This window comes from Rhodococcus jostii NBRC 16295 (assembly GCF_001894825.1).
Lineage (GTDB): Bacteria > Actinomycetota > Actinomycetes > Mycobacteriales > Mycobacteriaceae > Rhodococcus_F > Rhodococcus_F jostii.
In genome coordinates, this window is record NZ_BCWY01000033.1 from 1 (window position 1) to 57671 (window position 57671).

Annotated in this window: 39 protein-coding genes (1 of these 39 running past the window's edge); 30 read left to right on the forward strand and 9 right to left on the reverse strand. The window is 63.7% G+C overall.

The annotated features are described in order from the left end of the window. Window positions 1–21: 21 nt before the first annotated feature. A complete protein-coding gene (locus RJ1_RS21550; protein ID WP_073363773.1) occupies window positions 22–1188 on the reverse strand; it encodes an LLM class flavin-dependent oxidoreductase in 1167 nt (388 codons plus the stop codon). A 411-nt stretch (window positions 1189–1599) separates the two neighbouring features. On the opposite strand from RJ1_RS21550, the gene RJ1_RS21555 reads away from it, so the two are divergent. Both RJ1_RS21555 and RJ1_RS21560 read left to right on the forward strand, forming a co-directional pair. Next, the gene (locus RJ1_RS21555) at window positions 1600–3258 is read left to right on the forward strand and encodes a class I adenylate-forming enzyme family protein (protein WP_073363874.1); all 1659 of its coding nucleotides are present in this window, start codon (window positions 1600–1602) and stop codon (window positions 3256–3258) included. A gap of 5 nt (window positions 3259–3263) precedes the next feature. Further along, complete coding sequence (locus RJ1_RS21560) at window positions 3264–3923, forward strand: carboxymuconolactone decarboxylase family protein (protein WP_083400658.1); 660 nt, start codon at window positions 3264–3266, stop codon at window positions 3921–3923. Between the two features lie 63 nt (window positions 3924–3986). On the opposite strand, the gene RJ1_RS21565 is transcribed toward RJ1_RS21560, so the two are convergent. Then, entirely contained in the window at window positions 3987–5432 is a 1446-nt protein-coding gene (locus RJ1_RS21565; RefSeq protein ID WP_083400659.1) for a 3,4-dihydroxy-2-butanone-4-phosphate synthase, read from the reverse strand. Between the two features lie 113 nt (window positions 5433–5545). Continuing rightward, a complete protein-coding gene (locus RJ1_RS21570) occupies window positions 5546–8215 on the reverse strand; it encodes a LuxR C-terminal-related transcriptional regulator (RefSeq protein ID WP_073363779.1) in 2670 nt (889 codons plus the stop codon). Between the two features lie 231 nt (window positions 8216–8446). On the opposite strand from RJ1_RS21570, the gene RJ1_RS21575 reads away from it, so the two are divergent. The 3 genes from RJ1_RS21575 to RJ1_RS21585 are packed head-to-tail and all read left to right on the forward strand — an operon-like array spanning window position 8447 to window position 10799. Further along, complete coding sequence (locus RJ1_RS21575; protein ID WP_073363781.1) at window positions 8447–8848, forward strand: nuclear transport factor 2 family protein; 402 nt, start codon at window positions 8447–8449, stop codon at window positions 8846–8848. 59 nt (window positions 8849–8907) lie between these two features. Further along, window positions 8908–10023: an LLM class flavin-dependent oxidoreductase gene (locus tag RJ1_RS21580; RefSeq protein ID WP_073363783.1), complete on the forward strand. Its 1116-nt coding sequence runs from the start codon at window positions 8908–8910 to the stop codon at window positions 10021–10023. Between the two features lie 26 nt (window positions 10024–10049). Continuing rightward, window positions 10050–10799, forward strand: a complete 750-nt coding sequence (locus tag RJ1_RS21585; protein WP_037243440.1) for a glucose 1-dehydrogenase — start codon at window positions 10050–10052, stop codon at window positions 10797–10799. Between the two features lie 127 nt (window positions 10800–10926). On the opposite strand, the gene RJ1_RS21590 is transcribed toward RJ1_RS21585, so the two are convergent. Continuing rightward, window positions 10927–12735, reverse strand: coding sequence for an MFS transporter (locus tag RJ1_RS21590; protein WP_073363785.1), 1809 nt, complete (start codon window positions 12733–12735; stop codon window positions 10927–10929). A 351-nt stretch (window positions 12736–13086) separates the two neighbouring features. Here RJ1_RS21590 and RJ1_RS21595 point away from each other — a divergent pair, with 351 nt between their 5' ends. Continuing rightward, window positions 13087–13485, forward strand: coding sequence for a hypothetical protein (locus RJ1_RS21595; RefSeq protein WP_073363786.1), 399 nt, complete (start codon window positions 13087–13089; stop codon window positions 13483–13485). Here RJ1_RS21595 and RJ1_RS21600 read toward each other — a convergent pair. Then, window positions 13469–13972: a hypothetical protein gene (locus RJ1_RS21600; RefSeq protein WP_073363788.1), complete on the reverse strand. Its 504-nt coding sequence runs from the start codon at window positions 13970–13972 to the stop codon at window positions 13469–13471. The genes RJ1_RS21595 and RJ1_RS21600 overlap by 17 nt on opposite strands. 761 nt (window positions 13973–14733) lie before the next feature. On the opposite strand from RJ1_RS21600, the gene RJ1_RS21605 reads away from it, so the two are divergent. The 14 genes from RJ1_RS21605 to RJ1_RS21655 all read left to right on the forward strand — a co-directional run bounded on the left by RJ1_RS21605 (window position 14734) and on the right by RJ1_RS21655 (window position 29738). Continuing rightward, complete coding sequence (locus RJ1_RS21605; protein WP_073363790.1) at window positions 14734–16254, forward strand: sugar transferase; 1521 nt, start codon at window positions 14734–14736, stop codon at window positions 16252–16254. A 480-nt stretch (window positions 16255–16734) separates the two neighbouring features. Continuing rightward, window positions 16735–17292, forward strand: a complete 558-nt coding sequence (locus RJ1_RS45995; RefSeq protein ID WP_143048945.1) for an SGNH/GDSL hydrolase family protein — start codon at window positions 16735–16737, stop codon at window positions 17290–17292. 57 nt (window positions 17293–17349) lie between these two features. Then, window positions 17350–18222, forward strand: coding sequence for a glycosyltransferase family A protein (locus RJ1_RS21610; protein WP_143048946.1), 873 nt, complete (start codon window positions 17350–17352; stop codon window positions 18220–18222). After that, window positions 18219–19499 carry a hypothetical protein gene (locus RJ1_RS46000; protein WP_143048947.1) on the forward strand — a complete coding sequence of 427 codons (1281 nt, stop codon included), beginning with the start codon at window positions 18219–18221 and terminating at the stop codon, window positions 19497–19499. The genes RJ1_RS21610 and RJ1_RS46000 overlap by 4 nt, the downstream gene beginning before the upstream one ends. Window positions 19500–19791: 292 nt before the next feature. After that, a complete protein-coding gene (locus RJ1_RS46005) occupies window positions 19792–21066 on the forward strand; it encodes a lipopolysaccharide biosynthesis protein (RefSeq protein WP_143048948.1) in 1275 nt (424 codons plus the stop codon). Beyond that, complete coding sequence (locus tag RJ1_RS48870; protein ID WP_369691055.1) at window positions 21056–21661, forward strand: serine O-acetyltransferase; 606 nt, start codon at window positions 21056–21058, stop codon at window positions 21659–21661. The genes RJ1_RS46005 and RJ1_RS48870 overlap by 11 nt, the downstream gene beginning before the upstream one ends. Next, window positions 21658–22782, forward strand: coding sequence for a glycosyltransferase (locus RJ1_RS21620; protein WP_073363794.1), 1125 nt, complete (start codon window positions 21658–21660; stop codon window positions 22780–22782). The genes RJ1_RS48870 and RJ1_RS21620 overlap by 4 nt, the downstream gene beginning before the upstream one ends. Before the next feature lie 46 nt (window positions 22783–22828). Continuing rightward, entirely contained in the window at window positions 22829–23596 is a 768-nt protein-coding gene (locus RJ1_RS21625; RefSeq protein ID WP_162850371.1) for a glycosyltransferase family 2 protein, read from the forward strand. Window positions 23597–23650: 54 nt separating this feature from the next. After that, on the forward strand, window positions 23651–24517 hold the full coding sequence (locus tag RJ1_RS21630; protein ID WP_073363798.1) for a WecB/TagA/CpsF family glycosyltransferase: 867 nt from the start codon (window positions 23651–23653) through the stop codon (window positions 24515–24517). Continuing rightward, on the forward strand, window positions 24514–25644 hold the full coding sequence (locus RJ1_RS21635) for a glycosyltransferase family 4 protein (RefSeq protein ID WP_073363799.1): 1131 nt from the start codon (window positions 24514–24516) through the stop codon (window positions 25642–25644). Before RJ1_RS21630 ends, RJ1_RS21635 begins: the two co-directional genes overlap by 4 nt. A gap of 103 nt (window positions 25645–25747) precedes the next feature. Continuing rightward, window positions 25748–26776, forward strand: coding sequence for a GDP-mannose 4,6-dehydratase (gene gmd, locus RJ1_RS21640; protein ID WP_073363801.1), 1029 nt, complete (start codon window positions 25748–25750; stop codon window positions 26774–26776). Continuing rightward, a complete protein-coding gene (locus RJ1_RS21645) occupies window positions 26773–27738 on the forward strand; it encodes a GDP-L-fucose synthase family protein (protein ID WP_240319937.1) in 966 nt (321 codons plus the stop codon). The genes gmd and RJ1_RS21645 overlap by 4 nt, the downstream gene beginning before the upstream one ends. A 48-nt stretch (window positions 27739–27786) precedes the next feature. Continuing rightward, the gene (locus RJ1_RS21650; protein WP_073363805.1) at window positions 27787–29112 is read left to right on the forward strand and encodes a UDP-glucose dehydrogenase family protein; all 1326 of its coding nucleotides are present in this window, start codon (window positions 27787–27789) and stop codon (window positions 29110–29112) included. 68 nt (window positions 29113–29180) lie between these two features. Beyond that, window positions 29181–29738 (forward strand): YdcF family protein, encoded by a 558-nt coding sequence (locus RJ1_RS21655; protein ID WP_073363878.1) that lies wholly within the window; start codon window positions 29181–29183, stop codon window positions 29736–29738. A gap of 39 nt (window positions 29739–29777) precedes the next feature. Here the strand turns inward: RJ1_RS21655 and RJ1_RS21660 are convergent, their stop codons facing one another. After that, window positions 29778–30356: a cold-shock protein gene (locus RJ1_RS21660; protein ID WP_073363807.1), complete on the reverse strand. Its 579-nt coding sequence runs from the start codon at window positions 30354–30356 to the stop codon at window positions 29778–29780. Window positions 30357–30442: 86 nt separating this feature from the next. On the opposite strand from RJ1_RS21660, the gene RJ1_RS21665 reads away from it, so the two are divergent. Continuing rightward, window positions 30443–31759 (forward strand): HNH endonuclease signature motif containing protein, encoded by a 1317-nt coding sequence (locus tag RJ1_RS21665; RefSeq protein WP_073363809.1) that lies wholly within the window; start codon window positions 30443–30445, stop codon window positions 31757–31759. A 96-nt stretch (window positions 31760–31855) separates the two neighbouring features. On the opposite strand, the gene RJ1_RS21670 is transcribed toward RJ1_RS21665, so the two are convergent. Continuing rightward, on the reverse strand, window positions 31856–34474 hold the full coding sequence (locus tag RJ1_RS21670) for a helix-turn-helix transcriptional regulator (RefSeq protein WP_073363811.1): 2619 nt from the start codon (window positions 34472–34474) through the stop codon (window positions 31856–31858). Between the two features lie 288 nt (window positions 34475–34762). On the opposite strand from RJ1_RS21670, the gene RJ1_RS21675 reads away from it, so the two are divergent. From RJ1_RS21675 to RJ1_RS21690, 4 genes are all read left to right on the forward strand, one after another. After that, a complete protein-coding gene (locus tag RJ1_RS21675) occupies window positions 34763–35197 on the forward strand; it encodes a hypothetical protein (protein ID WP_073363813.1) in 435 nt (144 codons plus the stop codon). A 163-nt stretch (window positions 35198–35360) separates the two neighbouring features. After that, window positions 35361–36041, forward strand: a complete 681-nt coding sequence (locus RJ1_RS21680; protein WP_073363814.1) for a hypothetical protein — start codon at window positions 35361–35363, stop codon at window positions 36039–36041. A gap of 111 nt (window positions 36042–36152) precedes the next feature. Beyond that, on the forward strand, window positions 36153–37406 hold the full coding sequence (locus RJ1_RS21685) for a S8 family serine peptidase (protein ID WP_073363816.1): 1254 nt from the start codon (window positions 36153–36155) through the stop codon (window positions 37404–37406). Then, window positions 37403–37636 carry a hypothetical protein gene (locus RJ1_RS21690; protein ID WP_073363818.1) on the forward strand — a complete coding sequence of 78 codons (234 nt, stop codon included), beginning with the start codon at window positions 37403–37405 and terminating at the stop codon, window positions 37634–37636. The genes RJ1_RS21685 and RJ1_RS21690 overlap by 4 nt, the downstream gene beginning before the upstream one ends. Before the next feature lie 19 nt (window positions 37637–37655). On the opposite strand, the gene RJ1_RS21695 is transcribed toward RJ1_RS21690, so the two are convergent. Further along, on the reverse strand, window positions 37656–39548 hold the full coding sequence (locus tag RJ1_RS21695; RefSeq protein WP_073363820.1) for a DUF4012 domain-containing protein: 1893 nt from the start codon (window positions 39546–39548) through the stop codon (window positions 37656–37658). A gap of 228 nt (window positions 39549–39776) precedes the next feature. On the opposite strand from RJ1_RS21695, the gene RJ1_RS21700 reads away from it, so the two are divergent. Beyond that, window positions 39777–52457: a non-ribosomal peptide synthetase gene (locus RJ1_RS21700; protein WP_073363822.1), complete on the forward strand. Its 12681-nt coding sequence runs from the start codon at window positions 39777–39779 to the stop codon at window positions 52455–52457. A 121-nt stretch (window positions 52458–52578) separates the two neighbouring features. After that, on the forward strand, window positions 52579–54246 hold the full coding sequence (locus RJ1_RS21705; RefSeq protein WP_073363824.1) for a polysaccharide biosynthesis tyrosine autokinase: 1668 nt from the start codon (window positions 52579–52581) through the stop codon (window positions 54244–54246). Here the strand turns inward: RJ1_RS21705 and RJ1_RS21710 are convergent. Next, window positions 54211–54729, reverse strand: a complete 519-nt coding sequence (locus RJ1_RS21710) for an arsenate reductase/protein-tyrosine-phosphatase family protein (protein ID WP_073363826.1) — start codon at window positions 54727–54729, stop codon at window positions 54211–54213. The two genes, RJ1_RS21705 and RJ1_RS21710, sit on opposite strands and share 36 nt — an antisense overlap. Before the next feature lie 105 nt (window positions 54730–54834). Between RJ1_RS21710 and RJ1_RS21715 the strand changes: the two genes are divergently transcribed. The 3 genes from RJ1_RS21715 to RJ1_RS21725 form a co-directional block, all read left to right on the forward strand. Further along, complete coding sequence (locus tag RJ1_RS21715; protein WP_073363828.1) at window positions 54835–56157, forward strand: UDP-glucose dehydrogenase family protein; 1323 nt, start codon at window positions 54835–54837, stop codon at window positions 56155–56157. Window positions 56158–56288: 131 nt separating this feature from the next. Then, window positions 56289–57248, forward strand: a complete 960-nt coding sequence (locus tag RJ1_RS21720) for an esterase/lipase family protein (protein WP_073363830.1) — start codon at window positions 56289–56291, stop codon at window positions 57246–57248. Between the two features lie 115 nt (window positions 57249–57363). After that, window positions 57364–57671, forward strand: partial view of a DUF7159 family protein gene (locus RJ1_RS21725; RefSeq protein ID WP_073363832.1) — the 5' portion only. The gene runs 1105 nt beyond the window's last position; the window shows 308 of its 1413 coding nt (coding positions 1–308); its start codon is at window positions 57364–57366; its stop codon lies beyond the right edge, outside the window.

Below are 57671 nucleotides of genomic sequence, written 5' to 3' on the forward strand. Positions count from 1 at the left end.
AGCCGGGGCAGTCCCGTGGGTTCAGCCCACTGCGACGGTTTCGTGTGTTCCTTCGACCGGAACGTTCGGTACGACCTCGGTGGCGAAAAGGCGGAGGGATTCGATCCACGGCTCGGGATCGTCCATGGCGTCGTGAGTGTTGACGGCAAGCTGTCCGTACCTGAAGCCGGCCAGGTCGAAGGTCTTCTCGATCTTCTCGATGACGGTGTCCGGGCTTCCGCAAAGCCACACGTTGTCGGCCAGGTAGTCGAGATCGACGTCGTCGATGTCGACCTTGTGGTCGGCGTCGTCGATGAAGCCCTGAAGGATCCGGTACTTCTGGTAGACCGGCATCAGGTACTTCTGCCAGGCGAGTCCCAGTGCACCGCTCTTTGCCTTCTCCTTGGCCTCTTCGTCGGTCTTCGCCACGAACACATCTCGTGCGATCTTGAATCGAGATCCCTGCGGGGTTCCGCCGATGGACCTGACCGCCTCCGAATATGTGTCCCACTGCGATCTCAGCAAGGCCGAACCACCGTAGAACGAGATCGGGGTCCAGCCTCGTTCGCCTGCGAGGCGATGCGACGGCGAGTTCTTGCTCAGGCCTGTGACCGCGATTTCGAGGCCGTCCGCGCCACCATGGGGTGAGTGATCCGCGGTCAGGTGGTACTCCTCGCCTTCCTTGACCTTGAACTCTCCATGGGACGCGACACTACCGGGATCGATCTGTCCGTCGAGGCGGGCGGCCTTGTAGTACTTGCCTTCGAAGTCGAATGGCTCCTGGCGCCACACTTTGTCCATCACCTCCAGTCCCTCCATCAGGCGGGGGTGAGCTTCGGACAGGTCGCCGGGCTGGCCGCGAAGCACTGCCTCGTTCTCCCACGATCCGGCTCCGACCCCGAGGAAGTACCTGTCCTCGAGCAACTGCGAGGTGTAGCCGATCTGAATGGCGAGCGTCGACGGGTTGTGCAGGGGCACGATGTGCGCCATGGGCGCGAAGCGCATGCGCTCGGTGATCTGTGCTGCCGCGACGATCAGCAACTCGGGATTCGGAATGTTCTCCCATGCCTGCATGCCGTGCTCGCCGACCATGAAATCGCGGTAGCCGAACTTGTCGCATGCTGCTGCAAGCAGGAGTGAGTATTCGAAGGTGTCCTTGTCCTTGCGACCGGGACGCATGTACGGGGTGTGGAAAACGCCGCATTCCATTGGTGAATCTCCAGCTTCTCGTCGTCGTGAATGCACTCTGCTGCGGTGGCGGCACGAGCCTGACAGTGGTGGTGGACAGCCCCGGGAAAGCGAGGGTGGGTTCGTGGAACGTGCATGCAGAGCTGTTCTGTCCGATCGATCCGACACATGTCGTGGCGGTCCGCCAGGCGAAATGCTCGCATCGGCGTATTCCCAACGTAGGGTGATCCGGATCACTTTGTCAACTGCAACGTTGACGTTGAAGTGGGGTGTAATCAACACTCATGTAAATCAACTTCAGCGTTGACAGTGTGACGTGAGTCGCTTAGCGTCTACGTCGACACGTTCCCCTGGTGCGCGCGGATCAAGCGCCGCTGATCAAGACAACTTCGGTGGCGCATCCGCTGCCGACGATCGATGATTGAGGACGAGATGACTGACATCGGCGACTGGTGCAACGTAACCCCACTCGGCGACCTGCTGGTGCGCGGTGCGCACCTGTGCCCTGACCGCGACCTGATCGTATTTCCCGAGGCGCGGTTCACGTATGCCCAGGTGCTCGACGGCGCGGTCGCGGTCGCGCGAGGTCTGTTGGCCATGGGCGTCGGGTCCGGTGATCACGTCGCGCTCCTGGCGCCGAACGGTATCGAGTTCGTCGAGGGGCTCTTCGGATCGGCGTTGATCGGGGCGGTAGTCGTGCCGCTCAACGCGCGGCACAAAGCGAAGGAGCTCGGCTACATCATCGAGAACGCGGACATCACCGCGTTGCTGACGGTGTCCGGTCCCGACGACTACGTCGACTTCGTGCAGGTGCTGCACGAAGCGCTGCCCTCCTTGTCCGCGGCGGGCTCAGGTGATCTCGATCTTCCCGAAGCACCGCGGCTGCGTCGAGCCGTATTGCTGAAAGGAACCGAACGGCCCGGTTTCACGTCCAGGGCAGACCTGGATGCGGCAGCAGAGACCGTCGACGCGACTCTCGTGCATCGTCATCGCCGCCGGGTGCGGACGAGGGACATCGCCGCGATCCTGTACACGTCGGGGACCACCGCGAACCCCCGTGGATGCCTGCTCACCCACGAATCGATGACGCGTGGCCCGGTGGAGCGCGCGACCGGCCGCCTCTCGGCAGGAGAGCGCCACATCAGCTGGGCCGGCGGACCACTGTTCCACATCGCTGCGCTGGCCCCACTCATCGGCGCAATCGGTGCCGGGGGAACGTTCCTGACCGACACGTTCTTCGAACCTGGCCGGGCCATCGAGCTGATCAGGGCCGAACGGCCCACCTGCGTCTGGCCCTGGTTCCCCGCACCGATGCAGATGATGATGGCGCACCCGAACTTCGACGCAGCGGAGTTCGACTCGATTCGGTACGTGTTCCTGATCGGTCCCCGCGTCCTCATCGAAGAGGTTCAGAATCTGTTCCCGGCCGCCGAGCTCATGGCCGCATGCGGAATGACGGAAACGACCGGCATCTATGCCCTCAGCGAGCCGGACGAGTCGTTCGAGGATCGAAGCGGTGCGCAAGGAAAGGCCGTACCCGGCATCGAGATTCGAATCGTCGATCCGTTCAGTGGTGCCGAGCAGCCGGCCGGAGTTCCCGGTGAGATCTTGATTCGCGGTTACTGCGTGACCGAGGGGTACTACAAGGATCCCGCAAAGACCGCCGAGACGATCGATTCCGACGGCTGGTTGCGGACCGGCGACCTCTACAGCCGTACCGAGTCGGGGTGCCTGGTGTTCCACGGACGGCTCAAGGACATGCTCAAGGTCGGTGGTGAGAACGTCGCGGCCATCGAAGTCGAGTCCTTCCTTTGTGAGCATCCTGCTGTGTTGACGGCCGCCGTCATCGGCCGCCCGGACGACCGGCTCGACGAAGTGCCCGTGGCATTCGTCGAGGTCCGAGAAGGACGTCAGCTGACAGAAGCGGAGCTGATCGAATTCTGTGACGGCAAGATCGGCCGGTACAAGGTCCCGCGCGCAGTGTTCTTCGTCGAGCCCGGCGAGTGGCCGATGTCGGCGACGAAGATCAACAAGCGCGGACTCAAAGCGCAACTGGCGACGCTGGCCAGCTCGCTGAGTGCAGCCGGATGACCTCCATGACAGTCGAGTTCGACATCGGAGATCTTCGTGTGTTGGCCGAAGGGATTTTGAAAGACGTGGACGAGGGCTCAGCCCTCGATGAGCAGACGCGTGTGCTCACCCACATCGCGGTGTGTTCGGCGGCCACGACGATGGATGTGGCGGGTACCGGCCGCTATATCGAGGAGGCGCTCGATCTGGGTCTCGACGCCACGCAGATCCAGGAGGCGTTGACGGTGGTCTCGGGTCTCGGTGTGCACACGCTGTTCGAGGCGTCCAGGCAGTTGTCGAGTGCCGTTCTGCGCAGAGGCGGTGGCGAGGCCGAACCGCTCGATGCTTCGCAGCAGGACTTGTGGGACCGCCACGTCGGTACCGATCCGTACTGGCAGCGGATGGAGGACGAGCTTCCGGGATTCTTCGATGCACTGCTGCGGATGTCACCAGAAACGTTCGTCGCGTTCTTCGACTACTGCGCAGTGCCGTGGAAGAGTCGGGCATTACGGGCCGTGACCAAGGAATTGATCTCTCTCGCTGCCGATTCCACTCCCACCCACCGATACAAGCCCGGGTTCCTGTTACACCTGAAGAACGCCCTCGACCTCGGAGCAGGTGCCCGCAGCATCCGCGAAGTTCTCGATATCGCGGCAGCTGCTCCTGAGCACCACGGTGTCGGCTGACCTTTCTCTTTGCACAGGACCGGCCCCGATACGAACTTTCGTATCGGGGCCGATCCGTATTGTTCAGCCGGCGATCAGCGATCGTGTCCGTACCACGTCGGCGGCGAGGGCGGCGACCAGTTCCTCCTTCGACGCAAAGGTCACCTGTCCGCGCATCCACTGGTGGAGGCTCACCTCGAGAGTTGCGTCGTAAAGATCACCGTCGAAGTCAAGCAAGTGTGCCTCGAGCAGTCGAACTCCGGACCTGCCGTAGAACGTCGGGCGCCGGCCTATCGATATCGCAGCGATCGCGGTCGAGCCGTCGGGGAGTGTGCACCGGCCTGCCCACACACCGTCGGCGACAGAATTCGAATCTTCCAGCTCCAGATTCGCAGTGCGGAAGCCAAGCTCTCGTCCGCGTTGATCGCCGTGAACGACCGTGCCGACGATGGAAGGATTCTCGAATCCGAACGGCGCCGGAGCGTTACCGCGAGCGAGCGACGCAGAGCCTCCGGCGCTGATGCTCAATCCGATGTGCCACATCATCGTCCGCGACTCGGGTGGAAAATTGCTCAGTGAGGGGGAGTGGTAGCCGCACTCGCGCACCACCTCGGCGAGGTCGCCGTGCGTGTCGGCCGAGATGTAGTTGTTCGGGGCGTATCTCGCCACCACCACGGCTCCGTAGCCGTGTTCGGCCACCTGCGCCAGTGCCACGCCGATCGGGCCGTCCTGACACAGATGCGGTGCGGGATCGCTCTCTTGCTGGAAGCAGACGAGCGGGGTTGTGCCGGCGACGGCCGGTCCGATGGAGTAGGTGAGATAGTCCGAGCCCGTGACGTCACTGCGGTAGCCGACGCAGCGAACTGGGCCGTGGACGCTGTCACGCTCGAAGGTGAACTGCGTCAGCGTGTGCGGTTCGGCCATTCGCCGATATGTCGCGACGTCATCGATGGACAGGTGTCCGAGTTCGTGTGCACGAGCGAATGTTTCGGCTTCAGCGGAGTCGGCGATAGCTGTCGGATCGAGCTCGGAGACGAGGGCGCTGTAGGCGCAGGTCCGATGCAAACCTGCGACGGACATGAGATCCACGGCAGCTTCCGCTGGTCCGCGGAACTCGAGCACTCCGCCGGGTACGGACCGTGCCGGAAGCACGTGCCCGGGCCGGGTGAACGCGTCGGGGGTGCTCGCCGAGTCGGCGAGTAGGCGCAGTGTGTCCGCCCTGTCCGACGCCGAAATGCCGGTGCCGGGTCCGATTGCATCGATGCTGACCGTGAACTCCGTTCCGGCATGATCTCTGTCCGCGCCGACCATGCTAGGGAGCCCGAGGCGGTCGCAGTCCGAGCCGACCATGGCGGCGCAGACCAGCCCCGAACCGTGGCGAACAAGAAATGCGATCGATTCCACGGTTGCCTTCTCGGCCGGGATCAGGATGTGGGCGTCGCTGGTGGGGGAGTTGCCGGTCAGCACGACTGGACGTCCGGCGCTCATGTCCGAGAGCGCTCGTTGCACGCGGGTTGTTGGACCATCCATTGTGGGGAACCTCGCTTCGATATGGACGACTGACGTCTGCACTGTGACGAGCGTCGCAAATTGTGCTCACTGTGTCAACATCAACGTAGACATTGAAAACGACCTTCGACGCTCTACATCCCGCGGGATGAAGGATGTGCGAGCGCGGCAGCCACCTGGTGGCGGCGGGGGACACCCAGCTTTCGGAGCACGTGTGCGACGTGCCCCTCGACGGTTCTGACCGACAGGACCAGCCTATCCGCGATCTCCTTGTTGGTGAGCCCGTCCGCAACGCACCGTGCAATGTCCAACTCGCGAGGGGAGAGCCCGACTGCCGGGTACGACGACGGCACGGGGCTGTCGGAGAACTCCTCGTCCAGGGCGTAAGCGATGAGTTCGGCCATCGACAACGTGGAGCCGCGACGATGGGATGCGGAGTAGACCGTGTCGCCGAGCGAAGTCCGCGCGCGCGATTCGTACACTTCTCGTCGTTGGACCCAATGCTGGGATCCGTATAGTTGCATGCCGAACGAATCCCACATGGACGATGCTCCGCCGAGAAGTACGGCTGCACGTTCGCCGGAACCGGTCGCGGCTTCTGCCCACGCGAGAAGGTCTGTGACCAGTGTGGCTCCGACCGTGTCGTCGAAGGCGCGTTTGAGTGCGAGGGCGTCGATCGCAAGGGTGATCGCCTCGTCGTGACGGCCGCGAATCAGCGCTACCAAGCCCAGTCCGTACACGGCATACGACAACATCCATTTCTCTCCCGTTGCCGATGCCTGGGTGTGAACGAACTCGAAATGTTCGGCAGCGCGGTCGCTCTCTCCGTTCGAGCTGCACAGCATTCCCATCTCGATGTGGGCGGTCCACATGAGATCGGTGATGCCGGGCAGGCGCTCGTACAGTGCCAACGCCTCCGACAGGTTGTGTTCGCCGGCCTCGAAATCACCGCCGAGGTAGGTGTTGAGGCCTTGCGTCTGCAGAGCGAACGCGAGGGTCGCATCGTCACCGAGTTCGCGTGCGCCATGCGCGGCAGTGTCGAGTGTCCGAACTGCCTCGACCCGGTCACCCTGCATCGTCTGCAGCACGCCCAGGGTGGCGTAGAGCTGGGGTACGACGTCCTCGGCCAGGTCGGAGAGCGCGAGGAACTCTGTGACCCACATGCGGTGTTCTCGTACCGAAAAGGCCGACGACCACAGAAACCACGTCGCGACGAGGCCAGCGGCAAGGTGCAGCATCTCGTGGTTCTGGCCCGTCAGCGCCGTCTGCAGTGCGGACCGCAGGTTGGCGCGGTTCTCCCGAAGCCGGTTGCTCGCACTCTCCTGCTCGGCCCCGGTCCATGACCGGCGGGCGGTACGTACCAGCTCGGCGCACCAACGGAGGTGTGCCACCCGTAGCTCGGCCTTCTCGTTGTCGGACAGTTTGCTCGCACCGAAGTGCCGGATCGTTTCGAGCATCTTGAACCGGACATGTCCTTCGCCGGTGGTGCGTTGTAAGACCGACTTCCCGATCAGACCGGTGATGGTATCCAGAATGCTCGCGGCGTCGACAGGGGCTCCAGCGCAGATGCTCTCGGCCATGGCGAGATCGAAGCCTTCGGAGAAGATGGACAATCTCGCCCACAGCACCTGCTCCTGAGTAGTGCAGAGGTCGTAGCTCCACTCGACCGTCGCATGCAGGCTTCGATGTCTGCTCGGCCCGCCACGATTACCCGTCGTCAACAACGCCAGCCGGTCGTCGAGACGTTCTGCGAGATCGTCTACGGACAGCGCGGTCAAACGCGCACACGCCAGTTCGATGGCCAGCGGCATCCCATCCAGCTGCGTGCACACCCGGCGCACAGCGTCCCGGCTCGAATCCGTGATCGAGAATCCGGACAGTGCCGCCGATGCGCGGTTCTCGAACAACTCGATGGCGGCGCCGGGCATGTCCGGGTCGCGGTGGTCCGTCGTGGACAGCGGCTCGAGGACGTGCACGTGCTCGTCCGGAATCGACAGTACTTCACGACTCGTGACCAGGATCTTCACGTGTTCGGTGTTTCGTAGAATCAGCGCGGCCAATTCGGCGCATGCGCTGACGAGATGCTCGCAATTGTCCAGCACCAGCAACAGGTGCTTGTCGAGGAGCGATTCGAGGAGCGATTCGGTTGCACTTCGTTCCGGTGCGTCCCGCTCGTCGAACCCCAGGACGTCCAGAATGGTCTGGGGGAGCAGGGTTTCGCTTCGCAGGGACGCCAGCTCCACGAAGCGGATTCCATCGGCAAATGCCCGCCGGTACGCGGTGGCGGCCTCTGCTGCGAGTCGGGTCTTGCCGATGCCACCGGGGCCGGTGACGGTGACGAGGCGGCCGTCGCCGAGCAGCACCCGGATTCTGTGGAGTTCTTCGCTGCGGCCGACGAAACTCGTCGAGAAGAGTGGAATATCGGTTGCACTGGGCATGCGGGTGCTCGACGTGCGCGTGCCGGACGTTCGCGGCGAACGCTCCTCCTTGATGCGGTGGACCGCGCTCGCCAGAGTATTCCGCGATCCGCTCCATTCCAGTTCCCGATGCAGCTGGGCCACCGTGACGTCGGGGTCTGCGTCGAGCGCCGCGGCGATCCGGGGTCGGAGGGCATCGGCCGACGATCCTGACCGTGGCCGATGGTCCTGGGGTGGTGCCTCGAATTCGAGGGCGCGGCGCACCGTGTTGCGCGAGATCTTCAATCGCGTCGCGATGCCCGAGATCGATTCGCCGGATTGTCGAAGCTCGACTATCTCTCGCCACTCGTCAGCGTTCACGGTGTCCTCTCTGTCGCACGCGGGCATCTGTGACCGGTGTCACTGTTCGATCATGTCGCTCCCTGACCGCGTGGTCAAGATCTGACAACACGCGTATTGACCAATTGCAGCGGCGTGCCTCGTCGTGCATATCGGCTCTGAGCTGGTCGGATGCCGTCAGATTCGGGAGGGGTGGGGAATCGAGTATTACTACGGTTTCGCCTCGAGCGCTGCCGGCGGACAGTGATCCGGGTCATACAGGAAAGAAACGGAGCATCCATGACTACGCCGGAACAGAACATCGACTTGGCCGACAACTTCGCAAAGGTCTTCTCCACGGGCGACGTGGAGCAGATTCTCGACACTCTCCATCCCGAGGCGACCTACTGGGTCTCGGGACGGATCGATGGGATGTCGGGCAGCTATGACAAGGAAGGTCTCGGCGCGTTGCTCGGCGGGGTCACCTCCGTGTACGAGAACGGCGCGCTCGAAATCACCCCTACTTCGGCAATCGCGCAAGGCGACAAGGTGGCTGTCGAGGCGACGTCGTACGCGAAGTTGAAGAACGGCAAGGTCTATCAGAACGCGTACCACTTCCTGTTCGAGTTTCGCGACGGCAAGATCCTGTCCGTCAAGGAGTACATGGATACCCAGCACGCATACGACATCTTCTATGCCTGACAAGGGGTTTCGTACCGCACTGGGTAATCGACCACAAGTTAGTTGAAAGGCAGTTCACGATGGCAATGGAAACCGGACTCATCGTCCACCCGTACATGCGCCCTGAGCGGACCGCGCGCCAGACATTCGACTGGTGCGTACAGCAGGCCGTCGAGGCCGATAAGATCGGCTTCGACTCGATCATGTTCTCCGAACACGCTTCACAGCGTTGGGAGAACATCCCCAACCCGGAGCTGATTATCGCAGCAGCCGCACGCCAGACCGAGCGGATCAAGTTCGCGCCGATGGCTCACATCCTTCCCCATCACAATCCGGCGAAGCTCGCGATCATGGTCGGCTGGCTCTCGCAGATCCTCGAGGGTCGGTATTTCCTCGGCGTCGGTGCGGGTGCGTACCCGCAGTCCACGTACATCCACGGCATCAAGAACGGTGACGACACGCAATTCACCAACGAGATGGTCCGCGAATCGCTCGAGATCATGGAGAAGATCTGGAAGCGTGAACCGTTCTTCTACGAGGGACGTTTTTGGAATGCGGGCTACCCCGAAGAGTTGCACGGCGAAGAGGGCGACGACCAGCACATGCTCGCGGACCTCAGCCCGTGGGGTGGTGCACCGGAGATCGCGGTGACCGGATTCAGTGCCAAGTCGCCGTCGATGAAGTTTGCGGGCGAGCGCGGATTCCGACCGATGTCGATCTTCTCCGGTCTGGACGCTCTGAAGACGCACTGGGAGACCTACTCTACGGCTGCGGAGGCCAATGGGCACGTCGCGGATCGCGCGCGCTATCACGTGTCCCAGACAGTGTTCGTCGCCGACACGGACAAAGAGGCGAAGCGGCTCGTGATGGAGGGGCCTATCGGATACTGCTTCGAGCGCTACCTCATTCCCATCTGGTGGCGGTTCGGGATGATGGATGGATTCATCAAGGACGCCGGCGCGGACAGGGCCGACGTCGACCTCGAGTGGGTTGTCGACAACGTGTTCTGTGTGGGCTCACCGGACACCGTGGTGGACAAGATCAATACTTTGTTCGAGGCCAGCGGCGGTTGGGGCACCCTGCAGGTCGAATCGCACGACTACTACGACGATCCCGCGCCCTGGTTCAATTCGCTGGCCATGATCCAGAAGGAAGTGGCCCCCAAGATCTCGCTTCCTGTGTCGGTGACGTCGTAGTACTCGGATCGAACGAAGGGACAGAAATGACAAAGCGGTTGGAGGGCAAAGTGGCCCTCATCACCGGCGCATCTCGGGGCATGGGCGAGTCGCACGCGAAGGCGTTCGTCGAACACGGGGCGAAGGTCGTACTGGCGGATGTGACGGACCACGCAGGGGAGTTGCTCGCCAAGGAATTGGGTTCGAATGCACTATTCGTGCATCACGACGTCACGCAACTCGATTCATGGACAAATGCCGTCGAACAGAGTGTGAAGGCGTTCGGCGAGATCAACGTGCTGGTGAACAATGCAGGGGTTCTCGGCCCGCTGGCCACGACGGCAGAGCTCACCGAGGACGACTACCGGAAGGTGTGCAGTATCAACCAGGACGGTGTGTTCTTCGGGATGAAAGCCGTTCTGCCCTCCATGGAACGAGCCGGTATCGGCTCCATCGTCAACATCTCGTCGATCGCCGGCATGGCCGCGAACTACGGGTTCCCCAGTTTGGCGTACGTCGCAAGCAAGTTCGCGGTCCGCGGCATGACGAAAGCGACAGCCGTCGAATACGGACCCAAGAACATTCGCGTCAATTCCGTGCACCCTGGGTTCATCCAGACTCCGATGATGGTGGAGGCCACCAACGAAGAGGGCGGCGACGCCTTGGCTCAGATTCCCCTCGGTCGCATCGCAGATCCGCAGGAGGTGTCCAACCTCGTTCTGTTCCTCGCGTCGGACGAATCCTCCTACATCACCGGATCGGAGCACCTGGTCGACGCAGGCATGCTCGCTCAGTAGGTGCTGAGCCCAAGGTTGTGGAAGGTCTTCAACGGACCTTCCACAACCTGGTGGCAATCGGATGGTGTTGTTCGGCAACCGATTCGGCGGTCACGTGAGGTTCGGTGAATCCTCGTCCAGGGTCTGGTCAGTTCGTCCGGTCGTGGACGAGTTCGCTCGGGCCGATTCCGGCCTCACCGGCGATTCCGGCGAGTTCCGCGCCGACCGATTCGTGCGGTTCGTCGGCCGTGGGCTTCTTCTGCGGTCCCGTGAGCAGTGAGGCGATCCCGCCGATCACGCACGCGACGATCGCGAAGGCGAACGCCATGGCGAGGCCGTCGGCGAACGGACCCGAGATCAGCTGGGGGAAGAAGTCGAGGCCGGTCAGGTGCGCCTGCTGCTGCTCGGTGAGCGAGGACAGTTGCGGTCCGAGCAGTTCCTTGATCGGGTTGACGCCGAGGAACGCAGCGAACAGCACGGCGACGGTGGGCAGATTCGCGATCTGGGTCGCCTGCGCCGCGGGAACCCCGTTCGCCATCAGTCCGTCGCTCATCGCCGTCGGCAGGTGGGTGCTCAAGCCGGCGATCATCAGGCTGAAGAAGAACCCGATCGACAGCACCATCGCCGCGTTCTGGAACGTCGTCATCATGCCCGCGCCCACGCCGCGCGCGTTCGCGGGCAGGCTGTTCATCACCTCGGCGCGGTTGGGTGCCGAGAACATGCCCATGCCGATGCCGTTGATCAACAGTGTCACGGCGAATGCCCAGTAGTGGAAGTTCACCGGGAGCGCGATCAACAAACCGAACGTGCCCGCGGTGATGAACATGCCGGTGCTCGTGAACCACTTGGTGCCGAACCTGTCGGAGATCACACCGGACACCGGTGCCGACAGCAGGAATCCGACGGTCATCGGGAGCATGTAGATGCCCGCCCACAGCGGGGTGCGGCTGTAGTCGTAGCCGTGCTGCGGCAGCCAGATGCCCTGGAGCCAGATGATGAGGATGAACTGCAGACCGCCGCGGCCCAGTGACGCGACCAGGTTGGCGATGTTGCCCCAGGTGAACGACTTGATCTGGAACAGGTGCAGGTTGAACAGGGGATTCGCGACCTTGGTCTCAATGACGCAGAAGGCCGCGAGGACGGCGAGACCGCCGATGAGGCATGTCAGCACCATCGGGCTGCCCCATCCCATCGACGAGGACCCGTAGGGCTGGATGCCGTAGGTGATGCCGACGAGGACGGCGATCAGTCCGACGGCGAACGTGATGTTGCCCCACCAGTCGATGTCGGCGTGCTGGCGGACGCCGGTGTCGTGGAGTTTCAGGTACGCCCAGATGGTGCCGACCACGCCGAAGGGAACCGAGACGAGGAAGATCAGATTCCAGTGGATCGGCGCGAGGATGCCACCGATGAGCAGGCCGAGGAACGACCCGGCGATCGCGGCGACGCCGTTGATGCCGAGCGCGAGCCCGCGCTGATCGGCGGGAAAGGCGTCGGTGAGGATGGCCGACGAGTTCGCCATCAGGAAGGCTCCGCCCACGCCCTGCACGACGCGCCACCCGATGAGCCACAGTGCCGCCTCGGAGCCGTCGAACCAGGTCACCGCCAGGAAGATCGAGGCGATCGTGAACACCGCGAAGCCCATGTTGTACATCCGGGCCCGGCCGTACATGTCGCCGAGGCGTCCGAAGCTCACCACCAGGACCGCGGTGACGACGAGGAAGCCCATCATCATCCACAGCAGGTAGCTGGTGTTGCCGGGCTCGAGCGGGTTGAGGTGGATGCCCTTGAAGATGTCGGGGAGTGCGATCAGCACGATGGACGAGTTGATCGTCGCGACCAGCATGCCGAGCGTGGTGTTCGACAGCGCAATCCACTTGTAGTGGGGGCCGAGTTCGTCGAGCGTCCGGGGGCCGTCACCGGTCGAAACGGGGGGTTCCTGCGTGTGCGAGACCAAGGAATTTCACCTCTCGGGTTTTCATAGTTTTCAAAAGTAAGTAATCGGAAAGCAAAGTGTTCTGTTGTCGCGTGTTCTGTGTGGTGGGGCATTCGGCCGACCGCGGCATCCCCTAATCGGAAATGCCCGGTTTGTCCGTTATGTCGCTGTCGCTCAATCGGTTCCGTCGAGCGTGGTCGATCAGGTTTGTCATGATACGGCGTCTCGATCAGTGCCGCAGCGCTGCGTCGCGGGGGCCGATCGGGGGACATCCGCTTCATCCCATTTTAGGCCCGATCGGGGGACAGGTGCCGCGCCCGGCTCGCGAAAGGATGGTGTACATCGGGTTGGACCACGAGCAGGAAAAGGGCGATGTCGACAATTGCAAGTACCGGACTGGCGGAGTTGGCATCCGAGTGGTGTACCGAGGCGGAGATTCAGGTGCAGCCGACCGCGGTCGCCGGCGGACGGAACGCGACGCGGAGTGTGTTGTTCATCGGCAACCCGTCCACCGTCACCGAGGTGACGCACTGGGCCGCCGTCAGGCACTGGACGGTGGAGCAGGGGCTGAAGCCGGTCCGTGACTTCGGCGTCGACGTGCTGTGCGCGATCGTCACCGAAGCCGTAGTCCACGGGACCTGTTCCGGTTCGGACGCAGCTGTCGTGGACCGCGTGCACGCCTGCGGACTGGAGTGCATCCCCGTCTACGACATCGAGCCGTGGGGAACGGACCGGTTGTCCGGGGTGCTTGGGCCTACGTCGGCTCCGTGAGTGCGCGTTGCGCCGCCGGCCAGAACTCGAATCCTGCGGTCATCAGTCCGCCGAGTCCGATGATGATCACCGCGGCGTCGACGCTCGTCCGCCCCTCCTTCGCCCAGTAGACGTCTTCGAGGTCGAGCAGCAACGCCAGTTCGTCGACGATGAGCGCGGTGCCGACGCCGTAGGAGACGGGCACCGTCGGATGGCGGCGTTGCTTCTCGGAGCCGCGCACCGCGACGGCCCCCACCCCTGCCAGCGCGGCGATCCCGAGGTTGTAATGGTGGAAATGGCGGCCGTGGAGACTCAACCCGCCACCGGCCGGCCCGTGCCCACGCCTGATCCAGTGCGTCAACGCCCGCACCCCCGCGAACGTCAGCGTGAACGCCGCCCACGACGCCACCGCCGACTGCTCACTCGGATCGAGCTTCCTCCGCCACGCCGCACGCAGCCGGCGCCAGCGACTGCGGTGGGGAGCATTTGCGAGTTGGCGAGTGGTCACGGCGTCAATCGTGCCACTGACTCGGGTGGTCTATCTGGAATTCGGTCGCAGAGCGACGGATAGGCCGCGATAAGTAATCGGAATTGAAACACCGTTCCCAGGCAAGCGTTTCTAACTCTGCCCGCCCCCACGTCGGAGGGCGGGCATCTCCTCGCTACGAATTGACGCTGCCGAAATTCAGCGCGTGCACCAGTTCGGAGCCGAACGAGAAAAGCATTCCCCAAGGGGTATTCCAAATACGGTCCGTGTCCACGTGAACACTCTGTCTGTTGGTTGTGATGGTTCGGCGCCGATCGTAGAGCGGCCTATCAGGCGCTTACGCGGTGGCGCCTCAGGATCATTCACGCAAATGACAGGAGACGGCCAGCGGTAGCGGGGCGGTTGGCGTGCCAGGGATCGCCGCATTGGGCTACGTGACGGCTGCACGGAGATGCCATCTTGACCTGACTCTCGAGTAGAGTTCGCCCAAAATACCGGAACTTCTTTCAGGGCGCCAGGACCTTAGTCCCTATCCACGGCGCCCTACGTGGTGTACATCGTGTCATTCATTCGATCTACAGCCCCATGACCTGCACAGGAACCTGTTCTCGCCGTTCGAATCTCGCGTCTGTGACTCTCGCCACTCCGGTTGTAACGAAGTTGGTTGAAGGTGCGATCATCATCCCGGCAGCAAAACAGGGGGGCGGTTGTCAGTCACCGCCAACAGTCGCAAGACAAGAGCGCTTGCCGGCTTATTGGTTCTCAGGTGGAAGGCAACGAATGTGACCGCATTCGATGTTCCGCTCGGCCCTGCATCGGGTGCGCCGGGCGCGACAACGGTCTCTTCGGAGACGGGACGACTCGGGAGTCGTCGAGAGTGGCAGGCGGCGTACATCCGACGACTGCTCATCTCCGACACCCTGGTGGTGATCGCTGCTGTCGCGCTGGCCCAGTGGATTCGATTCGGCGACAGTGGTGTTCTGACGACAGGCGAAGCAATCCATAGTCTGAGCTACACGCTGGTGTCGGCTCTGCTCGTTGTCGCGTGGCTGGTGACGTTGGTGATTTTCCGGACCCGCACGATCCGGGTCATCGGTAGCGGACCCGACGAGTACCGCCGGATATTCGTATCGACTGTGCGTCTCTTCGGATTCATTGCGATCCTGGCGCTCCTTTTCAGGCTCGACCTGGCACGCCTCTACTTGGCAATCGCGTTCCCGGTGGGCTTGATTGCCCTGATGGTGAACCGCTGGGTGTGGCGCCAGGTGATCACGCGCAAGCGTTCGCGCGGAGAGTTTCAGACGTCCGTCCTGGTTGTCGGTGGGGAACGTTCGGTGCGGAATCTCGCCGAATCGTTCGCCCGCGGCACCGCTGACGGTTACCGGGTTGTCGGCGTCTGCATCCCAGGGCATACCGGTACGCACGGCGACAAGATCACTGTGAACGGGCGGGAGATCCCAGTGCTCGGGGATGAGCAGGACGTGGTTGAGTCGCTGGAGTTCTGCCAGGCCGACACAGTGGCTGTTACGGCAACCGAGCACCTCGGTCACGACGGAATGCGGGACCTGGCGTGGGCGCTAGAGCCCCACCATGTCGACCTCGTGGTCGCCCCTGGGATGATGGATGTCTCGGGCCCTCGGCTCTCAATGCGACCCGTTGCCGGCCTTCCGCTGATCCATGTGGAGAAGCCGCAGTACCACGGTGCACAGCGGTTCTCGAAGCTGTCCTTCGACTTCGTGTTCGCGACACTTGCGCTAATCATGATCAGCCCGGTCTTGTTGGCGGTCGCAATCGCAATCAAGCTGACTAGTAGAGGTCCCGTCTTCTACAAGTCGGAGCGGATGGGCTTGGACGGCAGGCCGTTCCCGATGCTCAAGTTCCGCAGCATGGTGGTGGACGCCGACAAGCAGGTGGCCTCGCTGATGAAGGCGAACGAGGGCGCCGGCGTGCTGTTCAAGATGCGTGAAGACCCACGGGTGACGAAGGTCGGCCGCTTCATGCGCAAGTTCAGCATCGACGAGCTGCCCCAGTTCATCAACGTCCTGCGTCGCGAGATGAGTGTGGTCGGTCCTCGACCGCCGCTGCGCCGCGAAGTCGAAGCCTACGACGGCACGGTTCGGCGCCGGCTGCTTGTGAAGCCCGGCGTTACGGGACTGTGGCAGGTGAGTGGGCGGTCCGATCTGTCGTGGGAAGAGACTGTGCGGCTGGACCTCTCGTACGTGGAGAACTGGTCGATGATGGGGGATCTCCTCATCATTGGCAAGACCGTGAGGGCGGTGATCGCAGGTGAAGGTGCGTACTGAAGCGACAGTGATGCGATCGGATCGTCCGAAGTCGGTCGGCTTCAGGGTGTGCCAAAGTTGCCAGACCGTTGATGCTCTGCAGTACCTGGTCCACCCATGAAATCGGATTTACTTGCCGGTTCGGTGCCTATCGATCTCAAGGTCGCTGGGATGGACATGGGGCTGGGAACCGGTGATCGGTCGATAAGAATCAAATTCGAAATAGCAGGCCCATTCGAGATTCACGCAATGGCCAGGGCGTAGGGGATTAGCGATATGATCGGGAAATTTCTACGATCACCTGACACAACGCGCGACTTGCGGAACGTCGGGTTCTGGGTATTCATCATTGTATGCGTTGGCGCGGGGATCGGGATGTATTGGCTTTCGACAACACGGACAGCAGTGGTCCGTGAAGTGCACCCCGGCTCGCCGATACCAACGAAGGTAATTTCGCCTGCGAAGACCGTTGATCTTGGCTCCGTCAAAAGCATTCTTTTCATGGGTGATTCGTGGTTCGAAGAACAAGCCAGCACGCCCTCCGTTGAAGGGTTCATGAACATAGTCGCACAGCAGCTGGGTGTTCAATCAAAGGCGTACGGCTTTGGCTCAGCCGGGTTTCACGACCCTGGGATAGACAATCGTGGAAACTTCGAGAGTCGATTTCTCGTCGAAGATTCAAAAATCGCCCCGGATTTGGTGCTTCTCGGCGGGGGAATCCATGACGTCATGGAACCGTCCAGAAACGTATACTACTCCTTCGCTTCGCTAGTAGACGCGGTGCACACTAGGTTCCCTGCCGCGCAGATCGCCTTGATCGGGCCAGCTCCGGCAACTGAAGAAATGTTCTCAAGTCTATTAACGCTGGATTACACACTGCGCAGTGCCGCTGCGGATTCGGGAGTGGTCTATATCAGTCCACTGACAGAAGGATGGATCCGGGTTGAGAATTTACCCGACTATGTCATGAGCGTGGAAGGATTGCCTTCTCTTAATGACAAGGGAAAGGAATATTTCGCCCGAAAGTTAGCCGATGCATTGCGGCACCCTTCAGAATAGTAATGCGGAAATGCACTATATAAGCCATTGTCATTCTAGCAGAGGGAGCGTTCTGTCTTGACCCCAATTGCGACGGTGGTGATGCCCGTCTATAACCGAACTACCGAGTTGAGGAGAGCCCTCGACAGCCTCGTCAAGCAGTCGATGCAGGATTACGAGTGCCTGGTGGTGGATGATGCATCGAGCATGCCGATTGAAACAATTGTCGCCGAGTATGACGACAGATTCCGGTATCTAAAGACGAAAAACAACGTGGGTCCCGCGGCAGCGAGAATCGTCGGTTTCAAGGAGATGAAAGGCGAATTTCTCTTCAGGCTAGACAGCGACAACGAGGTCTTTCCATGGGCGCTCGATCGGGCTGCTCACTTTCTTGACCTAGAGCCGAATGCGTCGGGTGTATCGGGGCTCTACGTATTTCCCGATGGACTGAGAGTGCGAGTTGGGGGCGGATCACGCCTGCTGACGCCGGTCGATTACGCCCGCGGAGTGCGGTCTCCGGTTGACATGGTCGGTGCTGTACGGCGGTCGGTTGTGGAAGAATGGCTCGCCAAAGACAATGGATACTATTCCGCGGAGTTTCACTTGTGGTTCACCTACCACATGTCACATCAACACCTTGCGGTAGATGAGCCGTGGGGGCGCTACCACGAAGGCGCTGCCAATCAGGTCACGAAATCAGCCGATGAACGCAAACACCTCGACGCACAAAGATTTGTCGAGGAGCACCGTGGGCCGTTCGCCACAGCCTCGACTCGTCCGCTAGATCAGTATCTGGGTGATGAATGGGTCCGACTTCGCCGGGCAAGACGGCCTGAAGCCGAGGCAGTCGCGGAGTGGATGGGCGTCCGGGGGATCTCGCGTACCCGCGCTGTCTATAGCCGACTGCGAGGCAAGCTTCCTGATCAGCGCGGTCGGGAGTACTGGCTATGACATCTACGATCCTCGTGGCCTCATCCGCAGCCGCATTCCGCTCTAATCGACGAGATCCACTTCCGTGGCTATTTGCTCTGGTGTTCGCGGTCGCGATTCCGGTCGCCGGAGGTGGAGGCGTGCTCGCTGCCGACGTACTAATGGCGATAATGCTCTGGCCCGCACTTCTTTCGCTCCTGAACAGGGAAATCTTCCTGCGCAGGTTATGGTTAGTCGCGCTGTTATGGAGTGCGGCACAGGTAGTCAGTGATCTTGTTCATAAGCAATACCACTTCAGCAGCCTGATGTATGTCGCACCTGTGACAGCTCTTCTCGCTACGGGTTTGCTTTGGCTGCACAGTCAACGCGCCATTTCCGTGTCCGCACTACTTGTGGCAGTGGGTGCTGGCTGGATGATTCTTGAGATCATCTCTGGGAATATCTTATCGAGCTCGAACCCGTGGAAATACGGACTCTCGACGCCCGTGACGATTCTGGTGCTATCCATCGCCTACAACAGAAAGATGTCCCGCGCCACCATCGTCGGTTTGCTACTTGCCCTTGCTGTAACGTCCTACCTCTTCGATAGCCGAATTCAACTCGCGCTATTTCTTGTCTGTGCAATAAGTCTGTGCTTCGTGCATGACTCGCGATCGAAGCAAGAAAGGCGCACGACGCGTACAATCGGCTCGCTCTTGATCGTTGGATTTTCACTGTACTCTGCATACCCGGCGGCTGCTTCTTCAGGAATTTTGGGTGTGCGCGCTAGTCAACAGCAAGCGGTGTACGACAAGGAGGGGGCCAATTATGTGCTCGCCACTCGAAAAGAATTTCCTCAGATCGCATACTTGGTTTCGCAGAATCCTGTTCTTGGCATCGGCTCGTACGGCGCGCTCTCAAGGGAGCAAAGATCCGGGGCGCTTGAGTTTGTCGATAGCCACGTAGCGCCGCTGACAGCTACGGATCGGTCCTACCTTACGAGTTCTGCTTCCACCAACGTCGGATATCGCGCACATAGTTCCGCAATGAGTAGCGCACTGTATGCCGGCATCTTTGCTTTGCCATTCTGGGTGTTCCTGCTTGTTCAGAACGGCAGAGCGGCCCTTCGGTTTGCACAGGGGAGGGGGACCGTACCTGTCCTCCTGCTTTACATGTGCGCACTAACAACATGGGACGCGTTCTTCTCTCCGATCACCAATCGAACTCACCTTAGTGTTGGAATAACACTGTTCCTACTCGCAGTGGTCATGAAGCGTGAAAAGAATGCGGACACAACGGGGCGGGCGGTGACACCATGATTAAGATCCGACTCTCTATACACACAGGACGCCCGGCTCTTCGGCCATTCGAGATGCCGATCGTTTCTCCAGGCTTGCGTGCCAAAGATGCACGAAAGAAAATCTTCGCCCACGCGGTAGTGATCGCGCGTGCGACTAGCGTGCGGCGTGTTACCGAAAACGCTATTCTTATAGATGACTACGGATCTGTCACCGACTACTGGAAGACCGTCCGATGCTAAGCCAACGGGCATTGGGCGAGGGCTATTTACGTCCGCAGAAGTCGGACGTCAATGGGACAGTGCGACGTCTCGTGAAGTCAGCTGGAGTTCGTTTCCTCGTGCTCCCTGTAAGCGGGCTTGCAGTTATTCTAACTACGCGAATAATTACCACCAATTACAGCGTCGAAAATTACGCGATATTTACTTTGGTGGCTTCGCTGCCGTTTCTACTCCCACTGTCCGATCTGGGTATCGGCGCGGCGGTGACTAACGCTGCCGCTAAACTCCCGCAGGACGCCATCGCATTTGCTCTCATTCTACGGAAATGCCGGCGAGTTCTTTGGTCGGTGGCAAGTCTCGGATCTGTTGCCGCAGTTGTCGTCCAACTTGGCCTAGGATGGACCGCCGTGCTTAATTTGCCTGACTCGTCAGCAATAGGCTGGAGTGTCGCGGTTGCAATAGCGATCTATTGTCTGTCCATCCCAGCTTCCCTGGGTGCTCGTTTATTGCTGGGATTTCGCCGCAATAGCGAAGCCGTGGCGATTCAGGGAATGACTTCTGTTGTTACACTCGTCCTGATCTGCGTGCTTTCCGGAATTGGCGCATCGTATACAGTCGTGCTGCCTGCAGCTTTGGTAGGAATCGTGATTACGAACTGGGTATGTCTGGTGCGCGGATCGGGCGATCCTCGTGTTCGTGAAGCGAAGAGAATCGTCTCGGTGGCGAGTGGAAATACTCGCGGTACTCGGGTCTCGGTCTGGGCGACGGCTCTACCCATGCTGACGATCTCGCTAGCGCTGCCGTTCACATTTCAAGCAGACCGAATAATTTTGTCGTGGAATGCTGAACTGTCAGATGTCGCAGTGTACTCAGCCTGCGCACTCGTATTCTTGCCTGCGCTCTCCGTTGTGCAACTTGGTGGACGATCTCTATGGGGTGACTTTGCAGCAAATCGTGGTTCGCAACAGCTGCCCATGCTGTTTAGGCGATCACTTGTCGCCAGTTCGTGCATCGCCGGATTGGGCGCAGCAGGCCTTGTGGCTATCGGTCCGATAATTTCAAGTATTGCCACCAATGGTACGGTCCAGGTTTCCCGTGCGGTATTTCTTTCCTTTGCGGCTTTGCTTATCGCGCAAGGTCTTCACATGCCAGCAGGAATGTATTTGACGGACGTGACTGGGTTAAGGTTTCAGGCGGTATCGGCCATACTGATGGCGGCGGTGTCATTTCCTTTAGGAATTCTCCTTGCTGGGGAAATCGGAGTCACGGGACCAATAGTTTCCACCTGCTTTTCATGCGTTGTATTCCAGGTAGTTCCCTGTATTGTCTTTGCCAATCTACGAATGAGGGAATCTCATGGCGAATAGCCGAAGCCGGCGAAAGACGGCGATTAATAGCCGAGCTATTCTTTCGGAATACAATAAGCAAGACCTCGAGGCGCATGGTATCGAACGCTGGCGTCCAATATATTGGGTAACCCGGCCGGAAATTAGGTTTCAGCGCGCGCTTCGGAGTGTTGAGTACTGGTCGAACAAGACATCGTTAATCGCTCGACTAGTGTGGTCGGTGAAACGGCTGATCCTCTTTAGGGTGACCTTGCATACCGGAATATCGATTCCACCAGGGGTATTCGGTCCTGGTCTCGCTGTTGCACACCCCGGAAGCGTCGTCGTCAATTCAGACGCGATCGTCGGGCGCAACTGCCGTGTGCATTCGGGAACGAACATCGGAAGTTCTAGCCTTGGTGCGCCGCGTATAGGTGACAACGTATATATCGGTCCTGGTGCTGTGATATACGGCGCGATTGTAGTTGGGGATAACGTGGCCATCGGTGCAAACGCGGTGGTAAACCGAGACGTCGCGGCAGACGTGACCGTTGGCGGAGTTCCTGCGAGAGTGATTTCCTCCAGAGGCTCCGACGGCATCCATCCGAATTACTCAAGAACTGCGGGAAGACAATGACGGGTACATCTCTGCGAATCTGTGTCGCTATTCCTAGCCTGAGCGGCGGGGGTGCTGAGTTCGTGGCCAGGGAGTGGGCTGCGTGGCTCGCGCGAAGCGGCCACTCAGTGTCACTTGCTGTCACGCACCCGAAGGATACCGATCCTAAAATTCCAAACGTAGATGTGGTCCATCTGACAGGTAGCGGTTTAATATCGCATGCGAGGTCGTTGCGGAATTTGCTACGTCGGGAAAATGTCGATATCGTCGTCTCGTTGCTTCCATACTATAATCTGATGGCAATTCTAGCTGCCAGATCTTCTCGGACCGGTGTGGGCGTTGTAATTAGTGGTCGAAATGTGGAAGTTCCTTATCCGGAAGTGCACGGCACGAAGGTTGTCACGACCAGAATACTGTCGAAATTCCTATATCCATTCTGTGACGCTTTCGTCGCGATTTCACATCCAGTTGCTGCAGAAGCTGGCGCACTTTACCGAATTGACTCGTCGAGGATTGCGGTGGTACCAAATCCCGCTACCGCCAAGATTGAGTCAGACGGCCCGTACGAAAAAACCCCCGGGGTATACAGCGAAGTTCATGATAGTGGCGAGGTGCGCCCAATCAACATAATTCTTCCTGGTCGACTCGTAGACCAAAAGGAGCCAGCGGTCGCGTTGAGAGTGGCTGAAATCCTTCAGCGAGATGGTTGCGACGTGACGGTTCACTATTTCGGAGACGGGCCGCTTCGTTCACAAATCATGGAAGACGCGTCCTTTAGTGGTGTCGACGCAGTTGTTCACGGGTGGATAGAGGACTGGTATCGCCATGTCCCACAGAATTCCGTTGTTCTTCTTCCGTCGCGTGCTGAGGGGTTCGGCAACGTGCTCGTGGAGGCGGCCGCCGTCGGTGTGCCGGCCGTCGTGTCATCTCAGGCGCTGGGTTCCGCGGATGCCGTAATTCCTGGACTAACGGGTGAGTTCGCCCTGTCGAGAAGTGCGGACTCTTTTGCCAAGGCCGTTCGAAAAGCATCGAAGATCGAGATCGTGGGTGTAGAGGCGTGGTTGAAGAGATTTGGGCGGGATTCCAGTGGTGCTGCATTGCTTGCAGTATTGGAATCCGTGGCCGGGCGCAGGGCGGTGTAGGTATATGTCATCTCGACCTCGGGATAGACCAGTGACGATATCTATTGTGACTGTAGTTTGGAACAACATCGATGGTTTGATTGCGACGTGTCAGAGCGTTCGCGAGCAGAGCTATGCGCAGTACGAGCACATTATAGTAGATGGAGCATCTGTCGATGGCACGCAGATGTGGGCGGCGAATTATGCTTTAGATCAGAGGGTCACATTCATTAGCGAGCCAGATAACGGGATATTCGACGCTATGAATCGCTCGCTAACGCGAGTTTCTGGCCAGATCGTGGTGTTTATGAATGGCGGCGACAAATTTTACGATTCGCATACCCTTCGTGTGGTTGCGGAAAGCTGGGATGCCGAGGAGTGGTCGTGGGCGTATGGAGGTGTCGAATATGTCGATAAATTCGGGAACTTTATCGAGCGCTACATGCACGATCCGTTTAGGCGTAGAAATATCGAGTTCGGCCTGAAATATGTCCCACATCAGTCGACGTATGCGAGCCTTGACGTCTTGCGAAACTTGGGTGGATTTCGTGAGGAGTTTGGAACGTCGTCTGATCAAGAATTAATTGTCCGATTAGCGGGACAGTGCGAGCCAAAAGTGTTTGACCAGTACTTATCAAAGTTTCTGTCGGGAGGTGCGCACTCGAAAGGAACGATGTTTGAGCGCGCCAAGAGGTACCACGCAATCCGGCGGGAAAACGGATGCCTGCTCTTGTCAAATAGAATTGCGGATAGGGCGTTTTCGTTCGCTGAGGGGTTTTGGTGGTCGATTCGGGCGGCGTTGGCGAAGTATATCAAGAGAAAGCCAGTATTGTGAGTAGAAGTTGTGCGGATGGCTGGATGGCTGCTTTCGGTTGTGAGGGGCGCCGGAATGCCGAACGATAGCATTAGTCCCTGGTCTGAGACGTTTTCCGTCGCTGGCGTCCCGTTTGTTGCCAGCCCTTTCGCTACGTCGATTTCCTACTTCTTAGAGTCGTCGAGGGATATTCAGGTCAAGGGTCGAGCGATTCGCTTGGCGAATGCATATAGTGTCGCGTCCGCAACGAAGGACGTAGCCTACAGGCGTGTGATGCTCAGCGGCGGATTCAATTTGCCCGACGGTCTACCAGTCGTCTGGTACATGATGCGGTCCAACAGGCGTGCGCCAGAGCTCGTGGTCGATCGGCACCGAGGTCCCAGCTTCTTCTATGAGTGCCTCGATCGCGGTCGTGAGTTCGGGACAAGGCATTTCCTGTTGGGCGCGACCGAAGAGACGATCGCGCTTTTGGCGGATCGGCTCAAGAGTAAGTATCCCGGACTTGCAATATCCGGAACTTGGGCGCCGCCGTTTGCGCCACTCGATGATGGTTTCTTCACCAAAGCGGCAGAGTTGATTCGGGCGAGTCAGCCCGACATTGTGTGGGTCGCTATGGGAACGCCCAAGCAAGATTTTGCGGCGCTTCGAATATCGACGCTTACTGGAATCGACTCAGTTGGTGTTGGCGCCGCGTTTGACTTCGGTGCCGGGACGGTGGCGGAAGCGCCCAAATTGATCCAGGATAGTGGATTCGAATGGTTGTATCGGCTGTGCTGTGAACCACGACGCTTATGGAAGAGATATTTCTTCGGGAATGTGAGATTTCTATTCCACGCTGAGGTTGCCTTGGTTCGTGACCGAATTACGAGTTTAGTTTGCAAGATTCGAACACGTAGAGGTGGTCTGCGTGGGGCGAACGTCGATGGTCAGGTGCCGAAATGAGTAACGGTATCGATTTACTGATGGTCGATCAGGTTGATCCGTTTACCGTGGCCCCGAACGGCATCGACACTGTGATTCGAGGTCTGATCAAGTACTCAGCCTCTGAGCGGATTGGAATTATAGGCTCTACATCCTCTTCGGCAATTCGAGTGGGACAGTGGACGTGTATTGAGGTCGAGGGTAGGAGTGTGCTGTTCCTGGCGGTGTCAAAGGGTCGGTCGACGCATTGGCTGGTCTCGCGGGTGCCGGACTCGGTGCGTCTGACGTTTGGTTTGGTTCGGTTTCGCAACAGGATTCCGCGTGTTCGCGCTCATGCGCATCGTGTTGAGATTGGTGTCGTTCTGCGGGGATTGCTTCGGGCTGAGTATGTTCAGTTTATTCATAACGATTCGAAAGGGCTGTTGGGTGCAGAGTCGGATTCGTTGTGGAAAAGACTTTCCTCTGCCTATCGATGGCTCGAGTTGCGAGCGCTGCGTAATGCGTCAGCGGTAGTGCTATTTAACAAGTCCGATAGTGGTCGATTGAGGGAGATTCGCAGCGACCTGTTCGTGGCAACGACCTGGTACGACCCTTCACTGGTTGCGACTCGCGTTTCACAAGATTCGTGTGACGTTTTGTACTTATGTTGGGTCGGCCGCTTTGAGAGTCAGAAAGACCCATTGTTGGCTGTAGCCACGTTAGCATGCCTGGTGGAGCGTGGAGTAGATGTACGAATGACGTTTGTCGGCAGTGGATCAATGCAGTCCGAAATGGAGGCAGATATTCGCCTGCGCGGTCTTTCGGAGTATTGCGTGTTCACCGGATCAATACCGCGTGCACAGGTCTTGGATGAGATGGCTCGCCAGACCGTTCTCCTGATCACGTCACACTATGAGGGTTCGCCTACCGTACTGGTTGAGGCGGGTGCTTCCGGGCTTCCTATAGTGGGCACGTACGAATCAGACCCGGATCATCTTGTGAACAATCACGAAAACGGTGTCGTGGTTAGATCTCGGGATCCGTTCGTTATCGCGGATGCGGTCATCGCAGGTCGGGTTTGCGAATCAACGGCATGTCGTGAAGCCGTTTCGGAAAGGTCCGGACCGAAGATAGTTCCACAGATTCTGCGCTTGGGGCGGACATCGTAGGGGTGGTTGAATCTACCGGAAATTGAGCCGGTAGCAGTCTATTTGGACTGATCGGGTTTGGTCAGAATGTTCTTTATCGAGGTTAAAGTGAGGCTGAGTCAACATGAAGCGTGCATTAATTACGGGAATTACCGGTCAGGATGGCTCATACCTGGCGGAACTCCTTCTGGCGAAGGGGTATGAGGTCCATGGTCTGATTCGTCGGTCGTCGACATTCAACACGGCCCGGATCGAGCACCTATACGTCGACCCCCATGATCCGGAGGCCAAGTTATTTCTTCACTACGGAGACCTAAGCGATGGGGCGCGTTTGGTTACGTTGCTCGCACAGATTCGTCCTGACGAGGTGTACAACCTTGCCGCGCAGTCTCACGTGCGTGTGAGTTTCGACGAGCCTGAACACACGGGCAACACGACCGGCGTTGGCTCGGTGCGTCTTTTGGAGGCCGTCCGCCTCGCCGGTTTGGACTGCAAGTTCTACCAGGCATCGAGTTCTGAGATGTTCGGTGCGACCCCGCCGCCACAGAATGAGGAGACGCCGTTCTACCCACGGTCGCCGTACGGTGCGGCCAAGGTCTACTCGTACTGGGTCACAAAGAACTATCGCGAGGCGTACGGCATCTTCGCTGTCAACGGTATCTTGTTCAACCACGAGTCTCCCCGTCGCGGTGAGACGTTCGTGACTCGAAAGATCACTCGCGCCGTCGCGCGGATTAGGGCTGGGATCGAGGAGAACCTCTACATGGGTAACCTCGACGCGATCCGCGACTGGGGCTACGCACCGGAGTACGTCGAAGGAATGTGGCGGATGCTGCAGGCCGAGGAGCCTGACGACTACTGCCTGGCGACGGGTGGCCGATACTCCGTGCGTGACTTCCTCACAGTGGCATTCGAGCACGCCGGTTTGGACTGGGAGAAGCACGTCCGGTTCGATGAGCGTTACCTCCGGCCCACCGAAGTGGATGCGCTGATTGGCGACGCAAGCAAGGCGGAAGAGAAGCTGGGCTGGAAGGCCGCGGTGCATACACCCGAACTGGCGAAGATCATGGTCGATGCCGACATCAAGGCGCTCGAGCACGAGGGCCGGCCCTGGATCGATTCGCCGTCCCACCCGGACTGGGAGATCCTGTGATTCCCCAAACGCCTGCGTCTCTCGACCGGGCAGCTCCGTTCTTTGTTGCGGGACACCGCGGGCTGGTTGGTTCGGCCATCTGGCGAAAACTTGAAGCTGCTGGATTCGGCCGGTTGATCGGGCGATCGTCGCGCGAGTTGGACCTGCGCGACCGGGCCGCGGTTTCCGCGTTCTTCGCGGAAGCAAAGCCGCGGTATGTCGTGCTGGCGGCTGCGAAGGTTGGCGGGATCCTGGCGAACAGCAGTTACCCGGTGGACTTTCTGTCTGAGAACCTGCGCATCCAGGTGAACGTGTTGGACTCGGCGCTGGAGCACGGGGTCGAACGACTGCTGTTCCTGGGGTCGTCGTGCATCTACCCGAAGCTTGCTCCACAGCCGATCAAGGAGGAGTACCTCCTCACTGGTCATCTGGAGTCCACGAACGATGCCTACGCCATCGCGAAGATTGCGGGGATCCTGCAGATTCAGGCGGTCAGGCGGCAGTACGGGCTCCCGTGGATTTCCGCCATGCCGACAAACCTCTACGGCCCTGGAGACAACTTCTCCCCACAGGGATCGCACGTGCTGCCGGCCCTCATTCGACGGTTCGATGAGGCACGTCGCCGCGGCGCCGAGTCGGTGACAAATTGGGGGACCGGGTCTCCGAGACGCGAATTCTTGCATGTGGATGACATGGCGTCGGCCTGCCTTCATCTGCTCGAGAATTATGACGGCTCGGACCAGGTCAATGTTGGCACGGGAGAAGATTCCACGATTAGAGAAATCGCGGGGATCGTTGCTGAAGCGGTTGGCTACGACGGCCGGATCGAGTGGGACACCACGAAGCCTGATGGCACACCACGCAAGCTCCTCGACGTCACTAAACTGCGTCAGTCCGGATGGGAGCCCACGATCGGCCTCCGGGATGGAATTGCGTCGACGGTTCAGTGGTATCGCGAGCATGTGAATTCCGTCCGCACCTAGATGACGATCGAACCCGGCGTGTCCGCTGTCTTTGATAGGTAACTCGAAATGACAAAACGCATAGCAGTGTTCGGCACCGGCTATCTGGGGGCCACCCATGCCGCCTGCATGGCTGAACTGGGACATGAAGTACTCGGCGTCGATGTCGACGCGGCTAAGCTTGCCAAGCTCGAGGCTGGTGAGGTGCCCTTCTATGAGCCGGGTCTCGAAGAGGTCCTGAGGCGGAACATCGCTGCAGGACGCCTTCGCTTCACGTCCTCCTACGAGGAAGCGGCCGAGTTTGCCGACATACACTTTCTCGGCGTCGGCACCCCGCAGAAGAAGGGGGAGTTCGCTGCCGACCTGAAGTTCGTCGATGCGGTCATCGAGACGCTGGCACCACTTCTCACCGGTCCGGCCGTAATCTTCGGTAAGTCGACGGTCCCCGTCGGAACTGCTGAACGGCTGGGCGCGCGTGCACGTGAACTGTCGCCGGCCGGAGATGCCGTCGAGGTAGCTTGGAATCCCGAGTTCCTGCGCGAAGGTTTCGCCGTTCAAGACACCTTGCACCCGGATCGTCTGGTCCTCGGAGTAGACCGCGATCGTCCCGGACGGGCTGAGGGGGTCGCACGCGAGGTGTACGCGCAGCTTCTGGACGAGGGCATCCCGTTCCTGGTTTCTGATCTTGCAACTGCCGAACTGGTGAAGGCCTCTGCGAATGCGTTTCTCGCGACCAAGATTTCGTTTATCAACGCGATTGCTGAAGTGTGTGAAGCCTCCGGCGCCGATGTCACGGTGTTGGCGGACGCAATCGGCCATGACGCTCGCATTGGCCGCCGGTTCCTGAACGCCGGTCTCGGCTTCGGCGGCGGTTGCCTTCCGAAGGACATCAGGGCGTTCATGGCGCGGGCAGGTGAGCTGGGTGCAGACCAGGCGCTCACCTTCCTACGCGAAGTCGACAACATCAATATGCGGCGCCGAACCCGAATGGTCGAACTCGCGCGCGAAGCATGCGGTTCGCTGCTGGGCGCGAGGGTCGCGGTGCTGGGTGCAGCATTCAAACCGGACTCCGACGATGTGCGTGATTCGCCCGCCCTGAATGTTGCCGGCCAGATTCAGCTACAGGGTGCCGCGGTCAACGTGTACGACCCCAAGGCCATGGACAACTCGCGGGCGTTGTTCCCCACGCTCGGATACTCGGACACCGCGCTGGACGCCTGCGAAGGGGCCGACGTCGTTCTGGTGCTGACCGAATGGCCCGAGTTCCAGAAGCTTCAGCCCGCAGATCTTGACGCCGTCGTCCGCAAGAAGGTCCTCATCGACGGACGCAACTGCCTCGATCCGCAGCAGTGGCGCGACGCCGGCTGGATATATCGGGGACTTGGCAGGCCGTAGCGGGTTGTGGGCAGCAGACGAACTGCCTCGTCCAGCGACGCGAAGTGATGCCGTCTACCCTGGGGTCGGTGCAGCGTCTGACGGTCCTTGCAGTAAGTGCATTCGGCGCTGCCGCTGTCGGCATCGCCGGCCTGGGGGTGGTGGGCCACTTCGCCTACACCAAATCGCGAGTCGATCCGATGCGGCCTGTCGATGCCGTCATCGTGCTCGGTGGTGAGCATGACGGTCGCGAGGAATACGGCATCGAGCTTGCGCGGCAGGGTGTCTCCGCGAACGTCGTGCTGTCGCACCCGTACTGGAGGGGCGACCGCAAGATGGCGGAGTTCTGCGCCATCCAGGATCAGCGGTTCACCGTCACCTGCGTCCCGCCGCAACCGAGTACGACACGAGGAGAGGCACTGTTCACCCGCGACCTCGCGGCGCAACACGGGTGGAACAGCGTCATGGTGATCAGCTGGCGGTACCACCTGCCGCGTGCGCGGTACATCTTCTCGCGGTGCTTCGATGGCGACATCGTGATGCGGCCCGTCCCACGGGACTACGACTTCAGAGTCGCCCACTGGGAGTACATCTACCTGTACCAGACGGTGGGGTTCGTCAAGGCTTTCTTCCAGGGGCGCTGCTGAGTTCTCGACACTCGAGATGACAGCAAGCGGCGGGCAGTTCTACTCCACCTTCCGAACATTCAATGCGCGGTAGTGGTATCCGTCCTGCGTTCCGCCGACCATCGTCTCGGGTTCGAATGTCACCTGCTCTCCCGGCGTGAGCGAACGAAAGCCCGGGCCGGCGACGTTGCTGAAGTGAGTCCACGCTCCACCAGGGGTGGCGCCGGAATCGATCACACCCCAGCCCTCTTCGTCGCTCCACGTGCGCACGATTCCGGTAATTCGGTCGGCGTGTATCCGAGGCGGCACGGGAGGGAAGTCCGCATCGGTGAGCTCCCGCGCCGTGCCGTCGGGAAAGGTGATCCACACTCTGGACGAGAACGGGCTGTCCGACGGCGGTGCGATGTATGGTTCGCTGCCCGCGGGCCACGCTCGAATCGTGTAGAAATCGCACCCATGCATGGGGCTATCGAGTGTGCCCCACTCGAACTCCACCTGCTGGCCCTCGCGAAGCGCGGGGAAGCCCTCGACCGCCACACTGTGGAACAGCGTCCAGCATCCACCCGGCGTCTCGTCGGAATCGATGATGCCCCACATCTCCTCGATGCCCCAGCTACGGACGACGCCGGCAGTTGTCATGTCGTCATTGTTGCTCGGTGTGCGTTCAGGTGGGCGAGTTTTCGCAGGCTATTGACTCGAATGTATGTTCGATCTAAGATTCGAACATGGGAATCGGGGAGGATATCCAGGGGGCGTTGCCGGACGAGATTCTGGCGACTGCGGTCGGTGATGCGTGGCGTCTGGCCGAGGCGGAATTGCTCGACTCGGTGGTGCGGGTGTCGGAGGAGATCCAGCGGCTCGAAGCCTTGCGCGTCAAGCTGGTCGGTGCGGTGGACCATCGCTGCCACGTCGATGTGCTGGGGTTTCCGAACGCCAAGATGTGGCTGGCGTCGAAGACGTTGCTCGAGGTGGGTGCGGCGGGGCGAATCGTGATGCTGGGCCGGGGTTTGCGGTTCCAGCCGGAGATCGCGGATCAATTCTTTCACACCAACATTTCGGCGGAGCACGCTGCGCTGGTCATGAAGTTCTGTGAGCGGCCACCGACGGGCATGCCGGACGAGGCGTTGGACGACTGCCGGAGGGCGTTGCTGCTCGCGGCGACCGGTCCGACCGCGAACACCGATGCGGTGCGTGCGGTGATCGCGCGACTGGAGCGCGTCTTCGAATCCGATGATCCGCCGCCGAGTGAAGACACCGAACGCAACGAGTTCCATGCCTCGAAGACACTGAACGGGCGGGTCGCGGTGAAGGGTGACCTGGATGCGGTGACCGGTGAGATGCTGCTCTCGGCGCTGTCCGGGCTGTCGAAGCCGCGGCCGGCGCAGGATGGAACGAAGGACGAGCGCACCCCGGGGCAGCGGCGGGCCGACAGGTTCACCGAACTCCTCCGGCGTTACCTCGATTCGGGGGTCGCCGGTGAGGAAGGCGGGGAACGGCCGCACGTCTCGCTGCATGTCAACGTCAAGGATCTGGTCGACCACGGCGACTGCGGTGCGCGGGAACCGCACGGTGCCCCCGCAACAGACGAGGGCCTTTTTGCCGTCGATGGGGTGGCGTGGACGGAATGGATGGGGCCGCTGAGCATCACCGCGGCTCGGCTCCTGATCTGCGATTCGATCGTGACGCCGATCGTGCTCGACGGGAACGGGTCGCCGCTCGATCTCGGTGTGTCGACCCGAACCGTCACCAAGCGGCAGCGAAAGGCGTTGGTGGCGAGGGATCGGGGGTGTGCGTTCCCGGGGTGCGGTGCGCCGCCGTCGTGGTGCGAGGGCCACCACATCGTCCATTGGTCCAAGAGTGGTCCGACCGATATGGGCAATCTGGTGCTGCTGTGCGGGTTCCACCACCGGCTGCTCCATCACAGTGACTGGGAGATAGAGATGGGGGCCGATCGGTATCCCATGTTCATTCCGCCCAGGCAGGTCGATTGGGAGCGGAAGCCGATCCCGGCCCACAACCGGGGCCGGCCCGGAGCGGCCTGACCACGGCGGGACACAACACCACACACGACGCCGACTCGGCGGCAGGACGGGTTCCTGTCGCCGCACCGGCATGCCGTCGTGGCGGGATTGCCGGTGTCAGCGAACCGTCGTCCCCATCGACTCCGCAAGTCCATTGCGATCAGCGACATCAAGTTTCATACACGCCCGGTAGACGTGACCCTCCACCGTCCGCACCGACACGACCAACCGATCAGCGATCTGCCGATTCGACAAACCCGCCGCCACCATCGACCCCACCTCCCGCTCTCGACTCGTCAGGGGGAGTGGATGGGCAGCCTCCACCAGAGCGGGAGACGACATGTGGTCGCATCGAGCCGACAACGCCTCCGCCGCCGCAGCGCACTCGATCGAACGTCGTCTGTCTCCTGCACGAGTGAAGGCGATTGCCGCCCAAGCATAGCCGTCGGCAGCATCGGGCAAGGCGCCGATCCGCTCGAACTCCGCCGCCGCCGACGCCACACCGCAACCGTCGCCCTCTTCGACTGCCGCGGCCTGCCGGGCGGCTACCGCCACGAGGTCGCCATCGCACACCGTCGTCAACTCGGCAAGCCGCGAGGCCGCCGACGTGTCACCGAACCGGGTGGCGAGGTGGAGCGCCACCGCCTCGACACCGAACTGTCCGGCGGTGCAGGCGGAATTGGCCGCCGATCGCGCCAGATCGACCGCACGCGAAGTCTCACCCCGCGCTGCCGCGAGCCAGGCCTTCGATAACTCGAGTTGGGGGCCGAACACGGCGACGTGCCGGCCGTTCCGGGCCTGGGCCTGAGTAATGATGTGCTCGGCCTCGTGAACGCGACCGAGCGCCGCATACGCCTGGCCGAGGGCGATGTAGGCGGGGAAGCTCCACGAGATGGCGTCGGCGGTATCGCCCACATCGAGGGCGGCGATCGCCTGCTCGAGGCGCTGCGCGGCGTCGGTGAACCGACCGCGGGCAAGTTCCACGGTTCCGACCAGGATGTTCGCCAGCCCCCACGCAACGTATCGGCCGCTCGACGCCAAAGACAGATACTCGTCGGCACGCCGCTGTGCTGCGTCGAAACGTCCGGTCAGGGTCAACGCGAGGATCTCGCCGTGTCCGGCCGGGAAGCGCAGCAGCCCGTCGATCTGATCGGCCACCGCAGCGCTGCGCGCCGCCAGTTCCGGCACCCGCCCTCCCCGTCCCATCAGTGCAAGGGACAGCCCGCCGCCGAAGAAGGCCCACTCGACCGCCCACGGCAGTACCCGATCGGCAGCGAGAATCGCCGTCGCCGCCGCTGCCGCCTCCTCGGGCCGGTTCTCGAATACCGCGCACACCGAACCGATTCCCTCGATGATCGGTACGAGGCTGGGGTGAGTGACCCTCTCGCGGAGAACTGCAAGAACCTCGTCGGCTTTCTCCGACTCGCCACTCGCCCAGAAAAGGTTCGCGATCCGCGACGTGCCCCACCGCACCAGCTGCACCTGATCCAAACTGTCCGGCGCAAAGGAGAGCAACAGCGATTCCGCCTCCGTTGCGTGGCCCTGCCACAGCAGCGCCCGGGCGAGGAGGTCTGCTGCCTCGAATCCGTGGGTCTCGTCGAATGCGGCACGGGCGAGTCGTTCTCCCAGTGGCACATTCGCCAGACCGATCGCATCCTCGGCCGCAGTGACCAGCAGCTCGGAGTTGACGGACCGGTCGCTGTCGAGGGCCAACTCGGCCAGTCGAATCCGATTCGCGGGGCCGACCACGGCCCGGCTGCTCAAGGCCTCCACGAGCTGCCCTCGCAGTCTCCGGCCGGCGGCGCGCCCCACCCGTCGCCGGATCACTTCACCGAACAGGGGATGGGTGTAGCGGACGTCGAGCCGGTGGCCGTCCTCGACGATTCGGACGAGCCCGCGTCGCTCGGCCTCCTCCACCGAGTCCTCGCCCGCCAGCTGCCCGAGGACGTCCAGATCGAGCGGCTCGCAGAACGTGAGCAGCTGCAACGCCTGCAAGACGTCGATCGGAATCTGATCGATCCGGTGCTCCAGTAGCGACGCGAGTTCGGACGTGATCGCGGCGCGCCCCCGCAACTGCCAGACGCCCCCGGACCGGCGCAGCGTCCCCGCTTCCAGCGCACCCTCGACCAGATGCCGGACGAACAGCGCGTTCCCGCCGGACGCTTCCCAGATCATGTCGGCGCTCAGCCCCTCCAAGGGGCCGTCCAGCACGGACTCGATCAACTCGATGCTCTGGTCCCGGCTGAACGGGGCCAGTTCGAGCCGCAGGAGGTGACCGTCCTTCCACAGCGAGGTGATCGCATCGGGTACGGCTTCACCGTTGCGGACGGTGGCGACGATATGCACCGCCCGGTCGAGGGCAAGCTGGTGAAGGAACGTCGCCGACAGCTGATCGAGGAGGTGGGCGTCGTCCACGCCTACCACCAGGTCGCGGCTGTGGCCGTTGTCGAGGAGGGCCTGCCGCGCGGCGGACAGGAAGGCGACGGGATCTCGTGAGGTGGACGCTCCGACCAGATGGGCGAAAACACCGAGTGGGATGCTCCGCGCCGATTCGGTGCCCGCCACCCATTTCACGTCGCCGGGCAGTGCCTCGGTGGCGAATCGGGCGAGGGTGGTCTTGCCGACGCCGGGATCGCCCGTGAGGACGACACCGCATCCCCCGGACCGAGCCGTGAGCGACGCGGTGATCGCGTCGAACTCGACTTGTCGCTGAATCAGAGGCCACGTGGGACCCATAGGTTGATTCTAGATTCCCGCAGCGCAGGAAACAGTAGCGCGCCGAGTATCGGGCACGAGTTGTGCAGCGAATCAGCGTAATACAGCCGTGAGGTCGCTTTCGGTCGTGATACTCCAGAAGTATCGACGGGTTGCGCCGTCGGAGGCGGACGCGAGTTCGGTTTCGTCGTCGAGTCGACGCGTGCCTGATGCGGTCGCGTAGAGCGGTACTCGCGAGACTAGCCACATTCTCGGCCACGCTGAATGGGTATCGCGGAAAGTTATTGCGACGAACTACAGGAGAAAGTCATGACCGCGCGGCCGGAGGAGCCCTTCTTCAGTTGGACGGCGAGGCGGGTCGAATTCGGCAGATCCGAATCCGCAGTCCTGCTGTTGGACGAACTCGTACCGCTCGGGGCCAACACGGCACGATTGATCGCCACCCGCGACGACGACACCGACGTCGAGTACCTCGCCCTGATCGTCGGCGACGTCACCGACTGCCACGACGTCGCCGTCCGCTGTGTCGACGAGGAGACACTGCTCATCGAGGGCAGCCGGTGCGAGTCGTCACCGGAAATCCTGATCGGGCTGTCGGCCGCGCCGGCACTCTGTGGTTGCACCACCGAGCAGCACATCGACAGTCAACTGTGCCTCGAAGGTCCCGTCCGGGCGATGATCGCGTCGGTCGGGGTGCGGTCCGTCGTCGTCGACTGGTACCACGGCGCCTCCGCGGCCGCATGAACCGAACTACTCTGCCCGTCACTTCGGTCCCGGGAAAAGTCGGGTAGGACGCCACTCGCGGAATTCGGGACCGCGTGCCGGACCGTTGAAGACGTTCAACGACCACCGCTCCGGTGGCTCCGACAGTCACCCTCCGGTCGCCGCCCTCTCGAAAGGAACAGCCATGTCAGTAATCAACGATTCCCACGACGCCACCGATCAATACGTGGACGTCGGGGAGCTGTCCGATGACGGCGCGAGTACCGCCGCCCGACCGGGTGCGGGACCGATCATCACGGGTGCCGACCTCTTCGCGCCCGCCGCACTGCCGGATCCCGACGCCGCCAGGGACAAGGCGGAAAGTGAAGGGGCCGAACTGGACAGCATCGACTGGGACACGCTGACCGCCCCGGATGATCCCCTGTCGCCGACGGCGGAAGTTCAGGGTTTCACCCGAATCGGAGGCACCGGTCGCATCGTGTTCGGCGGCGGAGTTCCCGTCGGCGGATGGACGCAGATGGTGGTGTTCCCCGACGGAAGCTACAACTACAGTGGGCACCTGCACGTTTCGGGCGCCACCAGCTACACCGTGTCGGTCGCGTGGGTCCTCACCACCGGTTCGGGCCACCCGTCGTTCGTGATGCCGGCGAAGGGCCGAGTGCACGGCACATTCGAGCCGGGGTCCCGTGACTTCGACTGGAATCGGAGTGGAACCAATCCGGCGCTGCGGAATGCCTGGCCCATCTTCAACGCGCAGGGCTACAGGTGGCGGTGGTCGGCGGCAGCGAACCTCGATATCACCCCGCTCGTCGACAACATCAGCAAAGCCCTCGGCGTCGTCGGGGCGGTGGTCGCCCTCCTCTGAACGTCGGCCGGCGGTCGAACCCCGTCCGACTGCACCGTGTCCGGTGCCCTGGTGCCGGACACGGTGCGCACCACTTCACTCGAATGATCCAACTCAATCAAGGACGACATCGTGATATCACACGGAAATTCTTACGGCGACAACGACGGCGACAACACGCTCGCCGCCCCCTCCGAGCCCGAAGTCACGGGCAGCCACGTCGTCGTGTTCACGGAAGGCAACCGAAGGGACGGCGCGCAGACTCTCCGCGACGTTGCCGGACTGTCCGACGTGGCAAGCAGCACCGAGTTCGAAGCAAGCGCGGTAGACCTGTCGGAGACGCGGGCAGCCGACGCCGTTGTGTTCGACGAATTGGGGATCGCGGTGGTGACCGCCGACCCCGACCAACTGGCGACGCTGCAGGCCTCGGCCGCGGCAGAGGACGGCGCCGTGCTCTCCATCGAGCCGGAGTTGATGCACTACGCACTTTCGATCGGCACGGACCCTCGGGTGCAGGCCGAACTGACGAGTTTCGCCGATACGTCGGAGTTCACGTGGGGGCTGCACGCCACCAACGTCGCCGCATCAGCGTGCGGTGGCTTCGGCGTCAAGGTCGCCGTCCTCGACACCGGTTTGGATCTGACACACCCCGATTTCGAGGGCCGCACCGTGACCGCCCAGTCGTTCGTGCCGGGCGCCGGCCCGCAGGACGGGCACGGGCACGGCACCCACTGTGTCGGAACCGCGTGCGGTCCCAAGACCCCGAGCGGCACTCGGCGCTACGGCGTGGCCCACAAGGCGGACATCTTCGTCGGCAAGGTGCTGTCCGACCAGGGGCGTGGACCCGACCGAGGAATTCTCGCCGGGATCGAATGGGCGATCGCGAACGGCTGCCAGGTGATCTCGATGTCGCTCGGCGCGAACGTGGAAGCCGTGTCCGTTGCGTACGAGACGGTGGGCAGTCGGGCACTGGCGTCGGGGGCGTTGATCGTCGCGGCAGCGGGAAACAACGCGAACCGGGCGGCAGGGAAGATGGGATTTGTCGGCCCGCCCGCGAACAGTCCGTCGATCATGGCCGTCGCCGCGCTCGACTCGACGCTCGGGCTGGGCAACTTCTCGGCCCGCAGCAACCCGGTGATCGGTGGTCAGATCGACGTGGCAGGTCCCGGGGTGGGCGTGTTCTCCACCGTTCCCTTGCCGACGCGGTACGGCTCGAAGAGCGGGACGAGCGTGGCCGCCCCGCACGTTGCCGGCATCGCGGCGTTGTGGTGCGAGGCAACCGGGCGCACGGGAACAGAACTGTGGGCCGTCCTCACCCAGCAGGCCCGCAGACTCATGCTGCCCTCCCTCGACGTCGGATCGGGAATGATCCAGGCACCGGCATGATCGGCATCACCGTCACCGTCGACGCCGACCACCTCGACAACATCGAGGCGGTCGGCGCGGCGCTGCGGCAACGCGGCATGCGCGTCGATCAGATACTGGGCACGATCGGAATCATCTCCGGTGCTGTCGGAGACGAGGACCGCACCGTCCTCGAATCCGTTCCCGGAGTGCAGTCCGTCGAAACGGAGAACACCATTCGGATACCGCCGCCCGACGCCGACCCGCAGTAGCGGCGGTACCTCGAACGGATCAGCTACCGCAGTTCGGTACGTCCACCGTGACGTTCGGCGAATCCACCAACGGCTGCACCGGAACCCGGGCCTCACCCGGAGCGGTGGGTTCGGTGAGCTGGTACGTGATCTCCGTCGTCTTGCCGCGAGGGATCATCGCTCGCACGTTGAACACGGGGTGGTCGAGTTCGCTTCCGGTGAAGACGAATTGCTGGGTGCCGTTGATCGTCACCTTGTCGAGTGTCGCGCCTCGAGTGGCGAGCAACGACAGGTCGACGGCGTTGGTGCCCTTCGGTGAATTGCCGATGTTCTCGAACATCCCCGCAACGTAATCGGGGAACTCGCCTGCAGGGGTGTTGTTGGTCAGGCGCACCGTGACCGTCGAGGAGCGGGTGTCGCCGACACACGTGTCAGCCACATACTCGATCTCGCGCGTCAGGTAGTAGTCGAGCTTGTTTCCGCCCTGATTGTTCACCACCACACCCGCGTACGGCGCCGCGTCGTCCGGAACCACATTGCCGACCTTCGTCGTCGAAAGCACCTGCTGGAGTGCGGGGTCCGCGCTCCACACTGCGATCCGACCCTCTCCGGCGGCCTTGCCCAGTGCATCGAGCAGGGCCTGGGGGGATGACAGCTTGCCGGTCATCTTGTCGACCACTCGCGCGGCGACGGTCTGCAAGTACTGCTTGCGGGCGTTGTTGTCGTCGGCGAACCGCACATACGCGGTCGATTCGGTGAGCTCGACAACGTTGTCCTTGGTGATGACCTCGCCGTCGGGCATTGTGACCGGGCCGATGGCGCCGAGCACATAGCTGAGGGCGACGGGATCGGTCGCGACCACTCCATCCACCTCTTCGCCGGATTCCTGCGCCCACAGGGAACGCCAGATCTGTGCGGCATACGGGAAATGCGAACTCAGGTTGCTGTTCCGGAAGTCGGTCGTGGGCCGGCTGAGGCCGTACCGTGCGTCGTACTCGGGTCCGAGGTCGAGGGGTTGCTTGGCCAGCGACAGCTCCGAGTTGGCGCCGAGTGTGTCCACCTTCGCTCCGCCGTCGTTGGCGCGGACGATACCGAATCCACCCAGCAGGCCACCGGTTCCACGCGCTTCGGCGTTCGTCTGGAATCCGAGGAAGTAGTTTCGCGGCCCGTCCCCGCCGAGCATCGCCGGCACCACCTTGGCGGCGATCGCCGTGTTGCTCAGCAGCTTCGACAGCTCTGCCGTCTGATCCTGCAACGCCGTGCGCGCCTCGTTCACCACACCGAGATAGGCGGCCTCGTCGACATGCTGTGCCTGTTCCGACAGCGATTGCGCGGCAACCGATGTCTGATCCAGGACCGGGACGGCATCCCGTAGCGACTGCACGTTGACGCGGCCACCGCTCTCGATCAGCTGATCCGGGGCCAGCGTGCTGCCGGCGTCCACGGCTGGCGTCAGAACGTCGTGTGTGAGCCCCCGCACGACCTCGGATATCTGCTGAGAAGTTGCCAACGGGCTGCCGAGGACGGGAACAGCCGCTGTGATGCTCCACGGGATCGAGTGAGTGTTGTCGTAGGCGCGCGACGCGTACTTGTCGGCGTCGGAGGCTGACCGCTGGGCATCGGCGGTGTTCCCGTCGAGCAAGGCGTCCTTGGCGAGTTGCGCGTGACCGCGTGCCTCTTCGAGGTTCGCCTGCGCCTCGCGGGCGGTATAGCCGAGCCACGCACCGAAGGCTACGACGACCACCACGGCCACCGAGCCGCCGATGATCAGGCGGCGCCGCAGGCGATGTGCCCGCACCTGCGGTTGGTGTGTCCGGCGTTTACGGACACGTCGAACCGACGCGCTATCGGCCGCGTGAGCTCGGCCGTCCGAGCCACGATTGTCCGGGCCTGACGTGCCGAAACCCGACGGGCCCGTGACGTTGTCGTCCATTGCTGCTCGGCTCCTGTCTGAGGGGTGTGCAGAGATTATCGTGACGTATCGCTCACACTGCCCCTCGTGTGGAGCGGTGATGATTTGCCCAGTATTGTCTAGGCCAGGTAACGAACCACGAGGCGCCCACGATGTAAGTCCCGTCGAGGCACGGCCTCACAACTTCGAGGTACGGCTGAGTGGCGGGACAAATGTGTGTCAAGGCCCTGTGAGGGCGGGGTGGCGGAAGTGAGTTCATTTCCGCTTTCGCGTGCGCAACAAGCGCTGTGGTTCGCTCAGCAACTCGATCCCGACGTTCCGCTGACTATCGCCCAATATGTCGAGGTCCGCGGGTTCCTCGATCTCGACGCTTTGGTCGCGGCCACTGATCGCGCCTGCCGTGAACTGGAGTCCCCTGTCATTCGGTTGGTAGACGCGCCGGGGGAGCCGTGGCAATTGGTGGATCAGAGCATCAGCGATGCTCTCACCTACCTAGATCTGCGTGAATCCGACGACCCGGTTGGTGATGCGCGGCGCTGGATGGCCGAGTCGTACAGCCGGCCAATCGACGTGCTCGCCGATCGGTTGATTGCGGCCACGCTGCTGCACCTCGGCGACGGCCACTATTACTGGTACTCGTATGTACACCATCTGGTGATGGACGGACACGGCGCGATGGTGCTGATGAACCGGGTGGCCGAGCTCTACACCCATCGCCTGAATGGGACCGAGGCGCCGCAGTCCAACGCAATGAGTCTGCGCGAGTTGCACGACTCGGAGGAGGCGTACAGGCAGTCGAGCAGGTACGCGAAGGACCAGGATTACTGGGCCGCACGGACGGTGGAACTTCCCGCGCCGGCACGGCTGAGTCACCGGGCGGAGAGTTCGGGAGCACAGTCGCGGGTCGCCAGCCGAATGATGGATCCCGAGGTTGCAACGCGAATCGAGGATCTCGCACGACTCTGGAACTCGTCGGACGTTCCGGTGGTGGTTGCTGCGTTTGCCGCCTATCTGAGTCGGCTGACGGGCACCACCGACATCGTCCTGACGCTCCCGGTCTCTGCCCGGACCACCGCTGCTGCACGGCGATCGGCCGGAATGGTCGCGAACACCGTGCCGCTGCGCCTGCGAGCGGACCCGGCCGTGGGGATTCGCGAGCTCGTACGTCGGGTGCAGCTCGAGTTGACTGGCGCGCTGAGACATCAGCGATTCAGATCCGAGGAGATGCGTTGCGCGGGCGTCGCTTCCACGCGCCGCGACTTCGGGCCCAGGGTCAACATCATGAACTTCTACCGTCAGATCGCTCTCGGCGACCTGGTAGGCGAGTTCACCGTGCTCCCCGCGGGAAAGATTGACGACCTGGCGGTGAACCTTTACCCGTCGGTAGCAGGCCAAGCGACCCGCGTCGACTTCACCGCCAATCCACGGTTGTACAGCGACAACGAGGTCTCGGCCCTGCTGTCTCGCTTCATGAATTTCCTCGCCGCCTTCACCGCGGCCGGGCCCGAAGACGTGCTCGGAGCACTGGAGGTACTGACCGCCGATGAGCGTGCGGAAGCGACGACCGAGAATCCCGGCCGTGCGCCCGACGCCGCGTTCCTGCACGAGTTGTTCCTCGACCGGGTCACCGACCGACCGGACGCGGTGGCTGTGACGTGTGGGGAACAGTCGCTCACGTACGCCGAACTCGACGAACGGTCCGCGGCGGTCGCCGCGTCGCTGAGTGAGACGGGAGTCGTCGCCGGCGACGTCGTGGCCGTCGTGCTGCCGCAGTCGCCGGATCTGATCGCCACGATCATTGGCGTGGTACGCGCCGGCGGTGTCTACCTGCCCGTCGACCCGCAATACCCGCCCGAGCGCATCCAGTACCTGCTGGACGACGCCGAGCCGGTTGCGGTGATCGCAGACGCGGCTTCGCCGCCCGTGAGTACTTCTTACCCACGGGCGGTTAATAAGTACTCACGGGCGCGGAGCGCATACGTGATCTACACGTCCGGATCGACCGGCCGGCCGAAGGGCGTGCTGGTGACGCACGCCAATGTGCTGTCGCTGCTGACGAATACGCGGGACGAGTTCGGATTCGGGCCGGACGACGTGTGGACGATGTTCCACTCAGCTGCCTTCGACTTCTCCGTGTGGGAGATGTGGGGCGCCCTCACCACCGGCGGCCGATTGGTTCTCGTCGACCACTTCACGGCCCGTTCACCGCACGAATTCCAGGACTTGCTGGTCCGCGAGGGCGTGACCGTCCTCAACCAGACGCCGTCGGCATTCGGTCAGTTGGCTGAGGTCGACGATCCCGCGGATCTGCCGGTGCGGCTGCTGATCTTCGGCGGCGAAGCGTTGGACCCGACACAGGTGTGGCCGTGGCTCGAACGCCATTCCGGAGTGCGCGCGGTCAACATGTACGGCATCACCGAAACCACCGTGCACGTCACCGCGGCTGAACTCGACCCCCCGGCCCACGACGCGTCGGCGACCATCGGCCGCGCGCTACCAGGGGTCCACACCTACGTACTCGACGGTGCGCTGCGACCGGTGCCGCCGGGCAGCGTGGGGGAGCTGTATGTCGCCGGGGCGCAGGTCTCCTCCGGATACCTCCACCGACCCTCGCTGACAGCAGAACGATTCGTCGCGAACCCGTTCGTCGCAGGCGCCGTGATGTACCGCTCCGGTGACCGTGTCCGGTATCGCGGCGGCGGTCGGCTCGATTACATCGGGCGCACCGACACCCAGGTGGAGCTGCGTGGATATCGGATCGAACCCGGCGAGATCGAAGCCGTGCTCCTGGGGCACCCCGACGTCGAACGGGCTGTAGTGGTTCTCCGCGACACGACCGTCGGACGGCGGCTCGTCGGCTATGTGGTGACGGACGCCGACCCTGCGACGCTGACCCGGCACCTGCGTACGATCCTGCCCGACCACATGGTGCCCGGCGCACTGGTTTCCCTCCCGGCAATTCCGTTGACCGTCAACGGAAAGGTCGACCGCACTGCACTGCCCGATCCGGGTGTTCTGACCGCGGACGGGCAGGGAACCCACACCCCTATCGAGGACGTGGTGGCCGACGTGTTCGCCGAGGTGCTCGGCGGCACCGAAGTGGGGACGCGGCACAACTTCTTCGATCTGGGCGGCAATTCGCTGCTCGCGACCCGAGTGTCCGCACGCGTGAGCGCCGTCTTCGACATCGACGTGACGGTGAAGGACGTCTTCGAAGCCGCCACCGTCGCCGAGTTGGCCGCCCGTGTCGAAGAACGATCCGGTGCCGGGCGTCGGCGTCCGCCGCTACGACCCGTTACCGGCGACGGCCGCATCCCACTCTCGCCGGCGCAGCAGCGGATGTGGTTTGTCAACCAATTCGACACCGGTGCTGCGGGATACAACCTCCCGCTCGTCGTTCGACTCGACGGGGAACTGGACGTTCACGCCCTGGCGTCCGCGGCACACGACCTGATCGAACGGCACCGGACCCTGCGCACCGTGTACCCGTCCGATGCCGACGGCGCGCACCAGGTCGTGCTCGACGCGGCTGACGTCGTGCTGGAGCTGGCGCCCATCGCGCTGCCCGAGGATGCGGTCGCCGCGCACCTGCGGGCGTTCGCCGACAACGGATTCGACGTCTCCGTCGAGGCACCGATCCGGTCGCGGCTGTATCGCGTCGGACCCGACGCGCACGTGTTCGCCCTCGTGGTGCATCACATCGCCGCCGACGCGTGGTCGCTGACCCCGCTGATCCGCGACACGATGACTGCGTACCAGGCCCGGCTCGCCGACCGCGGTCCCGAGTGGCCTCCGCTACCTGTGCAGTACAGCGACTACAGCGTATGGCAACGGGCAGTCCTCGAGGAAGCGTCCGCCGACACCCTGCGGCAGTACTGGCTCGACACGCTCGCAGACCTGCCCGAGCAGGTCACCGTGCCCGCCGACCACCCGCGCCCTGCGGCGGCGTCCGGTCACGCCGGCACCGTCGGCATCGAACTCGACGAGCAGGTGCACGACGCACTGAACGCGCTGGCACGCAACGGTCGGGCCACCACGTTCATGGTGCTGCACGCCGCGCTGGCGGCCGTCCTCTCGCGCTACAGCGGCAGCCGCGACGTTCCGATCGGTACCGCCGTCGCCGGCCGCACCGATCCGCAGCTCGACGACATGGTCGGGATGTTTGCCGGCACTCTCGTGTTACGCACCGCAGTCGACCCGTCGGCAACGTTCACGGAGTTGCTCGCCCACGTCCACGAACAAGACATTGCGGCTTACACGCACGCCGACATGCCGTTCGAGACCCTGGTCGAGTTGCTGAACCCGGCGCGGTCGACGTCCCATCACCCGCTGTTCCAGGTCGCGCTGTCGATGCAGCGCGGCCGTCCTGGCCAGGTGACACTGCCCGGGCTGACGGTGACACCCGTCGGGGACGTCGTGGACCGGGCCAATTTCGATCTGCAGCTGACCGTCACCGAGTCCGGACCCGGCGGTCGCCTGCATCTTGACTTCGGTTACGACGCAGACCTGTACGACCACTCGTCGATCGAGCAGTTCGCGTCGCGGCTGGTGCGGTTCCTCGAGGCCGTCTGCGCGGACCCCCTGCTGCCGGTGGGTGACGTCGACCTGTTCGACGCCGCGGAGCGCGCCGCACTGGTGCCCGCTGTCGGTCCCGCTGCTCCCGCGCCGTCGACGCTGCGCGAAATCCTGACCCGCGGCGTCGTCGTCGCACCGGACGCTGTCGCGGTGTCCGGCGGGGGTGTCGAACTCACCTACCGCGAGCTGGACGCGCGCTCCGACGCCGTGGCACGTGAACTCGCCGAGACCGGTGCGGGACCGGGAAGCCTGGTTCCGTGGGCAGATCCGAGGTCGGTGGACTCGGTGGTGCGTCTGTGGGCGATCGCGAAGACCGGCGCGGCACCGGTGCTGTTCGACCCCGCGCGCACCGCCTTCACCCCACGTGAGTGGGAAAGCGTGCCGGGGCACACCGTGCCACTCACGTCCGAGGTGGCGTACGTCGTGTACACGTCGGGAACGACGGGCACACCCAAGGGCGCCGTCGTGACGCACGACGGTCTGGCCGCGCTCGCCGCCGACCTGCGCGAGCGGTACGCAGCCGGTCCCGGCTCGCGGATGGTGCACCGCGGTGCGGCCGGATTCGACATGACGCTGCTCGAGGTTCTGGTCGCGGGGGCGTCGGGAGCCACCCTGGTGGTCGCGGCGGACGCCGAATATGCCGGCCCGGCGCTCGCGGAACTGATGGCACGCGAACGCATCACCCACGCGTGCATGACACCGACGATCCTCGCCACCCTCGGCGATCGGGCGCTTCCGGATCTGCAGGTGCTGATGGTGGGCGGGGAGCGCCTCAGCCCCGAGTTGACGAACCGCTGGGCCGCCGGACGTCGCCTGTACAACGCGTACGGCCCCGCCGAGACCACCATGTACTCCTTCAGCACCGGACCACTCGTCGCGAGGGAGCCGGTCTCGGTCGGCGCACCCGTGCACGGTGTGTCCGCGGTGGTACTCGACGACCGGCTCCGTCCGGTACCTCCGGGCCTGCCCGGGGAGCTGTATCTGGCGGGCAGCGGCCTGGCCCGCGGTTACCGGGATCAGCCACGTCTGACGGCGGAGCGGTTCGTCGCGGCGGACGATGGCACACGCCGGTACCGCACGGGTGACCTGGTGCGCTGGCGGAAGATTGCCGACGGATTCGAGCTGGAATATCTGGGCCGCAACGACTCTCAGATCAAGATGCGGGGAGTGCGCATCGAGCCGGCGGAGATCGACACCGTCACCGCCCGGCTCACCGACGTCGCGTTCGCGGCCACCGTGGTACGCCTGACCGGTGCGGGCACCGAGATGCTGGTGTCCTACGTGCTGCCGAACGAGCACCTCGACACCCACGATCTGCGTCGTCGGCTCGCCGAAGTGTTGCCGTCGTACCTGGTGCCGACCGCCGTGGTGGTGCTCGACGCCGCACCGCCCACGGTGAACGGCAAACTCGACCTGCGGTCGCTGCCGCTGCCGGAACTGGCGGTCGCCGAGAACGCTGCGCCCGACACCGACACCGAACGCGCGGTGGCAGCGGTGTTCGCGGACGTCCTCGGAAGCGGCAGCGTGGGCCGGGGGACGCACTTCTTCGACGCGGGCGGCAACTCCCTGCTCGCCACACAGCTGACGGCGCGGCTCACCGACTCCCTGGGACACGCGGTGCCGCTGCGAACCCTGTTCGCGCACCCCACCGTTGCCGAACTGGCCGAAGCCCTCGACGACGCAGTCCCCGAAACCGACCTCCGGCCCGCCCTGGTCGCACGGCCGCGGCCCGATCGCATTCCCCTGTCCCGCAGCCAGTACCGCATGTGGGTGCTGAACCGCAACGATCCCGACTCGCCGACGTACAACCTGCCCGCCACAGTGCGGCTGGACGGCGTGCTCGACGTCGACGCGCTGACCGCGGCCTTCGAGGACGTGATCCGGCGGCACGAGACACTCCGGACGCGGTATCCGATGGACGGCCACCCGTACCAGGAGATCCTCGATCCCGTACCGCTCGACCTGGATCCGGTCGACGTGCGCGATCCGGCCGAGTTCATGGACGAGTTCGCATCCCGCGGCTTCGACCTGACACACGACCGACCCATCCGGGTTGCGCTGTTGCGTCTCGATCCCCGAAGCCACGTGCTGGCCGTCAACATCCACCACATCGCCGCCGACGGATGGTCGCTGACACCGCTCGTCTCCGACGTGCTCAGTGCTTACGCGACACGCTGCTCGGGCACCGCCCCGCACGGGGATCCGCTGCCTCTGCAGTACGCCGACTACGCCGTGTGGGAGCGCGAACTGCTGGGCGGAGAGTACGGGCAGCGCCGCGTCGAGCACTGGCGTCGAGTGCTGGACGGCGTCGACGGCACAGCACCACTGCCGACGGATCGGTCGCCCAGCGGTTCGAACCGCGCCGGCGTCGTCGAATTCGAGGTGTCGGCGCAGGTGCAGCAGGCGGTGCATCTCCTGGCCGCGCAGCACCACGCGACACCGTTCATGGTCCTGCACGCGGCGCTGTCCGTGGTGCTGTCGAGGCACGGCGCGCAGTCCGACGTCGTCGTCGCCACGGCCGTCGCCGGGCGCGGGGAACGCGCACTGGACTCCCTGGTGGGGATGTTCGTGAATACCCTCGCACTGCGGGCGCAGGTGCTGCCGGACATGCCGTTCACCGGGCTCGTCGCGCAGGTCCGGGACTTTGACGTCGCTGCATTCGAGCACGCGGACGTGCCGTTCGAGGTGGTCGCCGGACTGCTGGGCGGTCGCACCCCGCAGGTTGCCCTGGCGTTGCAGAACATGCCGATACCCACCGTCGAGGCGGCGGGCATGATCGTGACGGCCGAGGAATTCGATACCGGAACAACGAAGTTCGACTTCCACCTCACGTTCACCGAGACGTCGAACGACGGTGCTCCCGCAGGAATGAGCGGCGTCGCGGTGTACTCGGCCGCACTCTTCGACCATCAGACGGTGCGGTCGCTGGTGACCAACCTGGAACGGGTGCTCGAGGCGGTCGGCGCGGATCCTGCCCGGGCAGTCGGCGACATCGTGGTGACCGGCGCGGAACCCCTCGTCGGTGAGCAGCCCGCCGCCGAACGCACCCTCGCCGAGATCCTGACGGCCACCGCCGCCAGATACCCCGACAACGATGCCCTCACCGACGGCGAGAGCACGCTGACCTACCGCGAACTGGACGAACGTTCCGACGCGCGGGCCCGGGAACTCACCGCGCAGGGTGTCACGGCGGGTGAGGTCGTGCCGATCGACCTGCCGCGGTCGTCGGACTTCGTGGTCGAACTCTGGGCCGTCGCCAAGACCGGTGCGGCGTTCAGCCCTGTGAGCGGTTTCGGTGGCCAGGGCTACCAGAAGTGCGCACGGGACGTGGCGTACGTGATCCAGACCTCCGGCTCCACGGGCACGCCCAAGGCCGTCGCCGTCACCCACCGAGGGTTGGGACCGCTCACCGCCGAGGTGGTGCGACGGTACCGGGTGGGCCCCGACGACCGGGTGCTGCACGGCTACAACCCTGCGTTCGACGCCGCGCTGCTCGAGATGCTGCTCGCCTTCGGTTCCGGGGCCTGCCTGGTGGTCGCCCCCGCCGACGTCTTCGCCGGCGCCGAGTTGCACCGGTTGCTCGCCGATCAGCGCGTCACCCACTACCTCTCCACGCCGTCCGTCCTCGCCACACTCGAGCCGCGCGGGCTCGAATCCGTGCGCGTCGTGGGTGTCGGAGGGGAGGCCCTGAGCCCCGAATTGGCCGCAACGTGGAGCGCCGGACGACTCCTGCTCAACGCCTACGGTCCGACCGAGTCGACGGTGGTCGCGACGCTGACCGAAGTCGACCCACTGACCGCGAACGGTCCTGTGACGATCGGCGGTCCGATCGCCGGAACCACCGCACTGGTGCTCGACACCCGGTTACGCGCAGTCCCCGTCGGCGCTGTCGGTGAGCTCTACCTCGCCGGATCCGGACTGGCCCAGGGGTATCTCGGCGCACCCGGCCGGACGGCGGAGCGTTTCGTCGCGGCCACGGACGGCACCCGCATGTACCGCACCGGCGACCTGGTGCACCGGCGGGCAGACGGCACCCTCGCGTTCCTCGGCCGCGGCGACCGCCAGGTCAAGCTGCGCGGCATGCGCATCGAACCCGCCCAGGTGGAAGCCGCGTTGGCGGAACTGCGCGGCGTCGAGCAGGCCGCAGTGTCGGTACAGCGCAACGAACTCGTCGCCTTCGTCGGCGGCACAGGCATCGATTCCGGGACTCTGCGACAGCACCTGACGGGCCGTCTGCCCGCGTACCTGGTGCCGTCCCGCATCGTCACGATGGACGCCTTGCCGCTCACCGCCAACGGCAAACTCGACGTCGCCGCGTTGGAAGCGTGGGACGACGACGTGATCGCGACTCCGCCGCGCACCGCCGTCGAAGAACTGGTGGCCGGTGTGTTCGCGGACGTTCTCGGCTCCGCCCGGATCGGTACCGGGCACAACTTCTTCGAAGCGGGCGGCGATTCGTTGTCCGCGACCGCGGTGACGGCCCGCCTGTCCGCCGCGTTGGGCGTCGACGTTCCCGTGCGCGTGTTGTTCGAGAACCCGAGCCCGGCGGCGCTCGCTCGGTGGATGGGTGACACTGCCTCGGGGGCCGCACGACCGCTCCTGGTTCCGCGCGCGAGCGGCGCACGGGTGCCGCTGTCGCCTGCGCAGCAGCGGATGTGGCTGCTGAGTCGTGTCGATACCGCTTCGGCCCTGCACAACATGGTCTTCGTCACGCGGCTGGGGAACGATGTGGACGTCGACGCTCTCGAACTGGCGATGCGGGATGTGCTGCAGCGGCATTCGGTATTGCGCACCATCTGCCCCGTCGACGCCGACGGTCCGCACCAGCTGGTGATGCCGGTCGAATCCGTATCCGGTGATCCGACGGACGACGATGCCGGCTTCTCCGTCGACACGTGGAGCGCTCGACCGTTCGACCTCACGTGTGAACCCCCTGTGCGGGTAACGCTGTGGCGCAACGACACCGGCGACTACACCCTCGGCGTGGTGGTGCACCACATCGCGCTGGACGGCGGTTCGATGGGACCGCTCCTCGCCGATCTCGATACGGCGTACCGGTGCCGCACGGAAGGCACGGCCCCGCACTGGGCGCCGCTGCCCGTGGACTACGCCGACTACGCGATCTGGATGCGCGATCTGCTCGGGGACGCCTCCGACCCCGGCAGTCTGGGTCGTGCCCAACTCGACCATTGGGCGCAGGTACTCGCGGGAGTGGGTGCCCCACTCCCGCTGCCGACCGATCGTCCCCGACCGGAACTGCCGAGCCGCATCGGGGCGAGCGTGGAGTGGACGTTCGACGACGACGTGCGCGAGCGCGTCGGCGCCCTGGCACGCCGCCGGGGAACGACCGTGTTCATGGTGCTCCACGCGGCCCTCGCGGTCCTCCTGGCGCGGTTGAGCGGACACTCCGACGTGGTGGTGGGCACGGCGGTAGGCGGACGTCCGAACCCGGCGCTCGACGCCGTCGTGGGCATGTTCGTCGGCACCGTGGCACTGCGCACCCCGGTCTCCCCGGCGCAATCGTTCGAGGATTTCCTCGCGGACGTTCGCACCGTCGACCTCGACGCACTCGCGCACGCCGACGTCCCGTTCGACGACGTCGTGGCGCATCTCGCTCCGCCACGATCCGCGGCCTACAACCCGCTGTTCCAGGTGATGCTCACGTACCAGCACGCCATCGAGTTCCCGGGGCTGTTCCTCGGCGCAGACGAGTACCACCCCGACGCGCAGGCAACGGAATTCGACCTCGCGTGGGATGTGACCGACGCGGCCGACGCCCTGACGGTGCGACTCGACTACGCCACCGACCTGTTCGACCGGAGCACGGCACTCACGCTGCTGCGCCGGTTCGCTGCCGTCGTCGAGGCCGCCCTGGCCACCCCGTCGGTCGCCGTCGGCGACCTCGAGATCCTCGACGACGCCGAACGCGCCCACCTCGTGCAGGGACCCCGGCCCGTGAGTGCGCCGCGGACCCTCCGCGACATCCTCGACGCCAGGGCTCGCGCCACCCCGACCGCGGTCGCGGTGGTCGACGGTGACACCCGGTGGAGCTACCGCGAACTCGACGAACTGTCGGACCGCTGGGGCCGCGCACTCGCATCCCGCGGCGTCGGTCCCGAGGACGTCGTCGCCGTGGCGGCGCCCCGCGGTTGGCACTGGCTGGTGGCGGTGTGGTCGGTGACCAAGGCCGGTGCGGCATGGATGTCACTCGATCCCGGTCATCCTGCGGAGCGGCTCGACTGGATGCTGACCGACTCGCGTGCGGTGCTCGGATTGACCGTCGGCGATTTCGCGGATCTGCCGCGATCCGTGGACTGGCTGCGCCTCGACGAGCAGCCCGTCGGTGACGCGGATCCAGCAGCACCCGACGTGGACAACCCGGCGTATGTGATCTACACGTCGGGGTCCACCGGTCGGCCCAAGGGCGTCGTCGTGACACACCGCGGCCTCACGACACTTCTCGCCACCCCCGCCTACGCTTCTGCCGCGGAAAACGGCGACGCCGCCCGGGTGCTGCAGTTGACCTCCCCGACCTTCGACGTGTCGGCGTTCGAGATGCTCTGGGCCGTGGCGTTGGGCGGCACCCTCGTGGTTGCCCCCGCATTCAGCTATGCCGGTGACGAACTGGCTCGGTTCCTGATGTCGCAGAACATCACCCACTTCACGCTCACGCCGACCGTGCTGGCGTCCCTCGACCCACAGCGCCTCGTCCCGTCGACCGTCGTCGTCGGGGGAGAGGCACTGCCGGCGGATCTCGCCGAACGCTGGTCGCGGCGGCACCGCCTGTTCAACGCCTACGGTCCGACCGAGTTCACCGTCGACGCCTCCGTCGCGGGCCCCCTCGAACCTGGCCTGCCGATCACCATCGGAAGCGCCCTGGACGGCAACGCCGCGTTCGTTCTCGACGCGCGCCTGCATCCGGTGCCGGACGGGGTCACCGGAGAGCTGTATCTCGCCGGTAGCGGCATCGCACGTGGATACGTGCGCCGAAGCGATCTCACGGCAGGGCAATTCGTCGCCCACCCGTACGGCAAACCGGGGGAGCGGCTGTACCGCACCGGCGACGTGGTGCGGCGTGACCCGAACGGTGAACTGGAATACCTGGGTCGCAGTGACTCCCAGGTGAAGATCCGCGGAATCCGGGTGGAGCCCGCAGAGGTCGACGCCGTGCTGCTCCGGCACCCCGACGTCGAGTTCGCCGTGACGATTGCGGTGCCGACCTCCACGGACACCGTCCTCGCGTCCTACGTCGGGGGTGCCTCGAATCCGACGCCCACGTCCGTCCGTGACTACGCACGCGGCCGACTGCCGCGGCACCTGATCCCGGCCTCGGTGACGGTCGTGGACACACTGCCGCTCCTGCCGTCCGGCAAACTCGACCGCGCCGCACTGCCGGTGCCGACGATCGAGCTCACCGAATCCGTGCTGCCCGCAGGCGAACTCGAAGAGGCGATCGCGGCGGCATTCGGGGAAGTCCTGGGCCGTGACGAGGTGCCCGCCGACGAAGCCTTCTTCACCCTCGGCGGCACGTCGATGGGAGCCGCTTCGGTGGCGACCGAACTGCGCCGCCGGCTGGAACGCGACGTGCCCATCGAGTGGATCTTCACCGACCCCACCGTGCAGCGCCTGGCCGCGCGGATCGAAGACGGCGCCCGGCTCGAAAGCTTCTTCGACACCCTGGTCGAACTCCGCCCCGCAGAGGTGGGAGTGCCCCTGTTCTGCGTGCATCCGCTCAGCGGATTGGCCTGGTGTTTCAGCGGTCTCGCGGATCACGTCGGCGATCGTCCGCTGTACGGAGTGCAGGCGACGGGTGCGCCGGACCTACCCGAAACGCTGCCGGAGTTGGCCGCGCGGTATGTCGACGCGATCCGGGTCGTTCAACCGGAAGGTCCCTACCACCTGCTGGGGTGGTCGCTCGGCGGCACCATCGCCCACGAGATGGCCATTCAGCTCCGGGAAGCCGGCCACGAGGTGGCGCCGCCGGCCCTCCTCGACACCCTTCTGCCGCAGCATCAATCGCCCGAACCGGAAACCCTGAGTGAGGACGAGTTGATCGCGCAGTTCGGCTCGTACGTCAGCGTCGACCGGCTGCGTGAGATCCGGGCGGTGATCGAGCGACTCGAGATGATCGCGTCGACCCACAGCCCGCGCGTGCTCCACGGCGACCTCGAAGTCTTCGTCGCCGCCCGAGACCTGAACCGGCACCCGGATGTGGTCGATGCCTGGCGTCGCCACGCCGACGGCGTCGTCACCGGGCACCACATCGACACCACGCACTCCGAGATGGCGGATCCAGGCCCGCTCGCCGAGATCGGCCGACTGCTGCGGAGATCGGGGGAGCACGGCGAACCGTGACGCACGTGACGCCGACAGTGGAACTCATCACTAGGATGTAGCGATTCAGTCGGGTCAAGACGATGTGAATGACAGCTCGATCGCGCCGCCGCGCGCGACGCAATGTGGAAGAGACTCGATAATGGAAATTCAGGACTACCTGCGAATTCTGCAATCACGATGGAAAATCATCGCGATCACCACCGTGGTGGCGATCCTCGGTGCGCTGGGAGCGTCGTTGCTGACGACGCCGATCTACGAAGCGTCGACACGGCTGTTCGTCTCGACGTCCGCCGGATCGTCGGTGAACGAGGTCTACCAGGGAAACCTGTTCTCGCAGCAGCGGGTGACGTCCTACACGAAACTGCTCACCGGCGAGACGCTCGCGCAGCGGACGATCGACAAGCTCGATCTCGGCGGCACGGCCTCGGCGCTCGCCTCACAGGTGAAGGCCAGCTCCGCGCCCGACACCGTTCTGATCGACGTCAAGGTGCAGGATCCGTCGCCGGAACGCGCCCGCGACATCGCCAACGCCCTGTCCGATGAGTTCGTCGTCATGGCCCGGGAGCTCGAGACCCCGGAGAGGGGCGGCGCCCCCGCCGCTCGCGTCGTGGTCGAACAGCAGGCGCAGACCCCGTCCGCTCCCGTCTCGCCCAAGACTCTGCGCAACCTCGCGCTGGGTGCCGCGGTCGGGCTCCTGCTCGGCATCGCGTTCGCCGTCTTGCGTGATCGCCTCGACAACACGATCAAGGATCGGCGCACGGTCGAGGAACTCGCCGGTTCCGCACTGATCGGCACCATCCCGTTCGACAAGGAGCGGCAGACGCAGCAGGCGATCAACTTCGCTGAAGGCAACTCGTCGAGCGCCGAGTCCTACCGGGAGCTGCGTACGAACCTGCAGTTCCTCGAGGTCGACAACCCGCCGCGCGTCATCGTCGTCACCAGTTCGCTGCCCACCGAAGGAAAGACCACCACCGCGATCAACATCGCCCTCGTGCTGGCGGAGGGCGGCCAGAATGTGTGCCTGGTCGAGGGCGACCTCCGCAAGCCTCGGGTGTCGAAGTACCTCGGTGTCGTCGGTTCCGTCGGTCTCAGCAGTGTGCTGGCCGGCAAGGCCGACCTCGACGCGGTGCTCCAGCCGACGCAGTACACGGGTCTCACGGTGTTGGCGTCCGGACCGATCCCCCCGAACCCGAGTGAGCTTCTCGGAACGGAGACGGCCCGCCAGGTCCTCGCCGATCTGCGGGGACGATTCGACTACGTGATCGTAGACGCATCACCGTTGCTGCCGGTCACCGACGCGACCGTGCTCACCGCGATGTCGGACGGTGCGCTGGTCATCGCGCGTCACGCCGAAACCAAGCGCGACCAGCTGTCGCGGGCGGTGGGCAACCTGCACAGCGTGGGGGCCACCATCCTCGGAACGATCATCACCATGACGCCGAGCCGCGGGCGGGGTGTCTACGAGTACAAGTACTACTACGAGACCGACAAGTCCCTGCCGCAGATGCAGCCGGCCGTTCCCGTGCAACCGCCTGCACACCAGCAACCGGCGCCGCACGTTCGTGAGGAGTACACCCCGCAGTCGTACGGTCCGAACGGCGGAAATCGGCAGGAAGTCCCGGCCTACCAGGGCGCACCCGCATACCAGGGCGACCAGAGCCAGCAGTGGTACGGGGCTCCCGACCACTACGGTCACGAGCAGCAGGCGGGCGCACCGATGCCTCCCGCACCGAGGCGCACCCGCCGCTACCGTGAAGACCAGGAAGCCTGGTCAGAGGCGGACGCTCCGCGCGATCACACCCAGTAGATCGGCGATCTCGGACCCGATGGTCAGGAACGTGTCCTCGTCCTGTCCCATCGGGTCCGGCACGTCTTCAGGGGTCTCGTCCGCTTTGTGTCTGGGACGTGCCGCCGCCAGATCGGCCACGGATTTCGCATCCGCAGCCTCCGCGAGCCGAGCGGCCTCCCGGAGGGTGAACGTCTTCTTCAGCTGCTCCGGGGCCAGCGCCAGCACCTTCTCGCGCTGACGCTCGGTCATCGTCAACACCAGGTCGGCGTCCACCGCCAGATCGGCGGTGAGCAGCCGCGCGGTGAAATCGCTGGGATCACCGCCGAGCCCTTCGAGGACTTGCGCGGCCGTCGGTTCCATCGGGCGTCCGACCGCGGCGCGCGTACCTGCACTTTCGGCGGTCATATCGGTGATCCCGAGCTCCTCGGCGTAGGCCACTGCGAGGCGCTCAGCCGTTGGGGAGCGGCAGACGTTTCCGGTGCAGACGAAGAGAACATGCATGGGCGAAGCATAGGGTCTCGCTCCGCACCGTTCGTACACGCACTGTTGGCTTCGAACATCGGTCGGGGAAATATCGCGCTCACCTGCGCCGGTTATCAAGGGTGCATGCGCTGCACCGTGTTTGGAACCGGATACCTGGGAGCCACCCACGCCGCCTGTATGGCGGAACTGGGCCACGACGTTCTCGGCGTCGACATCGATCCCGGAAAAGTGGCGAAACTCTCCTCCGGGGAGGTCCCCTTCTACGAGCCCGGACTCGCGGACGTTCTGCGCCGGAACATCGACGCCGGCCGGCTGCACTTCACCACGTCGTACGCCGAGGCCGCGGAGTTCGCGGACCTCCACTTTCTCGGTGTCGGCACCCCGCAGAAGAAGGGGGAGTACGCGGCCGACCTGCGGCACGTGCACTCGGTGATCGACACCCTGGCGCCGCTGCTCGACCGTCCCGCGGTGATCGTCGGAAAGTCGACCGTTCCGGTCGGGACGGCGGCGGACCTGGGTGAGCGGGCCCGGGCGCTCGCGCCCGCGGGTGACGACGTGGAGGTCGCGTGGAACCCGGAGTTCCTCCGGGAGGGCTTCGCCGTCCAGGACACCCTGCACCCGGACCGGATGGTGCTGGGAGTCGACCGGCAGCGCCCCGGACGGGCGGAAACCGAATTGCGGGAACTGTATGCCCACCTGCTGGCCGAGGACATTCCGTTCCTGGTCACCGACCTCGCCACCGCGGAACTGGTCAAGGTCTCGGCGAACGCGTTCCTCGCCACCAAGATCTCCTTCATCAACGCCATCTCCGAGGTGTGCGAGGCCACCGGCGCCGACGTCACCCAACTCGCCGACGCGCTCGGTTACGACGCGCGGATCGGCCGGCGATTCCTCAACGCCGGGCTCGGCTTCGGTGGCGGCTGCCTGCCCAAGGACATCCGCGCGTTCATGGCCCGGGCCGGTGAACTGGGCGCGAACCAGGCGCTGCACTTCCTCCGGGAGGTCGACAGCATCAACATGCGACGACGCACCCGGATGGTGGAGTTGGCGGCGCAGGCGTGCGGAGGTTCCCTGCTCGGCGCCAACGTCGCGGTGCTCGGCGCGGCGTTCAAACCAGAATCCGACGACGTCCGCGATTCGCCCGCGCTGAACGTCGCGGGAATGATGCAGCTGCACGGGGCGGTGGTGAGCGTCTACGACCCGAAGGCGCTCGACAACTCACGACGACTGTTCCCGACATTGAACTACGCGACGTCGGCGGTCGAGGCGTGCGACAACGCCGACGCGGTGCTCCTGCTCACCGAATGGGCCGAGTTCGCAGCGCTGCAACCGGACGACCTGAACGGCGTGGTCCGCGCCCGCGTGATGGTCGACGGCCGCAACTGCCTCGACGCCGCGGACTGGCGCGCCGCAGGATGGGTCTACCGGGGGCTCGGCCGGGGCTGACCTGCGCCGCGCAGGTTGCGATCGGGTCACCGAACGGATCGGACCACGCGGTTCGGTAACAGGTGAGAAAGATCGCCCGCCGCGATTGCCGGAGCGGTAGCGTCAGCGCTATTCGCAACGGAGGGCCGACGATGTCGAAGGCACGTCACGGATCCCGACTCGCATTCCTCGCTGCCGTTACCTGCGCACTCGGCGTCGCGCCCGCTCACGCGGCCGAGGTCCCGACGCAGCCGGGACCGCCGCAGTCCCAGGCCGGTGAGGCGATCGCGTACTCGAAGCAACATCCACATTCCGCCCCTCCGGGTGTCAACGACTTCACGTGCCACCCCGATGCCGCCCATCCCCGTCCGGTCGTGCTCGTCCACGGCAGCGACGGCAGTGCCTACGCGAACTGGGCCGGGCTGAGCCCGAAACTGAAGGCCGCGGGCTACTGCCTGTTCGCACTCAACTACGGGCAGAGACCGGGCACCGAACACTATGGGATGGAGACCATGACCGAGGGGGCGCACGAACTCGACGATTTCGTCTCCCAGGTGCTGTCTGTGACGGGCGCGTCGAAGGTCGACGTGATCGGGCACTCGCAGGGCGCGACGGTGGCCCGGTACTACATCAACAGGCTCGGCGGCGCGGCCCACGTGAACCGGTGGATCGGTCTGGCGTCCCCGACCTACGGCGGGACGTTCTTCGGGATCGCGACGGCGGTGACGTCGGTTCCCGGGGGAAGCGAGCTGATCGAGCGTTTCGGTTCGGAGGCGCTCGCCGAGCAGGTTCAGGGATCGGAATTCCTCACCGCCCTCAACACCCCCAGCGACACCGTCGCCGGGGTCGACTACACGACGATCGGGACGCGGTACGACGAGGTGATCCAGCCGTACACCAACGTCGCGCTGCACGACCCCGGCGCGACCAACATCCTCGTCCAGGATCTGTGCCCGATCGATCAGACCGGCCACTTCAACCTCCCCTACGACCCGTACACCCAGCAATTGGTGCTCAACACCCTCGATCCGACGCACGCCGTCGTGCCGCCGTGCACGTTCGTGCCGCTGGGCACCGGGATCGCGGGAGTGATCATCGCCAGCAACTTCTGACATCGCCTCCTCCGAACGGTTGCTCGGTTGCTCGGTCGGACCCCTTCGATAGACTGCGGCCCATGGAGTGGGGGGATTCCGGATCGAACCCGTGCACAGTCGAGTCAGGCGGCCCATGAGTTCGGTTCTAGGTGTGTCGGTCGGTGCGAGCGCTGTGCGCTTGGCACGACCCGACGCAGTGAACCGTGACGACACCGCAGGTCGGCAGCTGCCCGATTTCCGTGCCCAGGTCGTCGCCGCCGGCCCGGACCTGCCGGAGGAACTCGCCGCCGAATCGATCGGCGTCGTCCTCGCGGGCGCCCCGGACGCCGGGCAGGTGCGCGCCACCGGCGTCGCCTACCGCGACGAAGCCCAGGCCGGCGCCGTGCAGGCCGCGATGGCGCGGCAGCAGCTCGTCGACTACCAGCTCGTCACCGAGGCCTC

Excerpts from the sequence above, each read along its gene's own strand:
- RJ1_RS21555 (WP_073363874.1), top strand. The coding sequence starts at position 1,600 with ATGACTGACATCGGCGACTGGTGCAACGTAACCCCACTCGGCGACCTG.
- RJ1_RS21715 (WP_073363828.1), top strand. The coding sequence starts at position 54,835 with ATGCGCTGCACCGTGTTTGGAACCGGATACCTGGGAGCCACCCACGCC.
- gmd (WP_073363801.1), top strand. The coding sequence starts at position 25,748 with ATGAAGCGTGCATTAATTACGGGAATTACCGGTCAGGATGGCTCATAC.
- RJ1_RS21660 (WP_073363807.1), bottom strand. The coding sequence starts at position 30,356 with ATGACAACTGCCGGCGTCGTCCGTAGCTGGGGCATCGAGGAGATGTGG.
- RJ1_RS21680 (WP_073363814.1), top strand. The coding sequence starts at position 35,361 with ATGTCAGTAATCAACGATTCCCACGACGCCACCGATCAATACGTGGAC.
- RJ1_RS21550 (WP_073363773.1), bottom strand. The coding sequence starts at position 1,188 with ATGGAATGCGGCGTTTTCCACACCCCGTACATGCGTCCCGGTCGCAAG.
- RJ1_RS21560 (WP_083400658.1), top strand. The coding sequence starts at position 3,264 with ATGACAGTCGAGTTCGACATCGGAGATCTTCGTGTGTTGGCCGAAGGG.
- RJ1_RS21705 (WP_073363824.1), top strand. The coding sequence starts at position 52,579 with ATGGAAATTCAGGACTACCTGCGAATTCTGCAATCACGATGGAAAATC.
- RJ1_RS48870 (WP_369691055.1), top strand. The coding sequence starts at position 21,056 with ATGGCGAATAGCCGAAGCCGGCGAAAGACGGCGATTAATAGCCGAGCT.
- RJ1_RS21675 (WP_073363813.1), top strand. The coding sequence starts at position 34,763 with ATGACCGCGCGGCCGGAGGAGCCCTTCTTCAGTTGGACGGCGAGGCGG.
- RJ1_RS21670 (WP_073363811.1), bottom strand. The coding sequence starts at position 34,474 with ATGGGTCCCACGTGGCCTCTGATTCAGCGACAAGTCGAGTTCGACGCG.
- RJ1_RS21620 (WP_073363794.1), top strand. The coding sequence starts at position 21,658 with ATGACGGGTACATCTCTGCGAATCTGTGTCGCTATTCCTAGCCTGAGC.
- RJ1_RS21630 (WP_073363798.1), top strand. The coding sequence starts at position 23,651 with ATGCCGAACGATAGCATTAGTCCCTGGTCTGAGACGTTTTCCGTCGCT.
- RJ1_RS21595 (WP_073363786.1), top strand. The coding sequence starts at position 13,087 with ATGTCGACAATTGCAAGTACCGGACTGGCGGAGTTGGCATCCGAGTGG.
- RJ1_RS21635 (WP_073363799.1), top strand. The coding sequence starts at position 24,514 with ATGAGTAACGGTATCGATTTACTGATGGTCGATCAGGTTGATCCGTTT.
- RJ1_RS21570 (WP_073363779.1), bottom strand. The coding sequence starts at position 8,215 with ATGCCCGCGTGCGACAGAGAGGACACCGTGAACGCTGACGAGTGGCGA.
- RJ1_RS21690 (WP_073363818.1), top strand. The coding sequence starts at position 37,403 with ATGATCGGCATCACCGTCACCGTCGACGCCGACCACCTCGACAACATC.
- RJ1_RS21585 (WP_037243440.1), top strand. The coding sequence starts at position 10,050 with ATGACAAAGCGGTTGGAGGGCAAAGTGGCCCTCATCACCGGCGCATCT.
- RJ1_RS21710 (WP_073363826.1), bottom strand. The coding sequence starts at position 54,729 with ATGCATGTTCTCTTCGTCTGCACCGGAAACGTCTGCCGCTCCCCAACG.
- RJ1_RS21650 (WP_073363805.1), top strand. The coding sequence starts at position 27,787 with ATGACAAAACGCATAGCAGTGTTCGGCACCGGCTATCTGGGGGCCACC.
- RJ1_RS45995 (WP_143048945.1), top strand. The coding sequence starts at position 16,735 with ATGGGTGATTCGTGGTTCGAAGAACAAGCCAGCACGCCCTCCGTTGAA.
- RJ1_RS21695 (WP_073363820.1), bottom strand. The coding sequence starts at position 39,548 with ATGGACGACAACGTCACGGGCCCGTCGGGTTTCGGCACGTCAGGCCCG.
- RJ1_RS21565 (WP_083400659.1), bottom strand. The coding sequence starts at position 5,432 with ATGGATGGTCCAACAACCCGCGTGCAACGAGCGCTCTCGGACATGAGC.
- RJ1_RS21665 (WP_073363809.1), top strand. The coding sequence starts at position 30,443 with ATGGGAATCGGGGAGGATATCCAGGGGGCGTTGCCGGACGAGATTCTG.
- RJ1_RS46000 (WP_143048947.1), top strand. The coding sequence starts at position 18,219 with ATGACATCTACGATCCTCGTGGCCTCATCCGCAGCCGCATTCCGCTCT.
- RJ1_RS21575 (WP_073363781.1), top strand. The coding sequence starts at position 8,447 with ATGACTACGCCGGAACAGAACATCGACTTGGCCGACAACTTCGCAAAG.
- RJ1_RS21580 (WP_073363783.1), top strand. The coding sequence starts at position 8,908 with ATGGCAATGGAAACCGGACTCATCGTCCACCCGTACATGCGCCCTGAG.
- RJ1_RS21720 (WP_073363830.1), top strand. The coding sequence starts at position 56,289 with ATGTCGAAGGCACGTCACGGATCCCGACTCGCATTCCTCGCTGCCGTT.